This is a genomic window from Streptomyces sp. NPDC057253 (assembly GCF_042669125.1).
Lineage (GTDB): Bacteria > Actinomycetota > Actinomycetes > Streptomycetales > Streptomycetaceae > Streptomyces.
The window spans coordinates 1-55,440 of the sequence record NZ_JBHUXV010000001.1 but is presented as its reverse complement, the minus strand read 5'-3'; the positions used below and the strand labels follow the sequence as shown (position 1 = coordinate 55,440).

The window sequence follows — 55,440 nt, the reverse complement described above, 5'->3', positions numbered from 1 at the left end:
TGATGCAGACCCTGGTCATCCCGATCGTGCCCGAGCTGCCGAGGCTCCTGCACGCGGAGGCCTCCGACACCGCCTGGGCGGTCACCGCGACGCTGCTCGCCGCGGCCGTGGCCACTCCGGTCGTCGGACGGCTCGGTGACATGTTCGGCAAGCGCCGGATGCTGCTGCTCAGCATCGTGCTGCTGGTGTCCGGGTCGGTGGTCTGCGGCCTCGCCGACTCCCTCGTCCCGATGATCGTCGGACGTGCCCTCCAGGGGCTGGCCGCCGCGGTCGTGCCGCTCGGCATCAGCATCATGCGGGACGCGCTGCCGGCCGACCGGCTGGCCGGGTCCACCGCGCTGATGAGTGCCTCGCTCGGTGTCGGCGGTGCTCTGGGGCTGCCCGCCGCCGCGTTCATCGCCGACCACTGGAACTGGCACATCCTGTTCTGGGTCTCGGCCGCGCTCGGTGCGGTGGCCTTCGTCCTGGTCCTGCTGGTCGTGCCGGAGTCGGAGGTGCGGACGGGAGGCCGGTTCGACCTCGTCGGCTCGCTGGGGCTGTCCGCCGGGCTGGTCCCGCTGCTGCTGGCCGTCTCCAAGGGCGGGGACTGGGGCTGGACGAGCGGTGCCACGCTCGGTCTCGGCACCGCCGCGGTGGTGATCCTGCTGGCCTGGGGCCGGTGGGAGCTGCGCAGCGCGCAGCCGCTGGTTGATCTGCGGACGACCGCCAAGCCGCAGGTGCTGTTCACCAACCTCGCCTCGGTCGCGCTCGGCTTCTCGATGTTCGCGATGTCCCTGGTGCTGCCGCAGCTGCTCCAGCTGCCGGAGCAGACCGGTTACGGCCTCGGCAGGTCCATGCTGACGGTCGGTCTGGTGCTGGCTCCGCAGGGCCTGGTGATGATGGCCATGTCGGCGGTGTCCGCGGGGGTCACCAAGGCCAAGGGGCCCAAGGTCACGCTGATGATCGGCGCGCTGATCGTGGCGGCGGGGTACGGGCTCAACATCGTCCTGATGTCCGAGGTCTGGCACCTCGTCCTGGTCTCCTGCGTCATCGGCGCGGGCATCGGCTTCACGTACGGCGCGCTGCCCGCCCTGATCATGGGTGCCGTGGACCCGTCCCAGACGGGTGCCGCGAACAGCCTCAACACCCTGATGCGGTCCCTCGGCACGTCCTTCGCCGGCGCGCTCGCCGGCGTGATCCTGGCCCAGATGACCACCGACTTCGGCGGCCACGCGCTGCCCTCGGAGAACGGCTTCAAGGTCGTCATGGCGATCGGCGCGGGCGCGGCCCTGCTGGCCTTCGCGCTCGCCACCCTCATCCCCGGCGGACACCGGCCGGGCCCCCGGACCCCGGCCGCCGAAACGCCGGAGCCGACGGAGGTGACCGCCGAGGCGTGACACCGGCTCCGCCCCCCATGGAGCCACACGCGGCCGTCGTTCCCTGCGGGGCGACGGCCGCTTCAACCCCGTACGGCCGTCAGGGCAGCTCCGGGTCGGCGAGCAGCACGACCCGGCCGACCGTCACATCAAAGCCCAGCACCGGGCGCGACGGATCCGACTCCGGGGTCACCAGCACCGGCTTGCCCAGCCGACGCCCGAGGGCCCGCAGCAACCGGCACAGCGCGTCGACGCCGGTCTGACCCTGCAACTCCCGCAGATCCACGTCGAAGTCGATCGCCCCGGCCTCGTACACCCGAAAGATCACCAGGAAGCCGGGGCTCGGCCACACCCGCAGCTCAGCGCCCAGGCCACCGCCACGGGACAGCAGGTGCCCGGCTCGCGGCAGCCGGAGAGCGACACCGTCCTCGGAGTACGCGTACGCCCACCCCCGCGACCGCACGAGATCGAACACCGCCTGCCAGTCCTCCACCGACGTGCCCGGGACGCGCCCGTCCGGCAGCGCCCCCATCAAATCGGGATCGAAGAAGTTCCTGACGTCGTCCCACAGCAGATCGGGCATCACGCCATGCTGCCCGCGCGACCGGCCGGGACGCAGCCCGATTTCGCCGACGCCGGCCCCCCCCTACTTGATCACCGCGTTCGCCACCACGACCACCGCCCCCAACATCGCGTCCACCACCCCGATCGTCACCGCCGTGAGCCAGGTGCGGTGGGACCAGCGGGCCGTGACCAGGCCCAGGGTGAACAGGAGGGTGATGTTGAGGGTGAAGGCCGCGTACTCGACGCCGTTCGCCGGCCACCAGCCCCAGCCCGCGCCGGCCAGGAGGGCGACCGTCGGCAGGACCGCCGCGACCAGGGGCCACTCCTCGGCCAGCGTGCGCAGGGCGTCCCCGCGGCGGTGCGGGGCGCGCTCGGCGATGTAGTGGGCGTAGCCGTGCGCGAGGGCGGAGGCGAGGGCGGTGACCAGGAGCCACGCGGCGTCGTAGCGACGGCTGTCCCGGGACGTGTGCCCGTACTGGGTGAGCGCGGCGACCATGGAGCAGGCCAGGACCGAGCCGTAGACCCCGCCGAACAGGACCGCCTCACGGGTGTCGTGCCGGCGCGCCGGCATCGCGGCCGCCTCGGTGTCCGCCATGCCCTCCACGATCACCCGGGCCCACGCACCCCGCCAGTCCGCGACGAAGTGTCCTCCCACCTGCGCCGACACTCCACACACTGTCGACGGACCGGCCGCGCGCGATCTCGCTAGGGTCGGCCCCATGGACCACAGCTTCGTACTCCACATCCCCGACGCCGAGCTCGACTCCGAGCCCCTCGCCCGGGAGCAGATCGTCTCCGGGACGCCCGAGGTGACCGGCAAGGTGGTCTGGGAGTCGCCGGACGGACGTCAGATCCGGGGCATCTGGCAGATCACCCCCGGAGTCGTCACCGACACCGAGGCGGACGAGCTGTTCGTCGTCGTCAGCGGCTCGGCGACCATCGAGGTCGAGGGCGGACCGACCTTGCGGGTGGGGCCCGGCGACATGGCCGTGCTGCGCGAGGGCGACCGTACGACGTGGACGGTCCACGAGACGCTGCGCAAGGCGTACGCGATCAACCTCTGATCGGGACCCGGGAGCCCGTCACGTCCCGTCCGGCGGCCCCGCCGTCGTCCCCCGCACCTCCAGCACCGGTACGGCGAGATCCGTACGGCCCTCTCCCCCGCGCCCCTCGAACCGGTCGAGCAGACACCGCGCGGCGCGCCGGCCGACCTCGTGCCCCGCGTTGTCGACCGTGGTGAGCCAGACGTGCCGCAGCCGGGCGATGCTGGTGTTGTCGTAGCCGACCACCGACAGGTCGCGCGGGACGTGCAGGCCGAGTTCCTCGGCGGCCGACACCGCGCCGATCGCGGCGATGTCGTTGACGGCGAAGACGGCCGTCGGCCGGTCCGCGCGGCTCAGCAGCCGGACCGTGGTGCGGTAGCCGCCCTCCTCGGTCATGTCGCTCGGTTCGACGACGGCCGCCCCGGCGAGGCCGTGGGCGCGCATGGTCGCCTCGAAGCTCTCCCGGCGCAGCTCGCCGACCGCCCCGTACCCCGCGATGTGCGCGATGCGCCGGTGCCCGAGGCCGATCAGGTGCTCGGTGACCAGGCGGGCGCCCCGCACGTCGTCGTTGGCGACGACGTCCACCCCCGGCAGCCGGGGCTCGCGGGCACCCGCGACCACCACGGGAAGGCGTTCGGCGACCGCCCCGAGCGCGGTCGCGTCCGGCAGCGTGCCGACCACGACGAGGCCGTCGACCCCGAGGTCCAGGAAGGGCCCGGCCGGGTCCTGTCCGGTACGGCGGTTGAGGCGGGCGTCGGCGAGGAGCATGCGCAGGCCGTTGTCGTGGAGCAGGGAGTTCATGCCGTCGAGCAGCTCGACGAACCAGGGGTTGCGCAGGTCGTGCAGGAGGACACCGACCGTGCGGGTGCGCTGCTCGCTGAGGCTGCGGGCGGCGGCGTTCGGGCGGTAGCCGAGCTCGCGCACGGCCCGCAGCACGGCCTCCCGCTTCTCCGGGCGCACCTGGTCCGAGCCCCGCAGCACGAGCGAGACCAGGGACTTCGACACTCCGGCCCGGTCGGCCACGTCGCGGATCGTCGGCGGTCGCATGGCATGGACCGTTCCATGGGCTCCCACGGCTTGTCAAAGGCTTGACAGCAAGCGAATTCGGCACCCAAGGTGACCAGGACAAGCAATGGAACGGTCCAAACGGCTCACGGAGGGGCTCCCCATGGTCGATACGCTCGGTGTCGCCGTCGTCGGATTCGGCTGGATGGGACGGGTGCACTCCCAGGCCTACGCCCGGGTGCGGCACCACTACCCCCGGCTCGCCCTGGTTCCGGAGCTGGTGGCCGTCGCCGAGGAGGTGCCGGGCCGGGCCGAGGAGGCCGCCGCGCAGTTCGGGTTCGCCTCGACGACCCGGGACTGGCGCGAGGTCGCCGCGGACCCGCGCGTCCAGGCGGTGAGCGTCACGGCGCCCAACTTCCTGCACCGCGAGATCGGTGTCGCGATGGCCGAGGCCGGCAAGCACCTGTGGATCGAGAAGCCGGTGGGCCTGACCGTCGAGGACGCCCGCGCGGTGGCCGACGCGGTGGCCAAGGCCGGGGTGCGCAGCGCGGTCGGCTTCAACTACCGCAACGCGCCCGCCGTGGAGGCCGCCCGCGACCTGATCGCCGCGGGCGAGCTCGGCACCGTCACCCATGTCCGCATCCGGCTGTTCAGCGACTACGCGGCCCACCCCCAGGGCGCCCTGACCTGGCGCTACGAGCGTGAGCGCGGCGGCAGCGGGGTGCTCGGGGACCTCGCCTCGCACGGCGCCGACCTGGCCCGCTTCCTGCTCGGCGACATCGCGTCCCTCACCGCCGACACCGCGATCTTCCTGCCGGAGCGCGCCCGTCCCACCGGCGCCACCGCCGGGCACACCCTCGCCACCGGGGAGCTCGGCCCGGTCGAGAACGAGGACTACGTCAACTGCCTGCTGCGGTTCGCCTCCGGCGCCCGGGGTGTCCTGGAGGCCTGCCGGATCTCGGTCGGCGAGCAGAACAACTACGGCTTCGAGGTGCACGGCACCAAGGGCGCGGTGTTCTGGGACTTCCGCCGCATGGGCGAGCTGGGTGTCAGCCGCGGCACCAGCTACCAGGACCAGGCGGTCAGCACGGTGTACGTCGGGCCGGGCGACGGCGAGTTCGGCGCCTTCCAGCCGGGCGCGGCCAACGCCATGGGCTACGACGACCTCAAGGTGGTGGAGGCGTACCGCTTCCTGCGTTCGGTCGCCGAGGGCACCTCGTACGGGGCCACGCTGGCGGACGCCGTGCACAGCGCGGCCGTACTGGACGCGATGGCGCGGTCCGCGCAGAGCGGGTCGTGGGTGGAGCTGTAGGCGTCCCGGTCCTGATCAGTACGGCATGTTGTAGGGCGTGACCACCTGGATCGCGGACGGCGTCGTCGGGCCCGCCGGTGGCAGCGCCCCGTGCGCGCGCATCACGATGTGGCAGGCCTCCCGCATGTCCTGGCGCAGGTCGTGGTGGAGCACGGCGGACAGGCGGTGTTCGCGCAGCAGACGGTCGTTGTCGTGGTCCAGGTCGTGGGCGACGAACACCGCGCACTCCCGGCCCAGGTCCTCGAAGGCCTTCAGGGTGGCGATGTTGCCGCCGCCGATCGAGTAGACCGCGCGGATGTCCGGGTCGCGCTCCAGGGCCGCCCGGACCAGCTCGTACTGGGTGGCGTCCAGGCCCTGGCCCTCGGCGATCTCGACCACCGCGCGGTCGGGGTGCCGGGCCCGCATCGCGCTGCGGAAGCCCATCTCGCGCTCCTCCTCGTTGCGGAAGAAGCCGCTGCTCAGGCTGGCGAGGACATTGCCGGGCCGGTCGCCGAGCCACTGGCCCGTCAGATACGCGGCCGTCGCCCCGGCGGCCCGGTTGTCGATGCCGACATAGGCGAGCCGGGCCGTGGAGGGCAGGTCGGTGACCAGGGTGACCACGGGGATCCCGGCCTCCGCGAGCCGGCCGACGGCGGCCGCGACCTCGGGGACGTCCGGCGCCTTCAGGATCACGCCCTGGGAGCCGCGCCGGGCTATCCGGTCGAGGATCCTGGTCAGTTCCGTCACCGGGCCCGTCTCGCGGAAGTGGAAACGGGAGCGCAGGACGGCGGGGTGCAGCGCGGGCAGCTCGGCCTCCAGGGCGGCGCGGACGGCCGTGGAGAAGCGCTCCGGCGTCTGCATCACGATGTCGACCATGAAGGTCCGGCCGACCAGGCGGACCTGGGTGCGCTGCCGGTCCAGGTCGGTGATCGCCTGATGGACCTCGCGGGCGGTGTTCTCCCTGACCCCGCCCCTGCCGTTCAGGACCCGGTCGACGGTGGCCTCGCTGAGCCCCGCCTGACGTGCGATTTCCCGAATGGGGAACGGGTGTCCCACCTGCCTGCTCCTTGAGGGGTTTTTGATGGCTGCCTGCCGGTTGTTCGACGGCTTTGTCATGACAAGAATGACAGCGCTGAGTCGCCCCTGTCACCGAGAGGACGCAGATGTCCTTCACCGCCGTACACCGCCGCGCCTGGCTGTCCGAGCAGGACTGCGACCTCGACTCCTTCCGCGCGCTCGTCGAACGGACCGCCGACCCCGCCGACTACCCGCACGCCTCCGCCGTGGAGCGCAACGTCCTGCTGTACGACGCCGCGCGCGTCCTCGGCGCGAAGGACCGCCGGGAGGTGCAGGAGGAGCTGGTACGGGCCCTGACCGACGGGCCCGGGGTCGTGGTCTTCCAGGGGGCGTTCCCCGATCACGGGGTCGTCGACCGGTTCACCCAGGTGTTCGACTCGCTGATCCGCGAGCAGTACGCGGCGGGCGCGACCGCCGGTGACCACTTCGCGAAGCCCGGCGCCAACGAGCGGGTGTGGAACGCGCTGGAGAAGGCGGCCCTGTACGACCCCGCGGCCTTCGCCGACTACTACGCCAACCCCGTCCTCGCCCTGGTGTCCGAGGCCTGGCTCGGTCCCGGCTACCAGGTCACCTCGCAGGTCAACGTGGTCAACCCGGGCGGTCTCGCGCAGACCGCGCACCGCGACTACCACCTCGGTTTCCTCTCCGACGAGGTCGCGGCCGCCTATCCGGCGCATGTGCACCGCCTCTCCCCCGTGCTCACGCTCCAGGGCGCGGTGGCGCACTGCGACATGCCGGTGGAGTCGGGGCCGACCCTCTACCTGCCGTTCTCGCAGGCGTACGAGCCCGGGTACCTGGCGTGGCGGCGGCCGGAGTTCCAGGCGTACTTCAAGGAGCACCACGTCCAGCTGCCGCTCGCCAAGGGCGACGCGGCCTTCTTCAACCCGGCGCTGTTCCACGCGGCCGGGACCAACCGCACCACGGACGTGCGGCGCATGGCCAACCTGCTCCAGGTCTCCTCGGCCTTCGGGCGGGCCATGGAGACCGTGGACCGGGAGGCGGTGTCCAACGCCGTCTACCCCGCGCTCCTGCGGAGGAAGGCCGAGGGCGCCTCCGCGGAGTGGCTCGACAACGTGATCGCCGCGAGCGCCGAGGGCTACCCCTTCCCGACCAACCTCGACAGCGACCCGCCCGTCGACGGACTGGCCCCGCCCTCCCAGGCGGACCTCGTCCGGCGGGCGCTCGCCGAGGGGTGGAACGCGCGGGTGCTCAGGGACGAACTGCGGGCGGGCGCCGACCGGCGCACGAGCTGAGCAACGGCCGTATCGGCGCACGACCTGAAAGGGACTGGCACATTCATGGGACTTCTCGACGACAAGGTCGTCCTCGTCAACGGCGGCAGCCAGGGCGTCGGTGCCGCGATCGCCCGGGCCGCCGTCCGCGAGGGGGCGGTCGTGGCGGTCAGCGGGCGCCGGCCGGAGCCCGGTGAGGCGCTGGTCGCGGAGCTGGAGGCGGCCGGCGGCAAGGCGCTGTTCGTGCGCGCCGACCTCGCCGACGCCGAGCAGGCGAGGTCCTCGGTGACCCGGGTCGTCGAGGCGTACGGCCGGGTCGACTGCCTGGTGAACTCGGCCGGGCTCACCTCCCGTGGCACGCTCCTCGACACCACGCCCGAGCTGTTCGACCAGCACATCGCGATCAACCTGAAGGCGCCGTTCTTCGCGATGCAGACGGCGGTCGCGGACATGGTCGGACGGGGGGCGCCCGGCACGGTCGTCAACATCATCACGTCCTCGGCGCACGGCGGCCAGCCCTTCCTCGCGCCCTACGTCGCCGCGAAGGCCGGCCTGATCGGCCTGACCCGCAACGCGGCGCACGCCCACCGGTGGGACCGGGTCCGGATCAACGGCCTGAACATCGGCTGGACGGCGACCGAGGGCGAGGACGCCACCCAGAAGACCTTCCACGGCGCCGGCGACGACTGGCGCGAGGAGGCCGCGGCCCGGCTCCCCATGGGCAAGCTCGGCCAGCCCGACGAGATCGCCGACTTCGTGGTCCTCCTGCTGTCCGACCGGTCGGGCGTGGTGACCGGATCGGTGATCGACTGGGACCAGAACGTCCTGGGCGGCCTCGACTAGCACCCCCGTACCAACCCTCAAGGAGCTGCACCCCCATGCGTATCGGAATCCTCGGCCTCGGCCGCATCGGCGCCTTCCACGCCGAGACCCTCTCCGGACTCGACGCGGTCGAGTCCCTCGTCCTCACGGACCCCTTCGCCGAGGCCGCCAAGTCCGCCGCGGAGCGCTTCGGCGGCGAGGTGGTGGACTCCCCGGAGGCCCTGCTGGCCGCCGGCGTGGACGGCATCGTGGTCGCGGCGGCGACCGACGCCCACCCCGGGCTGATCCTGGCCGGTGTCGAGGCCGGCATCCCCGTCTTCTGCGAGAAGCCCGTCGCCAAGCACATGAGCGAGGGCGTCGAGGTTCTCAAGGCCGTCGCGGGCAGCGAGGTGCCGATCCAGATCGGCTACAACCGCCGCTTCGACACCGGCTTCGTCAACGCGCGTGCCGCCGTGCAGAGCGGTGAGCTGGGCAAGCTGCACACCGTGCGCTCGACCACCCTGGACCCCGCCCCGCCGCCGGCCGCGTATGTCGCCGCCTCCGGGGGCATCTTCCGGGACTGCTCGGTGCACGACTTCGACATCATCCGCTGGGTGACCGGCCGCGAGGTCGTCGAGGTGTACGCCGTCGGCGGCAACCGGGGCGCCGAGTACATCAAGGAGGCGGGCGACGCCGACACCACCGGCGCGATCCTCACCCTGGACGACGGCACCATCGCGGTGGTCTCCAACTCCCGCCACAACGCCCGGGGTTACGACGTCCGCATGGAGATCCACGGCTTCCAGGACTCCATCGCGGTCGGCCTGGAGGACAAGCTGCCGCTGCGCTCGGTCGAGCCCGGGGTGACCTTCCCGGCGGGCACCCCGCACGACTTCTTCATGGACCGCTTCACGGCCGCCTACCGCGCCGAACTCACCGCGTTCACCGAGGTCGTGGCCGGCACCCGGCCCTCGCCGTGCACCATCGCGGACGCCCTGGAGGCGGGCTGGATCGCCGAGGCGTGCACCCTGTCCCTGCACGAGCACCGCCCGGTGACCCTCGCCGAGGTCCGCTCCGCCTGACCCCACCGCCGGGTCCCGGGCACCCCGGCCCGGGACCATGCAGCGTGAACACTCCGCCCGCGACGCCCGTTCACGGTCACGTGATCTCTCCGTACGACCATGAGAGCCTTCCACGTCCGACCGACCGAGGAGTCACGACCATGCAGGAGTTACACGCCAGCGCGGGCCCCCGGACCGTGGCCGTCGTCGGCGCCGGACCGAGCGGCCTGGCCGTCGCCCGCGAACTGGAGCGGGCCGGGCACCGGGTGACCGTCCTGGAGGAGCGGGAGGCGGTGGCCGGCAAGTGCCGGAGCGTGCACGTGGACGGCCGCGCCTACGACCTCGGGGGCCACATCTGCACCCACCGGTACGAACGGATCGCCGAGTTGCTGACGGAACTGGACGTGGAGACGGAGCGCACCAGCCGCTACCGCGTCCTGGACGCGAGCGGCCGTGCCGTCCGGCAGTTGATGGGGTTCCTGCGCGACGGCTCCCTCCGGCGTTACCGGGCCCTGCGGGAGCGGGAGTTTCCGCGCATCGCCGAGCCCGGCCTCGCCCACTCCGCGCGAGCCCTCGCCGCTCCCGTCGGCCGCTGGATCGCCGACCACGACCTGCAGTCCATGGCCGAGTCCTTCGGCACCGGGTGGACGGCCGCCGGCTACGGACACCTCGACGACGACGTGCCCGCGCTGTACTTCGTCAAGTACGCGGAGATGACCGGCCTGTTGGACCCCGGCCCCGAACTCCTCGGGCACGCGGGCGACTTCACGGTCGTGGGCGGGTTCGCCACACTGTGGCGCCGGGTCGCGGAGGAACTGAAGGACGTGCGGTGCGGGGTGCGCGTGACGTCGGTCGAGCGGCGGGCGGACGGGGTGCGGGTGCACACCGACTCGGGGCCGGTCGAGGCGGACGACGTGGTGCTCGCGGTCACGCCGGACCGGATCCTGCCGGCCCTGGACGCCGGCGACGAGGAACGCGAGCTCGCCGCCACGATCCGCTCCCACGCCTACCACACCACCCTCGCCACCGCGTCCGGCCTGCCCGAGGACGCCTTCTACTTCCTCGCCGCCCACACCGCGAGCCGCACCACGGCCGGCCACTGTGTGTCGTACCACCACCGCTACCCGGGCAGCGAGCTGCGGACCTTCTACTCCTACGGCCGCCCCGAGGACGTCACCGCACTGCTGCGGGAGGACGTCGAGGCGCTCGGCGGGCACCTCGGCGAGGTGCGCCTCCAGCACACCTGGGCGTTCATGCCGCACTTCGGCGGCGACGACCTCAGGGACGGCGCGCTGGACCGCCTCGACGCGCTCCAGGGCCGGAACCGCACCTACTGGGTCGGCGGGCTGCCCGCCTTCGAGCTCGTCGAGTGCGCGGTGGCCCACGCCCAGGACCTCGCGCGCCGCCACTTCCCGCCCGTCCAGGGCACACTGGCCCGGCGGGACCATGATCCCGCCACCATCGAGGAGGAACCGCGGACATGAGTGAACCGCTGCGCATCGGCGTGCTGGGAGCCGCGCGGATCAGTGAGTCGTCGCTGATCGGCCCGGCCCGGGCGACCGGTCACCGGGTCGTCGCGGTGGCCGCGCGCGACCGGTCCCGCGCCGAGGCCTACGCGGCCGAGCACGGTGTGGAGCGGGTGGCGGGGTCGTACGCCGAGCTGATCGCGGACCCCGAGGTGGAGGTCGTCTACAACCCGCTCGCCAACGGGCTGCACGGGCCCTGGAACCTCGCCGCCCTCGCGGCCGGCAAGCACGTCCTGACCGAGAAGCCGTCGGCGAGCAACGCCGAGGAGGCGGCGGAGGTGCGGGAGGCGGCCGCGAAGGCCGGGACCGTCTTCATGGAGGCCTTCCACTACCTCTTCCACCCGGTCACCCGGCGCCTGCACGAGATCCTCGCGAGCGGGGAGATCGGCGAGCTGCGGCACGTCGAGGCTCTGGTGGCGATCCCGGCGCCGCCCGACACCGACCCGCGCTGGTCGCTGCCGCTGGCCGGCGGCGCGGTGATGGACCTCGGCTGCTACAGCCTGCACGCGCTGCGCATGCTGGCCCCCTGGGCGGGCGGCGCGCCCCGGCTGGTCTCCGCGCGGGGCGGGGAGCGGGCGCAGGCGCCCGGGGTCGACGAGTGGCTGGACGCCGACCTGGCCTTTCCCGGCGGGGCGACCGGGTCGGCGCGCTGCCACATGGCGTACGACCGGCTGGAGATGAGCTGCCGGATCACCGGCTCGCGGGGCGAGGTCCTCGCGCCGAACTTCGTGCTGCCGCACCTCGACGACCGGGTCGTGGTGCGCACGGCGGACGGTGAGCGCACCGAGCGGCTCGGCACCCGGTCGTCGTACACCTACCAGCTGGAGGCGTTCGCGGACCGGGTGCGCGGGGGTGCGGCGCTGCCGCTGGACGCGGACGACGCGGTGGCGACGATGACTCTCGTCGACGCCGCGTACCGGGCGGCCGGGTTCGAGGCACGACCGCGCACGGCCTAGGGCGCGTGCGCGGGCCGGGTGGTGCCGGGTACGCACGGCCTAGGGCGCATGCGCGATCCGGGTGATGCCGGGTACGCACGGCCTAGGGCGCTGCGCGGGCCGCGTGGTGCCGGGTACGCACGGCCTAGGGCGCGTGCGCGGGCCGGGTGGTGCCGGGTGCCTGCCCTAGGTGTCGCGCAGCGCGGCCAGTTCGCGCCTGGTGGTCGACTCCTTGTCGGTCTGGCCGAGTTCAGCGAGGACGTCGGCGAGGCAGTCCAGTGCCGAGGTCAACTCGCCCGTGCCGTGCGGCTTTCGGGCCTCGGCCACCGCCGCCACGGCGCAGACGCGGGCCTCGGCCGGGTCGCCGGTGGCGGTGTGACAGCGGGCGAGGTCGACCAGGAGCCGTACCCGCAGGGGCAGCACGGTCTCGGGGACGGTCCACGCGAGGGGTCCGCGCAGCGCCTCCCTGGCCTCGGGGCCGACGCCCAGCGCGTCCTGGTGCCGCCCCGACGCCCGCAGCACGCCGACCAGTTCGGCGAGCACCTGGGGCCGCACCAGTTCGACGTGCGCCAACTCCCGCAGCGACATGGCGGCGAGGAGCGCGGCGCACTCCTCGTACACGGCGACGGACTCCTCGTGGCGACCGACCGCGGCGAGCAGCATCCCGTAGGTGCGCAGCGCACCCGGCAAACTGCCGAGCGCCCGGTCCCTGCGGTCGGGCGTGGACAGCCGCCGGTAGGCCGCCACACTGGCCCGGGCGACCGGCACGGCATCCTCGCCCCGCCCCAGCCCGGCAAGCGCCTGCGCCCGCAGATCCCCGAGAAAGGCACCCACCACCACCGACGCCTTGTCGGCCCCGAGCACCGCGTCATCGTCACCGATGTCCGCCCGCGCACCGGGCACACCAGCCGCGCCATCCGCACCCCGCCCGGCGTGCCCAGCGGGCACCTCACCCACGGGCCCACCCGCCTGCACGGCGGGCACCTCATCCCCGGCGCCTCCCGCCTGCACGGCGGCCATGCCGTCCACGACCCTGCCCGCCTGCGCAGCGGCCCCGGCATCCCCGGCCCCAGCCGTCGGCCCAGCGGTCGCCTCAGCGTCGGCCCCGGGCGCCTGCCCACCGGCCACCTCACCCCCGGGTCCACCCAACTGCCCAGCAGCCACCTCAGCCCCGCCATGCCCCGCCCACACACCAGCCGCCTCCTCCACGGCCCCGTACGCCTCCTCGAAGCGGCCGGACAGGAGCAGGGCGTGGGCGCGTAGGGACAGGGCTCGGGTCAGGCCCTCCATGTCGGTTGTCGCGCGGTAGGTCGCGACCGCCTCCTCGGCCCAGGCCAGCCGACGGGCGGGCGACGGTGGTGGGAGACCGACCAAGGACGGCGCGGCGCAGGACGACAGCGCCGCGCCGAGCAGCGGGCCGCCCTTCTCCGGCGCCCATCTGGCCGCCGCGCGCGGCAACGGCAGCAGTATCCTTACGAGTCCCATGCGCACCCCCTCGCCGCCCCGCCGAGGACAGCCGCGCCATGGTGGCACAGGGGGTCACGAAGAGGGCGGGATTCGAGGGGTACGTAGCGAGCACGGGGGAACTTCGCCGAACTCCCCTGTACGACGGCCGTTCAGCCGTACAGCGCGGGCCGCTCCACGAGCTCCACGGTCACCCGGCCGCCGTCGTCCAGCGAGCGCACGCCGGCCTCGCACACCGCGGCCGCCGCGTAACCGTCCCACACGCTGGGCCCGGTGACCTCGCCCCGGCGGGTGGCGTCGACCCAGGCCTGGACCTCGCGGTCGTAGGCGTCGGCGAAGCGTTCGACGAAGTCCTGGGCGATGGTGCCACCCCACCGGCCGGCCATGTTGGTGACCATGGCGTGGCCGTCCCCGATGCGGGCGGTGCCGCGTTCGCAGACCACCTCGGCCTGGACCTGGTAGCCGAAGCCGCAGTTGACGAAGATCTCGACGTCGCTCAGGGCACCGCCGTCGGTCTCGAAGACCACGAACTGCGGGTCCTGGAGGCCCTCCGGGGCGCTCGCCGAAGGCGTCGGGCGCAGCACCGTCACCGCCGTGATCTCGTGCCCCAGCAACCACCGCGTCACGTCCGTCTCGTGCGCCACGGAGTCGCTGATCAGCATGGAGCTGGTGAAGAAGGGCGGGCTTGCGGCGTTGCGGTGCCGGTTGTGCACCATGAGCGGCCGCCCCAACTGCCCGGTCTCCAGCAGGGACTTGAGCTTCACGTACTCGGCGTCGAAGCGCCGCATGAAGCCCACCTGGACGCGCCGCCGACCAAGCCTTCGCTCGGCCTCCAGGACACGCAGCGCGGAGGCCGCGTCGGGGGTGAGCGGCTTCTCGCAGAGCACCGGCAGATCGTGCTCCAGTGCCAGGAGCAGCCCCGCCTCGTGGGCGGGCCCGGACGAGGCGATGAGGACGGCGTCCACGTCGGCCGCCGCCATCGCGGCCGCCGGGTCGGTGTAGGCGGTGCAGCCCTCCACCCGGGCGGCGACCTGCTTGGCGCGGTCCGCGTCGAGGTCCACGACGGCGCTCACCCGGGCGCCACTGACGGCCTCGTGGATCCGGCGGACATGGTCGGCGCCCATCTTGCCGGTGCCGATGACGGCGACACCGAGGGTGCCTCGCTCGGTCATGGTCATCCCTCTCAGGCGCCGCAGGACCTCAGGAACTGCCGGGTGCGCACGGCGATCGGCAGCGGCTTGTCCGGCTCGCACGGGTACATGTCCTGCTCGACGATCGCGAACAGCTCCACTCCGAGCTTCTGCGCCGCGACCAGCACCGGCTCCAACTCCGGTACGCCGGACGGCGGTTCGCACATCACCCCGCGCTGCACGGCCGGGCCGAACGGGACCTCGTGCCGCACGACGTCCGCGAGGATCTCCGGGTCGACCTGCTTGAGGTGCAGATAGCCGATGCGTTCGCCGTAGGTCTCGATGAGCTTGACGCTGTCGCCGCCGCAGTAGGCGTAATGCCCGGTGTCCAGGCAGAGGTTGACGAGTTCGGAGTCCGTCGAGTCGAGGAAGTGCTCGACGTGGTCCTCGGTGTCGAGGTGGGTGTCGGCGTGCGGATGGACGACGAGGTCGAGTCCGTACACCTCCTTCACCTCGTGGCCGAGGCGTTCCATGCCCTTGGTGAGGTGGGCCCACTGCTCGTGGGTCAGCTCGGGCGGCTCCAGTATCTCGGCGGTCCTGTCGTCCCGCCAGAAGGACGGGATGACGACGAGGTGCCTCGCTCCCACGGCCTGGGTGAGCGCGGCGACCTGGCTGACGTGCGCCCAGGTCGCCTCCCAGACCGAGGGTCCGCGGTGCAGTCCGGTGAAGACGGTGCCGGCCGAGACCTGGAGGTCGCGGCGGGCGATCTCGTCGGTCAGCCGGGCCGGGTCGGTCGGCAGATAGCCGTACGGCCCCAGCTCGATCCAGGAGTAGCCGGCCTCGGCGACCTCGTCCAGGAAGCGTTCCCACGGCACCTGCGCCGGGTCGTCGGGGAACCAGACGCCCCAGGAGTCCGGGGCCGAGCCGATGCGGATACGGTCGAGCGGGGCCGCCATCTCAGGACTTCCCCTCGCCGCCGGCCGCCACGGTGAGGTCTCCCTCTTCCGGGAGGGCTTCGGTGTCGACGCCTCGGACCTGGGACAACTCGTGCTTGAGCGCGGCGAGTTCGGCACCGCCCGCCATGTGGTTGGTGAGTTCCTCCAGGCTGATCTGGTCCCGGGAGGCGGACAGCTCCATGGTGCCCAGGCGCAGCACGCTGAAGTGGTCGCCGACCATGTAGGCGTGGTGGGGGTTGTGGGTGATGAAGATGACGCCCAGTCCGCGGTCGCGGGCGGCGGCCACGTACTTGAGGACGACACCGGACTGCTTGACGCCGAGGGCGGCGGTGGGCTCGTCGAGGATGAGCACCCGGGCGCCGAAGTAGACGGCACGGGCGATCGCGACGCACTGGCGCTGGCCGCCGGAGAGGGTGCCGATGGGCTGCTCGAGGTCGTCGAGGACGATGCCCATGTTCCGCAGTTCCTCGTCGGCGGTCTTCTTCATCCTGTCGATGTCGAGGCGGCGCAGCGGCCAGGGGCCCTTGGTCATCTCGGAGCCGAGGAAGAAGTTGCGCCACACCGGCATCAGCGGGACGACCGCGAGGTCCTGGTAGACGGTGGCGATGCCCTTGTCGAGGGCCTCGCGCGGGGTGGTGAAGCGTACCGGGACGCCGTCGACGAGGAACTCGCCCTCGGTGTGCTGGTGCAGCCCCGAGATGATCTTGATGAGGGTGGACTTGCCGGCGCCGTTGTCACCGAGCACACAGGTGACCTGGCTGGGCCGCACCTGGAGGCTCACGCCGTGCAGGGCACGGATGTTGCCGTAGGACTTGCCCGCGTTGCGCAGCTCGACGATCACACCGTCGCCGCCGGGGCCGGTCTCGGGGGTGTCGGCCAGGATGGCGCCGTGGGTGCCCGCTTCTTCGTTGCTGTTGGTCATGGGGTGGGTCACCTCCGGGTCGCCGTGCGGCTGACCCACAGATTGATCAGGACGGCGCCGAGCAGCATCACGCCGAGGAAGGCCTTGAACCAGTCCGGGTTCCAGTTGGCGTAGACGATGCCCTGCTGAACCATGCCGAACATGAACGCCCCGAACACCGGGCCGATCGCGGATCCGGCGCCGCCGGTCAGCAGACAGCCGCCGATCACCGCGGCCGAGATGTAGATGAGCTCCTGGCCCACGCCCTCGCCGGACTGCACGGTGTTGAAGGAGAACAGGTTGTGCATCCCGACGAACCAGGCGGCGAAGCCGACCAGCATGAACAGGCTGATCTTCGTGAAGTTCACCGGCACACCGACCGCGCGGGCGGACTCCTTGTTGCCGCCCACCGCGAAGATCCAGTTGCCGTACCTGGTGCGCAGCAGCACCCAGGTCGCCAGCGCCGCGAAGACCAGCCAGTACACGATGGTGATCTTGATCTGGACGCCGCCGACCTCGAAGGAGTTCGCGAAGACCTTCTTGGCCTGGTCGAAGCCGTCCATGTCGCTGATGTCGTCGGTGGCCACGTTGCCGGTCACCAGCTTGGTCACCGCGAGGTTGACGCCCTGGAGGATCAGGAAGGTGCCGAGCGTGATCAGGAAGCTGGGCAGACCGGTCTTCACGACCAGCCAGCCGTTGAGGAAGCCGATCGCCAGCGACACCAGCAGGGCCACGAACACACCGGCCCACACGTTCAGCGTCAGCTGGAAGGCGAACATCGACGCGGTCAGCGCCGAGGTGATCACCGCGACACCCGACGACAGGTCGAACTCGCCGCCGATCATCAGCAGCGCGACCGGCAGCGCCATGATCCCGATCGTGGACGACTGGTACAGGATGTTCGCCATCGCGCTGCCCTCGCGCACGGGCGGCGCGGCGATCAGGAAGAACACCCACACCGCCACCGCACCCAGGAACACACCCACGTCGGGGCGGGCCAACAGGCGTATGGCGAGCGGCCGTTCCGCGGTCCGCCCGTCCTTCACCTTGCCGGGGCCGGAGGCCGGCGGTGTGGTCACCGCCGGCTCGGCGTGCTGGGTCATACCCATCACCTGGTGCCCTTCGCGGCGAACTTGGCCACGGCGTCGACGTTGGACTTGTCCACGAAGGCCGGACCGGTGAGCACCGGCTGCTCGCCGCCGCCCATGTAGTTGCCGTTGTTCTTGTAGAGCCACAGCGAGTCGATCGCCAGGTAGCCCTGGAGGTAGGGCTGCTGGTCGACGGCGAACTGGATGGTTCCCTTGCTGATGGCGCCCGTCAGGTCCTTGTTGAGGTCGAACGTGGCGACCTTGGCCTTGCTGCCCGCGTCGGACACCGACTGGGTCGCGGTCAGCGCGAAGGGCGCGCCGAGGGCGACGATGTAGTCGATGGACTTGTCCTGGGAGAGCTTGGCGGTGATCGTCGACTTCACGGACGGCATGTCGGTGCCGTTGACGTTCAGCGTCTGGAGCTTGCCGGTGAAGGTCTTCTTCACGCCGTCGCAGCGCTGGGTCAGGCCGATGTTGCCCTGCTCCTGGATGACACAGACGGCGTTCTTGGCGCCCTCCTGGTTCAGCCGCTTGCCGAGCGCCTCACCGGCGACGGTCTCGTCCTGACCGAAGAACTCCATCAGGCCGAGCTTCTGCCATTCGCTGACACCGGAGTTGAGGCCGACGACGGGTATGCCCGCCGCCTTGGCCTTGGCGACGACGTCCTTGAGGGCGTCGGGCTTGGCCAGGGTGATCGCGATGCCGTCGACCTTCTGGTCGATCGCGTTCTGGACCAGGTTGGCCTGGCTGGCCGCGCTCGGGTCGGCCGAGTAGACCAGCTTGACGTTGTCCTTGTCGGCGGCGGCCTGGGCGCCCTTGCGGACGATGTCCCAGAAGGTGTCGCCGGGCGACTGGTGGGTGACCAGGGCGATGGTCATCCGGGGCGTGGTGGCCTTGCCCGCGGAGGCGCCGTCCGCGCTCTCCTCGGACTTCTTGCCGCCCGAGCTGCTGGAGCAGCCGGCGAGCGTCAGGGCCGCGGCCGCGGCGAGGGCCACGGCGGGTGCGAATCTCCGCGAACGGGAGAGAGAAGAGCGGTCCATCTTTCCTTGCACCTCACTGTGCGACGGGGAGTACGTCGGGAAAGGGGGGCGGGATCTGTGAAAACGCACCAACTTGCGTTGGGACGGGATCCAACTCCCCTGGCGCGGCCGCTGTCAATACTTTGTTAAGACATCATTTCACGAACAGGTCCGAATGTAAGTACAAACTATTGACAGCGTCGCCCTTCGAGTCCTACACCTGGGAGGCAACGGCCCGTAGGGCCCCGCGTCCCCAGCCCGGATCGAGGAGCGTCGCGCATGGTCGAGCCAGTGCAGCAGTTCGACGTGATCAGTATGGGCCGTATCGGAGTTGATCTCTACCCGCGGCAGCCCGGGGCCCGACCGGCGGGGACCGGGGCCTTCCCGCAGGTCCTCGGGGGTCCGGCCGCCGACGTCGCGGTCGCGGTCGCCCGGCTCGGCCGCTCCGCCGCGGTCATCGCCCGCACCGGCGCCGACCCCTCCGGCGCGTATCTCCACCAGACCCTCACGGAGTCCGGCGTCGACGGCCGCTGGGTGACGGCCCAGGAGTCCGGATCCGCCCCGGTCACCTCCCGTGAGGCCGCCTACGAGCTCGACTGCTTCGCCATCCGCGCGGCCCGGATCTTCTGGATCACCGGGAGCGGGCTGAGCGCGGAGCCGAGCCGCTCCGCCACCCTCGCCGCCCTGAAGTGCCGCGACCGGACGAGCACCACGGTCTTCGACCTCGACTGGCGGCCGGCGCTGTGGAACGGCACGGCCGAGGACGCCGCGCGGGAAGCCCGTCCGTACTACGCGGAGGCCCTGCGCCACGCGACCGTGGCGGTCGGCACCCTCGACGACTGCGCGCTCGCCACCGGCGTCCGTGAACCGCGCGCCTGCGCCGAGGCCCTGCTGGCCGCGGGCGTGGCACTGGCCGTGGTGAAGCAGGGCTCGAAGGGCGTGCTCGCCGTGCACCGCGACGGCACCACGGCCGAGGTCCCGCCCGTCCCCGTGGACGGGGTCGACGGCGCCGGCGCGGGCGACGCCTTCGGTGGCGCGCTCTGCCACGGACTGCTGTCCGGCTGGGACCTGGAGCGGACCGTCCGGTACGCCGGCACCGAGGCCGGCGCCCTCCTGAACGGCGTCTCACCGTGACGGACCGAGCCCGGCTCCCGAGCTGACACCCACGCCTGCGCCCTCCCGAACGGCGTCTCACCGTGACGGACCGAGCCCGGCTCCCGAGCTGACACCCGCGCCTGCACCCACCGCCTCGCCACCACACCGCACCGGAGAAGTCCTGATGAGCAGCACCACCCGCCTGACCGTCGCCCAAGCCCTGGTGCGGTTCCTGTCCGTCCAGTACACGGAGCGGGACGGACTACGGCACCGGCTGATCGCCGGGACCTGGGGCATCTTCGGCCACGGCAACGTGGCGGGCGTCGGACAGGCCCTCCTGGAGGCCGGCGAGGACGCGATGCCGTTCCACCAGGGCCGCAACGAGCAGGCCATGGTCCACGCGGCCGTCGGCCACGCCCGCCACCTGAACCGGCTGTCGGCCCAGGCGGTCACCACCTCGATCGGCCCCGGCGCCACCAACCTGGTCACCGGCGCCGCCCTGGCCACCATCAACCGCCTCCCGGTGCTGCTGCTGCCCGGCGACTACTTCGCCACCCGCCCCGCCGACCCCCTGCTCCAGCAGCTGGAGCACCCCACCGAGGCCGACCTGTCGGTGAACGACACCCTGCGCCCGGTCTCCCGGTACTTCGACCGGATCCACCGCCCCGAGGCCCTGATCCCGGCCGCCCTCCAGGCCATGCGCGTCCTCGCGGACCCGGCCGAGACCGGCGCGGTCACCCTCGCCCTCCCCCAGGACGTGCAGGCGGAGGCGTACGACTGGCCCGAGGAGTTCTTCGCCGAGCGGGTGTGGCGGGTACGGCGCCCCGCCCCCGACCAGGTGGAGCTGGCGGAGGCGGTGGAGGCGATCCGCGCGGCCGCCCGCCCGCTGATCGTGGCGGGCGGCGGGATCCACCACAGCGAGGCCGAGGAGGCCCTGAAGGCCCTCGTGGAGGCCACCGGCATCCCCGTCGCGTCCACCCAGGCCGGCAAGGGCTCCCTGCGCCACGACCACCCGGCCGACCTGGGCGGCATCGGCCACACCGGCACGGCGGTCGCCGACGACCTCGCGCGCACCGCGGACCTGGTCATCGGCGTCGGCACCCGCTACTCCGACTTCACCACCGCCTCCGGCACCCTCTTCCAGAACCCGGACGTGCGCTTCCTCAACCTCAACATCACCGCCTTCGACGCCCACAAGCTGGCCGCGCGGACGGTCGTATGCGATGCGCGGGCCGGTCTTGAGGCGCTCGCGCCGGCATTGGCGGGCCACCGGGTGGACGCGTCCTACGAGGCGGAGTACGGAGCCGGCAAGGAGCGCTGGGAGCAGGTCGTGGCCCGGGCCTACGAGGCCGCCGACGAGAACGCCGTGCCGACCCAGACCCAGCTGCTCGGCGCGCTGGACGCGGTCGTCGGCGACGAGGACGTGGTGATCAACGCGGCCGGCTCGCTCCCCGGCGACCTGCACAAGCTGTGGCGGGCCCGCAGCGCTCGCCAGTACCACCTGGAGTACGGCTACTCCTGCATGGGCTACGAGATCCCGGCCGCGATCGGCGTCCAGCAGGCCGGCCCGGACACCCCGGTGTGGGCACTGGTCGGCGACGGCACCTACCTGATGATGCCGACGGAGCTGGTCACCGCGGTCCAGGAGGGCCTGCCGATCAACCTGGTCCTGATCCAGAACCACGGGTACGCCTCCATCGGCGGCCTCTCGGAGTCCGTGGGCGGCGAGCGCTTCGGGACGGCCTACCGGTACCGGGCCGCCGACGGCACCTTCAGCGGAGCCCCGCTCCCGGTGGACCTGGCCGCCAACGCGGCGAGCCTCGGCATGGACGTGCTGCGCGCCAAGACCGTACGGGAGCTGCGCGAGGCCCTGGCCACGGCCCGCGCCTCGGACCGCCCGACCTGCGTCTACGTCGAGACGGACCCGGCGAACCCGGCCGCTCCCCCGACGGAGGCCTGGTGGGACGTGCCGGTGGCCCAGACGGCCGCGCGCGAGGCCGCGGTGGCGGCGCGGACGGAGTACGACCGCCAGACGGCCGCCCGTCGCACCCACCTGTGACCGCACGCCCCCGACCCCGCGAGGGAGGTACCTCCATGGCGAAACTCCGCGACACCTCGCGTGCCGCGACCGCGCCCGCGCTCGGCTCCCTGGACTTCGCCCTGGACCGGGGCAGTCCGGTGCCGCTGTACTACCAGCTCGCCCGGCAGCTGGAGGCGGCGATCGAGCACGGCGTGCTCGCCCCGGGGAACCTCCTGGGCAACGAGATCGACCTCTCGAACCGCCTCGGCCTGTCCCGCCCCACCGTCCGCCAGGCGATCCAGACCCTGGTGGACAAGGGCCTGCTGGTCCGCCGGCGCGGGGTGGGCACGCAGGTGGTGCACAGCCAGGTCAGACGCCCCCTGGAACTCAGCAGCCTCTACGACGACCTGGAGGCGGCCGGACAGGGTCCGGCCACGCGGGTGGTCCGCAACGAGACGGTCCCGGCGCCCGCCGACGTGGCCGCCGCGCTGTCCCTGCCGGAGGGCGGCGAGGTCATGCTCCTGGAGCGGCTGCGCCTGACCCACGGCGAACCGGTGGCGCTGCTCTGCAACTACCTCCCCGCGGGCCTGCTCCCCCTGGACAGCGCCCGCCTCGAATCGACCGGCCTCTACCGCATGCTCCGCACCGCCGGCATCACCCTGCACAGCGCCCGCCAGACCATCGGCGCCCGCCGCGCCACCGGGGAGGAGGCCACCCGCCTCGACGAACAGGAGGGCACCGCGGTCCTGACCATGCAACGCACGGCCTACGACGACACGGGCCGCGCGGTGGAGTACGGCACCCACATCTACCGGGCGTCGCGGTACGCGTTCGACTTTCAGTTGTTGGTCAGGGCGTGACGGGCCGTGGAACGGGCTTGACTCCGGACGCACCGTGGGCGCACAGTCGTACACATACGCCGTAAACATACGCCGTCACCTGCCGCGTCGCCGGAGCGTCCCGCCATGGCACCAAGCCAGCCTGTTCCGTCGACCGTCCTCGTCACCGGCGGGGCCGGTTTCATCGGCAGCCATGCCTGCGTCGCCCTCCTCGACCACGGCTACGAGGTCATCGTGGTCGACGACTACTCCAACAGCACGCCCCAGGTCCTGACCAGGGTGGAGCGACTGGCGGGGCGGTTCGTCGGTGCGGTGTACGAGCTGGACATCCGGGACCGGCGCGCGCTCTCGGCAGTCTTCGAACGCCATTCCGTGGACGCTGTCGTGCACTTCGCCGCACACAAGTCGGTGTCCAGGTCGACCCGGTTTCCCGTGGAGTACTACGACAACAATGTCGCCGGCACCACGGCGCTGCTGCACACCATGCACGAGCACGGGGTGCACCGGCTCGTGTTCTCCTCCTCCGGCTCGGTCTACGGCGACGCGGACCACGGCCCGCTCGACGAGAGCACCCCGCCCCGCCCCACCAACCCGTACGCGGCGTCCAAGTGGCTGTGCGAGCAGGTCCTCGCCGACGTCTGCCGGTACCACCCCGAGTACACCGTGATGTGCCTGCGGAACTTCAACCCCACCGGCGCCCACCCCAGCGGGCTGCTCGGCGAGGATCCACGCGGCGAGCCCGACCACCTCATGCCGGCCATGGCACAGGTGGCCGTCGGCCGACGGGAGCGGTTGCGGGTGTTCGGCGTGGACTATCCGACCCCCGACGGCACCGCGATACGTGACTACATCCACGTCATGGACACCGTCGACGCCCACCGCGTCGCGCTCGACCATCTCACCGACGCACCCGGCATGCACGTGTACAACCTCGGCCGGGGCAGCGGCAGTTCGGTCCTCGAGATGGTCGCCGCGTTCTCCGAGGCGTGCGGGAGGGCGGTGCCGTACGAGATCGCGCCGCGGCGTCCGGGCGAGGTGGCCGAACTCGTCGCCGACCTCTCCGCCGTGGAGCGCGCCTGGGGCTGGCGCCCCACCCTCGGTCTCGCGGACATGTGCCGGGACGCGTGGCGTTTCCAGCACCTCAATCCGCATGGATACGCCGGGTCGGCGCGATGACCGAAGCCGGAGAAAGCGTGAGACGGAGCCCGGCTCGGGTCAACGCCCTTCCGGCGTCGCGCCCGGCGCCCCGGACAGTGTGAACGCTGTCTCTGTCAGGGCGATGTGACTGAACGCCTGGGGAGCGTTGCCCAGTTGGCGGCCGGCGTCCGGATCCCACTGTTCGGAGAGCAGTCCGACGTCGTTGCGGACGGCGAGGACGCGCTCGAACGCTTCCCGGGCCTGCTGGGGCCGGCCGGTCTCGGCGAGGGCGTCGGCGTACCAGAGGGAACAGGCGACGAACGCGCCCTCGCCACCGTGTATGCCGTCTGTCGCGGACGAGCGGGTGTCGCCCTGCGCGTACCGCCGTACGAAGCCTCCGTGGCCCAGCCCGCGCATGGCCCGGACCGTTGCCCGCACCCGCTCGTCCCGGGCCGGCAGGAAGCCGAGCCGGGGCATCAGCAGGGCCGAGGCGTCCAGTGCCGACGAGCCGTAGGACTGCACGAAGGACTGCCGCGCCGGGTCCCAGCCCTCGCGGCAGACCTGGCGGTGCACCTGGTCCCGCAGGGCCCGCCACTCGTCCAATGCTCCTTCTCGGCCCAGCAGTTCGGCCATCCGCAGGGCGCGGTCGGCCGCCACCCACGCCATCACCTTGGAGTGCACGAACTGGCGCCGGGGGCCGCGCACCTGCCACAGTCCTCGATCGGGTTCCCGCCAGTGCCGTTGCACGAAGCCCATCAGTTCCTGGACCAGATGCCAGACGTGGGCGGGCATGGGGACGCCGGCCTTTAGCGACCGCCACAACGCGTCCAGTACCTCGCCGTACACGTCGAGTTGGAACTGGCCCACCGCCGAATTCCCGAACCGCACCGGCCGCGATCCCTCGTAGCCGGGCAGCCAGGGCGCCTCGCTCTCCGGCAGCAGGCGCTGCCCCTCGACGCCGTACACGGTCTGCAGATCGGCCGGGTCGCCCGCGATGGCCCGCACCAGCCAGTCCAGCCACGCCGTGGCCTCGGCGTGGTAACCGCTGCGAAGCAGACAGGACAGGGCGGCCGTGGAGTCCCGCAGCCAGCAGAACCGGTGGTCCCAGTTACGCTCCCCGCCGATGCAGCCGGGCAGCGATGTGGTCGGCGCGGCGACGATGGCGCCGGTGGGCGCGTAGGTGAGCGCCTTGAGGGTGATCAGCGAACGCACCACGGCGTCCCGCCAAGGGCCCTGGTAATTGCACTGGCCACTCCAGTGCCGCCAGAAGTCGACGGTCTCCTTGAGTACCGTCTCCGCTGGCACGGACAGCGGCACGGGCGGTTCCCGACGGTGCGAGGGCGCCCACGCCAGCGCCAGCGCCAGCCGGTGTCCGGCCGGGACGGTGATCTGCCAGGCGGTGGCGGTCCCGTCGCCGACCGCGCGCACCGGCTTGTCGGCACTCAGCCACATCGCGTCCGGTCCGGCCACCGCGACCGTGCACCGGCCGATCTCGCGGACCCAGGGGACGACCCGGCCCTGATGGAACCGCAGTTGAAGTTCGCTGCGCACCACCACGTCCCCCGCCAGGCCCTCCACCACCCGCACGATGCAGGGCAGTTGGTACCGGGGCGGCATGAAGTCCGTGACGCGCACCGTTCCGGTGGGGGTCTCCCACACCGAGTCCAGCACCAGCGTGTCCGACCGGTAGGCACGCCGTGTACACGGGCCACCGGACACGGGCGCCACCCGCCAGAACCCGTGGTCCTCGGTGCCCAGCAGGGCGGCGAGGCAGGCCGGTGAGTCGAAGCGGGGCACGCACAGCCAGTCGACGGATCCGTCCCGACCGACCATGGCGGCGGTCTCCAGGTCACTGAGGAGGGCGTAGTCCTCGATGGGGGGCATGGCGCCTCCAGATGTCTACCGGCCACGAACGACCCCGCGTACGCAGGCCTGGCCGGACCGCCGGGATCTTCGTCCTGGTTCGGACCGGCGCCGGCACGCCGTCGGGATCCGCGATCTTCATCAGATTACGCCGTATACGTACATCGTACCAGCGGAGGCACAGGGGCCTCCCTCCGTCTTGACCGTGGCGCTTTCCGTGTGCAGAGTTGTACGTATACATCGTAAGCGTACGAATTATCCCCAGTGGCCGGTCAAACGCTGCGCAGGTCCGACGAAGCGAGCGCGGCCAGTAAGGGCTCAAGCGAGGAGGGCCCACGATGAGCGCACCAGACGTCCCTGTTCCCCTGCCGACGAGCGGGCGGAAGTGGTCGGGCGATGGCCCGGTGAAGCTCTCCATCGTGATGGCGGCGTACAACGAGGAAAGGACGATCAAGACAGCGATCGACGCGGTGCTGGCTCATGAGTATCCGTGCGCGATGGAACTGATCGTCGTCGACGACGGCAGCAGTGATCGCACTCCGCTCCTGCTGGCTCAGCATGCGCATCCCTCAGTGACGACGTACAGACACTCCCGCAACCTCGGCAAAGGCGCAGCCCTGCTGACGGCTGGGCGACTGGCCACCGGAACGCACATTCTTCCGTTCGACGCCGATCTGGAGTATTCGCCGGACGACATTCCGCGACTCCTGGAGCCCGTCCTTCAAGGGCGGTGCGACGTCGTCTACGGAGCGCGGCTGTTCGGACTGAACACGGTCTACCAGTCGTACCGGTACGCCCTGGGAAACGAGCTGATGACGCTCGTGGCAAATGTGATCTTCGATGCACATCTGGCCGATATGCATACGTGCCTGAAGCTGATCCCCTTGTCCCTCTTCCGCTCTCTGCATCTGCATTCTCGCGGCTTCGGACTGGACACCGAAATCACTGCCAGTCTGCTGCGTCTCGGCATCCGCCCGTTCGAGGTTCCTGTGAGTTACTACAGCCGGTCGCACGCAGAGGGAAAGAAGATCAGTTGGCAGGACGCCCTCACCTGCTTTCGCATTCTGGGCAAGGTCCGCCTCATGCGCAGGGACCGTGTCGGACTCAGCGGTGCGGCCCCGCGGGCACACGTTCTCGCGCACCCGATGACCAAGCCGACCATGGATCCGCTCAGCCACTGGGCTCCCGGTCGGCATGACGTCCGCAGGCCGTCCGGGCGTTGACCGCCGGATCGCTGGAGCTGGGTGAGCTCGGGAGGAAAGCACCATGAGCCCTTTCCTCGGCAACCTCAAGACGCCGTCGCAGCAACAAACGGCGCCCGTCAGCCACACGCGTCCCGATCGTCGACGTCGCCGTCACTCGGTCCTGGTCCGCAACATCGTGGTACTGCTGGTCATTTTGATCGTCTGCGCGGTGACCGTCTGGGTGACACCGGCCGCACGCCGTGAGTTGCGCGAATCGTTCACACGGGTGCCGAGTTCCTACACCGAGTTGTACTTCACGAGTGCGCCGAGCGTCGAACAGGCCCAAGTCCGCGTCCCGATATCGGTCGTCGGCCATGGGGACAGCGAACGCAGCTATTGGCTCCATGTGTGGCTCGAATCATCCGACGGCCGTACGACGGCGTCGACCGCGACCACGCTCGCCGGGCGCCTCGACGTCCCGGCGTCGACGGTCGTACACCTTCCGCTGCGGCAGGGCGCCGAAAGCGTGCATGTCAAGCTGCTCGACCACCCCCAAACACTGCACTTCCGTCTGGGAACCCCCGGCTCCAAGAACGCCGAGGGCTCACGATGACCGCCGTCGCGACCCTTGCGACACGGGTGACAGGACGCCGTGCGGTACTGGGCGGCACTGCGCTGGCCGTCCTCGTCGAGATCCTGCCCGGGCCTCCCACCGCGCTGCTGACGCTCGCCGGTCTCTGGCTCCTGCTCGGCGCGCCGACGGTGCTCTGGTACGGCATCGCATCCCGGGTCGTCTCGACCCGCGACGGCCGGGTGCTGCTCGCCGTCGGCCTCAGTGTCATCACCGACATCGTCGTCGCCCTGGTGGTGAACACCGCCCTGCCACCCCTCGGTATCGGGCAACCGCTCGCCCGCACGCCACTCGCCGTCGCCTCCGCCCTGGCCGTGGTCGTCATCGCGCTCGCAACGGATCCGCCGTCGGAGCGCTTGGCCGACGGCATCGCCCGGTGGCGCGAGAGGCATCCTCATCAGCTGCCACCAGGTCTCGTCGCGGTGTCGGCCCTCGGCACTGTCACCCTCGCCCTGTCGGTCGCGGGTCCGATCCGGCTCAACAACCAGTCCGGCTCAGCCGTCAGCGTTGCCGCGATGGTCTCCGTCGCCGTGCTGCTCGCGCTCCTGATGTGGCGGCGCCGGCAGTACGCGGCCCCCATCGTGGTGTTGGGTCTGTTCTTCGCGGCAGCCGGACTTCTCCTTCTCACTTCTCTGCGCGGCTGGTACATCACGGGCCACGACATCCAGCACGAGTACGAGATCTTCCAGCTGACGGCCACCGGCAACCACTGGAACATCAGCTCCTACCGCGACACGTACAACGCCTGCATGAGCATCACCCTGCTGCCGACGTCGCTGGTACGGCTGACGGGGATCTCCGGCGTCTACGTCTTCAAGGTCGTTCTGCCGCTGCTCTTCGCCCTCACGCCGGCTCTGGTGTATCGCTCGGTGCGCAATGTCGCGCCCAACCTCGTCGCGCTGCTGTCGGCCGTCTTCCTCATGATGTTCCCGACGTTCTTCACCGACATGGTGTTCATGGCCCGCCAGGAGGTCGCCTTCCTCCTGCTCGGGTGCGCCATGGTGGTGCTGACCGAGACCAGCCGCCCGGTCGGCAGTCGACGGGTCGCGTTCACGGTGCTGGCCCTCGGCATCGTCCTCTCCCACTACTCCACCACGTACATCATCGTGGTGACCCTGGCGCTGGCGTTCGTCATCGACCTCGTGTGGCGGCTGTGCTCGCGGCTGAGAAGGCGACCGTCCCCGGAGACCGTCCAGCGGAGCTTCATCACCTGGTGGATCCTTGTCGCCACAGCGGTCGCCGCAGTGGTCTGGACCGGCCCTGTCTCCCATACGGGCGGGCAACTGCAGACGTCGGTCACGACGACTGTGCGTGATCTTCGAAGCGGGCAGGCGTGGAACCGGTCTTCGGACGTGTCGTACAGCCTCATCGGTGGGGCGCAGGTCAGCCCGGCTGAGCGGCTGCGTGAGTACCGCGCCGACGCCGTGCGCATGAGGGAGGACGCCGGGGCGGGTGCTGACTATCTGCCGTTGAGCGTGGTCGACGCCTACCCTGTTCGGCCCGAACCGGAGCAGGTCCAGCCGCTCACGCCGCTGGGCCGTTCCCTCCAGGACGGCGGTGTCGACGTGGTGGCGGCGAACAGCGGCTTCCGCGCGATCACCGCGATGCTGCTGCAACTGCTGCTGTTCGTCGGTGTCGTGACGACCTTGTGGGGGCGGCGGAAGGCATTCCGCCCGACACGTGATCAGGTCACGCTGACCGTCGGCGCGGGCGCCGTGATCGGAATGCTCACCCTCCTGCCGCAGGCCTCCATCGACTACGGAGTGCTGCGTTCGTTCCAGCAGGGCCTGTTCATCTTCGCGCCGTTCATCGCGGCCGGACTGGTGTGGATCTGCCGGTGGGCCGGGCGGCGACGGGCGGCCGCGCTCGCGTGCGCTCTGTCGTTGGTGCTCTTCCTCGACCTCGTCGGTGCCTTGCCGAAACTGTTCGGCGGCTATCCGCCGGTGCTCAACCTCGACAACGCCGGCGAGTACTACGACAACTACTACATCCACCCCGAAGAACGCAGCGCGTTCAGCTGGCTGCTGGTCCGCGCCCCAGGACAGCAGGTGAACATCCAGCCGCAGGACCAGACGGACCGCGTCGCCTTCAGGCGCCTGCAAACACAACAGGGCACCCACGTGTCCAACGGAATCCATCCCTTGCTCATCAAGAAGGACTCGTACGTCTTCCTGGGCTCCACGGCGGTCCGCGAAGGCGAGGCAGCGGTCTACTACCGCGGCGACGGGGTGCCCTATCGCTATCCGGCCGCCTTCCTGGACGCGACCAAGAACAAGATCTACAGCAGTGACGGGGCGGAGATCTTCCGATGATCCGCACTTCATCGCACGTCCCGGCACACAGCAGATCGGAGGTCCCCATGACAGCGCGCACCGTCCTGCTCGCATCGCCGGGCGTCGAGCCGGACCTGGGCGAGGTGGAGCACTACGTGGGGCAGCTCGCCCGGTCGCTGCGGTCACGGCACGGCTGTCGCGTGGTGATCGCGAGGGCAGGGCCCGAGGGTGGGCGATACGACTGGCGGCGCGGTCTGCGCCGCGTCATCGAGGCGGAACGGGTCGATCTGGTCAACGCGCACACGCGCACGTCGGATCCCCTCCTCGCCGACGCCGTCGCGCGCGCCTGCGGGGATCTGCCGTTCGTGCTGACGTGCCACACGGGGATGGTGCGCAGGGGGCGTGCTGTGTCCGGCCCCTTGCGGGCGAGGCACGAGCGTACGGTGCTGGCCCGGACCCTGGGGCGGGCGCAGGAGGTGGTGTGCTCGTCAGGCCCGGCCGCCGCCGACCTGCCCGACCTCTTCGCCGGACGCTCGACCACGATCCTGCCCGGCGTCGATCCGGGGCTCTTCGTCCCGAGCCTGGTACCTGACACACCGCGCATCGTGTTCTCCGGCCCGCCGGAGCGCGCCGCCACTCATCAGGGACTGTCCGATCTGCTGCGAGCGATGAGTGTGCTGTCCCGCACGGTCCCGGATGTGCATCTGGAGGTGGTGAGTTGGGATGCCTCAAGGGCGTGGGATTCCTCCAGGACATGGGATTCCTCATGGGACGAGTACGCGCGGCTGGCGTGTCGGCTGGGCCTGGACGGCCAGGTGACTTTCACCGGGCGGCCGGCGGAGCGGGAGCCGACCGCGGCCTACCGGCGCGGCCGAGTCCTGGCACTGCCCACGCTCCGCGACTGTTCTCCCGACGCGCTCCTCGAGGCAATGGCCTGTGGGCGGCCGGTCGTCACCGCCTCGGTCGATGGCGCCGCCTCTCACCTCATGACACATGGCGACAACGGCCTGCTCGTCGCGCCGGGGGACGTCCCGGGGCTGGTCGAAGCAATCGGCTCCGTGCTGACCGACCACGCGCTCGCCCGGCGTCTGGGGGCCGCGGGGCGTGAGCAGGCGGCCCGCGAGCTGTCATGGGAGCGCCAGTCGGACCGTACGGTCGAGGTCTTCGACCGCGCCGCGGACCAGGGCCGCCGGATACCCACGGTCGCCGTCGTCGCTCCCAACTACTTCCCGAAGATCGGCGGCGTCGAGAACTACGCGAGGCGCGTCGCCCACGCGGTCGCCGAGGACCCCGTGATGCGGGCGGTCGTCATCACCGCACACCCGAGCAGGTGGCGCAGCTCGGTCGGGGTCGACGGCGACCTGCCGGTGATCCGCCTGGGGACATGGGCGCGCCATCTCAACACTCCGATCAGTCCGCTGTGGCCGCTGCAACTGCGCCGCTGGCTGCGCCGCCTCGACGTCGACCTCGTCAACGCCCATGCCCCGGTCCCCGGTCTGGGGGATCTGGCGATCGCCGTGTCCGGTGAGCGCCCGGCCGTGCTGACCTACCACGCCGGATCGATGGTCCAGGGGCACAAGGATGTCGATCTCCTGGTCACCGCATACGAGCGGTACGTCCTGCCCCGTGTCTTCTCGCGCGCCCGGGTGCTCGTCGCCAGTTCACCGGTCTCGCTGGCCTTCGGCCGCCCGGGGGCCATGGAGATCACGCCGGGCGTCGATGTGGACCGGTTCACGCCGGGCCCGCCGGCTTCGACGCGGCCACGCACCATCGTCTTCGTCGGGCGGCTGGACCGTGCCTCTCCATGGAAGGGCGTCGATGTCCTGCTCCGCGCGTTCGCGACCCTGACCGACCTGCCCGACGTGCGGTTGCGCCTGATGGGCGGCGGGGACGCGCTCTCCGATCACATGGCCGATGCGGAGAGGCTCGGGATCGCCGAGCGTGTGGAGTTCGCCGGCCGTGTCCCCGCCGACACCCTGCTCGACGCACTGCGGTCCGCTTCCGTGCTCGTACTGCCCTCGCAGACCGATGCGGAGTCCTTCGGAACCGTGCTGGTCGAGGCGATGGCCTGCGGCACGCCCGTCGTGGGCTCGGACGCAGGAGGGCCACGGCATGTGATCACACCGGGCGTCACCGGGCTGCTGTTCCCGCACAACGACCCTGATGCGCTGGCCGCGGCATGTCGGCGGCTGCTGCTGGACGGGGAGCTGGCCGACCGCATGGGCGCAGCAGGCCGACGGCGTGCGGTCGACCGGTATGCCTGGCCGGCCCTGACCGAGCGCTACCTCCGACTCTTCCGATCACTACTCCCTGCGACACCGGCGCCGGGCAGAGCGTCGACGAGTTCCTCGACATCGGCCCTGACGGGAAAGGCAATGCTGCGATGAAAAACGCCCAGGAGCATCAGTCCGACCCCACTGCCGAAACTGCCGACCGTGTCCACGGCCGCAACCGTGGCCCGGTACGCACTGTCGCGATCGTCGCCCCGTACTACCCGCCACACATCGGTGGCTCCGAGAACTACGCCGCTCAAGTCGCCCGCGCGGTCGCCGACGACCCGGCGATGCGGGCCGTCGTGATCACCTCGAACACGACCGGGCGGCGTACGACATTCGGCGTTGACGCAGGTGACGTGCCGGTCATCAGGCTGGGGACCTGGGCACGCTTGTCCAATACGCCCGTGAATCCGCTGTGGCCCATGCAACTGCGCCACTGGCTGCGCCTTCTCAAGGTCGACGTCATCAATGCGCACGCCCCGGTACCGGGCCTGGGGGATCTGGCGGTCGCCGTGTCCGGGCCGCGCCCGGCCGTACTGACGTATCACGCCGGTTCGATGAGCAAGGGCCGTAAGAACGTCGACCGTGCGATCCGCTGGTACGAGCGGCACATACTCCCGCGGGTGTTCTCGCGGACCCGTGCGCTCGTCGCCGTCTCACCGGTCTCGCTGGCCTTCGGCCGCCCCGGGGCCGTCGTGATCACTCCCGGTGTCGATGTGGACCGGTTCACGCCGGGCCCGCCGGCATCGACGCGGCCACGCACCGTCGTCTACGTGGGGAGGATGCTGCGCGCCTCCTCAGAAAAGGGGATCGATGTCCTGCTCCGGGCGTTCGTGTCCCTGGCCGAACTGCCCGACGTACGGCTCAGACTCGTGGGCGGCGGGGATGCCCTCCCCGATCACGTCGCGCTGGCCGAGCAGCTCGGCATCACCGACCGCGTGGAATTCACCGGCGAGATTCCGGATGCCGACCTCGTCACCGCGATGCAGAACGCTGCCGTGCTCGTACTGCCCTCGCTGTCGGAGGTGGAGTGCTTCGGCATGGTGCTGGCCGAGGCGATGGCCTGCGGCACGCCCGTGGTGGGGTCCGATGTGGGAGGCATTCCCCACGTCATCGCGCCGGGTGCCACCGGGCTGCTCGTTCCACCGGGGGACACGGATGCACTGGCTGGGGCCTGTCGACGGCTGCTGCAGGACGGCGATCTCGCCGACCGCATGGGCGCAGCGGGCCGGCAGCGGGTGGTGGAGCATTTCGCCTGGCCGAGTCTGACCGGCCGATACCTGCAACTCTTCCGGTCCCTTCTGCCTGAAGCACCCGACCCCCGCGAGAAGGGGGCCGGGAAAGGATGAAGTCCGTGCGGAAGCCCGATGACATCCGCGCGCCCCGGGAAGCCGACCTTTCCCCAGGCCGACGCCACGGCCCGGTGCGCACGGTCGCCGTGGTCGCGCCCAACTTCTGGCCGAGGGTCGGCGGCGCGGAGAACTACGCACGGCGCATCGCCCGCGCGGTCGCCGACGAGCCCGCCATGCGAGCTGTGGTCATCACCGCGAGCCCGGTCGGGTGGCGCACCTCGGTCGGATTCGACGGCGACGTACCGGTCATTCGGCTGGGGACGTGGTCGCGCCGGTTGGTCAACGCGCCGGTGAGCCTGCTGTGGCCGCTGCAACTGCGCCGCTGGCTGCGAAGGCTTGGCGTCGACATCGTCAACGCGCACGCACCGGTGCCCGGCCTGGGAGACCTGGCGGTCCTCCTGTCCGGGCGGCGTCCGGCCGTGCTGACGTACCACGCCGGATCGATGATCAAGGGTCACCGGTACCGCGACCGTCTCCTGGGTGTGTACGAGAGGCTTGTGCTGCCGCGCGTGTTCTCACGGACCCGTGCCCTTGTCGCCGTCTCCCCGACCTCGCTGGCGTTCGGCCGCCCGGGGGCCGTCGTGATCACGCCGGGTGCCGATCTCGAACGGTTCACGCCGGGCCCGCCGGCTTCGACGCGGCCACGCACCATCGTCTACGTCGGCCGGATGGACCGCGCGTCGTCGTGGAAGGGTGTCGATGTCCTGCTCCGGGCGTTCGCGGCCCTGACCGACCTGCCCGACGCACGGCTCAGACTCGTGGGCGGCGGGGATGCCCTCCCCGATCACATCGCGCTGGCCGAGCAGCTCGGCATCACCGACCGCGTGGAATTCACCGGCGAGCTCACCGGGGGCGGGCTGGTCGCGGCGATGCAGGGTGCCGCGGTGCAGGTCCTGCCCTCGCTGACGGAGGCCGAGTGCCATCCGATGGCAGTGATCGAAGCGATGGCCTGCGGCACGCCCGTTGTGGGCTCCGATGTGGGGGGCATCCCCCACGTGATGGTCCCAGGTGTCACCGGACTGCTGGTTCCGCCCGGGGACACGGACGCACTGGCCGCGACCTGCCGACGGCTGCTGCAGGACGGCGACCTCGCCGACCGCATGGGCGCAGCAGGCCGACAGCGCGCGGTCGAACGGTACGCCTGGCCCGCCTTGACCGACCGCTACCTCGAACTCTTCCGATCGCTCTAGGGTCCGCCGACGCGTGGGCGCAGGCCCTCGAAGCCGGAGGGCGACCCCTTGACCATGGGGCGAAACATCACCAATATGGACGTATACGACGTAAATATACAGTTCAAACCTCACTCGCCAGACGTCACCGGTCCTGCCCCGGGTGCGCGTCGACCGACGCCTGAGAGGGGGCGCAGCATGCACATACGACCGGGCCGACGGCCGGACGCTCCCGGAGCGACACGCGCGACGCGTCGGGCGCTGCGCGCGGCCCGCTCTGTCGGACGGGCCGTCGACCGTTCCCCGTTCGGGTTCCTCGTGGCGATTCCGATGCTGCAACGGGAAGTGATGCGCACGGCACCCGCGGTGGACGTACTCGCCGTGCTCGACGCTCTGAACCGGGCCGATGTGCGGCGGTGGCTGGCGGGTGGCTGGGGTGTGGACGCCCTCATGGGCCTGCAGACGCGGCGCCACCTCGACATCGACGTCGTGCTGGCCTGGGAGGACGGCGTCGAGGAGAGGGCCAAACGCGCCATGGCCGGACTCGGTTACCGCCCGCTGAGCGACGAGGTCCACCCCGACGGCCGTCCCATGCCGGTGCGCTGGGTGATGGACGACGGGCTGGTCGTCGTCGACCTGCTCCCGGTCGATCTCGCCCGCTGGCCGTTCGCGGCGCTGCTCAACGGACATACGAACGGCCGGCGGGCCGCTACGGCAACGACTGCAAACTCGACCGATCCGACGCTCGACGACTGCGGAACGATCGCCGGACACCCGGTGCCCTGTCTGCCGCTCCGGCTCCAACTCGTGGTCCACCAGGGATATCCGACGCGCAAGTCGGACCGGCACGACGTCGCCCTTCTCGAAGAACTGCTCGTGAGGCGAAGGAGATCGCCATGAGGAGCGGTGTCCTCTCCGTACCCGCGAACCTGCTGGGCGCCGCGATGCGCATCGTGCGGCCCGCGAGCATCCTCCTGGTCCCGGTTCCCGAGGCGGCGACCGCGCTGCGGGCGTGGCGGGGTACGTCCGTGCATCCCGGCGGAGTGCCGGCTCACGTCACCGTGATGTATCCCTTCTTGCCGGCGCACAGCATCGACGGCCTCGTGGAAGCAGAGCTGGCCCGCGTCATTGCCTCGGTCCCGCCGTTCGGTTTCCGGCTCACCGAGGTGGGGCGCTTCCCGGGTGTGCTGTACCTGCGGCCGGTGCCGGCGGAGCCGTTCGGTGACCTCGTCGACCTCGTGATGCGGCACTGGCCCGCCTACCAGCCGTACGGGGGCCAGTACCCCGAGTTCGTCCCGCACGTGACGATGGCCGAGGACGAGACGGCGCACCGGGACGCCGAGCGGCTGAAACCTCTCCTGCCGATCACCTGTCAGGCCAGACAGGTGTCCCTGATGACGGAGAGCGCACGAGGATGGCGCACGAGAAACTGTTTCCCGCTGTACGGAACGGCGTAGTGACGATGTTGCACAAGGTCCCCGCGGCCCGGGTGCTGTCGGGCGGCACTACGGCGGCGCGCCCTTCGAAGTCCCCGGCGAGTCTGCTCGCCAACGTCGGGACCATGGCCACGGGCAGGGTGGTGACGTCGGCACTCAGCTGGATCGCGTCACTGATCGTCGTCCGTTCTCTGACGCCCGACGACTTCGGCAAGTTCACCTTCATCTTCAGCGTCCTCGGGATGCTGAGCATCATCACGGACCTTCAGGTCGGGCGGATAGCGGTGGTCCGCCTCTCCACCGGGCTGAACGACCCCGGGAGATTCGGCGGGAGCTATGTCCTGCTGCGGCTGGCCCTCGGTGTGGTCGGCTACGCGCTGGCCGTGGGCTTCGTCGCCGTCGCCGGGTACCCGCCGGACGTGGTCCGTGCGACCGCTGTCGCCGCACTGGTGGTGGTCGTGGCGACACCCGCGAACGCCTACAACGCGGTCTTCGAGGCCAGGATGAGGCTTCGCCCTGTCGCCGCCAGTGCCGCGTTCGGCGCCGTCGGCCAACTGGCGCTGGCGGCGGCGATCGCGTCGGCCGGCGGGACGATCCTGCTCTTCACCATTCCGGTGGTGCTGTGCGAGCTGCTGGAGATCGCCTGGAAGGCAACGGCGGCACACCGCATTGTGTCCCTCCGCTACCGGATCGACCTTCGCGAGTGGTGGTCACTGCTCCGCGAGGCCGTGCCGCTGTCGATCGGAGTGGGCCTGATGCTGGTCTATTACCGGGTCGACTCGGTGATGCTGACAAAACTGGCCTCGTTCGCCGCCGCGGGCGCCTACGGGGTGGCGTACAAATTCGTCGATCTGGCGCATTCCGTATCGCTTTATGTAGGCATGGCCGTCCTGCCGCTGCTGGCGCGGGCCTGGCCGCACGAGCCTGCGGCGTTCCGGGCCGCCGCGGGGCGTGCCGCGAACCTGCTGGCCGTGCTCGGCGGACTGGCGGTGTGCGAGTTCACCGTCTTCGCGGAGTCGGTGATTCGCACGCTGTACGGCGCGGAATACGCTCCGGCGGCCGATGCCGCGCGCATCGTCGTGGCTTCCGAGTGCATCGCGTTCTTCACCTTCCTGGCCTTCAACTGTCTGGTGGCGGCCGGGCTGCACCGCCGCTATCCCCTGGTCACCCTGCTCGGCCTCATCGTCAACATTTCACTGAACTTCCTGGTCATACCCCGGTGGTCGTATCTGGGCGCGGCGGTCAGCACCCTGGTGACCGACCTTCTGGTCTGCGTCCTGATGCTGCTGTTGCTGCGTCAAGTGCCCGGGATGCGCCCCCTCCCCATGCCGCCGTGGTGGAGCGTGCTGTGCGCCGCCGCGAGCGGAGCCGTCGTCGGCTGGTCCATCGCCCGCATCGCCCCCTGGCCACTCGGGGCGGTCATGACCGCCGTCGTGTACGCGACGGTCCTGCGGATGCTGCGGGCGGTGCGACACAAGGACGGTCGTCCCCGCGGCCCCGGCAACACACCCTCACCCCAAGGACGAGGGGAGAAAGAGCGATGAGAGTGCTCTTCGTCAACGAGAACCTCGGCGGACACGCGACCATGCACCTTCACCTTCGGCAGGTGCTGCGCGAAGAGCATCCGGAGATCGAGGCGCATTTCCTCGATGTACCGCCGCCCTCACTGCTCCGCATGATGGTGGGCTCCCAACTGCCCATCCTGCGCCGCTACGACCTGGACCTCCAGCCCCTCCGGGCACAACTCGCGGCGAGCGCCTGGGTACGGAGCCGATTGCGCCGGCTCGAGGCGGAGTTCGACGCGATCCACGCCTATACCCAGAACACCGTACTGCTCAGCACCGGGACGCTGCGCCGGAAGCCGTCGGTGGTGGGACTGGACACGACGAACGCGCGCAACGCGTACTCGTTGCCCTACCGGGAACCCACGCGGTGGACCGAGCCCATGCTGCGCCCCACCCTGCGCTTCGAGACGGCGGTCTTCCGGTCGGCGGGCGCGATCGTCGCGAAGACCGACTCGGCCGCGGCGTCTGTCCGCGACCGATACGGCGTCCGGGACAGCCGTTTGCGGGTCATCAGGCCCGGCATCATCCCCCACGAAGCCGACCCGCCCGCCGCTCCAGGGACGCTGCGCCCGCACCTCCCCCGGGTGGTGTTCGTCGGGACGCAACTGGAACGCAAAGGGGGAAACCAACTCGTCCGAGTGCACCAGCGCCACCTCGCCGACCACTGTGAACTGGTCCTGATCACCAGAGAACGGGTTCCACAAGGCAGGAATCTCACGGTCGTCAACGACATCTCCCCCGGCGACCCCCGGCTCTGGGAGATCCTGCGCTCGTCCGCGGTCTTCGCCTTCCCGAGCCGCATAGACGCGTTCTCGATTGCCGTCCTGGAGGCCATGGAGGCCGGACTGCCCGTCGTCGCCTGCTCGGTGAACGGAGTCCCGGAACTGGTGGCGGACGGCCGAACCGGCCTGCTGGTGGAGCCCGGTGACGACCGCGGGCTGCTCGCCTCCCTCAGGGCCCTGCTGGAGGCCCCGGCCATGCGGGCGCGGATGGGAGCGGCCGGCCGGGCCCGTCTCCTGGAGATGTTCGACGCCCGTCGGGAGGCGGCCGAGGAAGTGGCCACTCTGCAGGAGGTGGTGGCACGCCACCGCACCGAAAGCGCTGCGGTCGGCCATGCACCCCGAGATCCACACGGGTCATTGCGGCGGCGCCCTCCACACCGCGCGAGGACCTGACCAGCACCCGTTTCCGGAGGGAGCACCGGCATGATCCCCATCCCGATCCTCAACTACCACTGCGTCTCTGACTACCCCGCACCCTGGATCGCCGAGTACACGGTGACTCCCGGCCACTTCGCACAGCAGCTCGACCTGATCCTCGACAGCGGTCGAACCGTCGTGCCGGTCTCACGCCTCGCCGACGCGGCCGCCGGACGCCGTGCCCTGCCGCGAAACCCCCTCGTCATCACGTTCGACGACGGATTCGCCGACTTCGCGGACGTCGCCGTCCCCGGCCTTGCCGATCGTGGCTTGCCCTGTACGTTCTACGCGGCCACCGGCTCCCTGGAGGGCCGGCACCCACGCGAAACCGTGTTCCCACCGCATTCGATGGTCAGCTGGAACCAGCTTCCCGAGCTGGAGGAACAGGGAGTGGAGATCGGGTCGCATTCACACACCCACAGGGACCTCGATCTGGCCGACCCCAGGATCGCGGCGGACGAGGTGCTCCGCAGCAGGGAGCTTCTCGAGGACGCCCTCGGACATGAGATCCGCTCCTTCGCCTACCCGTACGGTCACTCCACCTCGCGACTTCGCCGGGTGGTCGCACAGGCGGGATACGACTCGGCCTGCGCGGTGCGCAGCAGGCTGAGCAAGGTCGGAGACAACATTTTCGCCCTCGCACGGCTACCGATGCAGGCGGCGACCACCATCGAAGAGGTGAGCGCCTGGCTGGACGGCCGCGGTGCACGGATTGCCTCGGCTCGGCCGGACACCCTCGGCATTCGCGCCGACCGGCTGTACCGACGCGTTCTACGGATGCCGGTGCTGCCCGAGAACGATCTCGCCGACCCGCAGTCAGCATCCGGGCGGGCAGTGGCCGCCTGAACGCCGCTTTCCCCACTGGACGCACAGAGAGGGTGAAATTCATGGTTGTCAGCGTGTACCGATCGGACGAATTGACTCCCGCAGATCGGATGGCCTGGACAACGCTGCAGTCGCAGGCGTCCTGTCGTGACCGGCCCCAAATGGCGAATCCATTCCTGTCTCCCGAGTTCACCCTGGCAGTCGGCAGCCGCAAGCACGGAGTGCGGGTCGCCGTAGCTCGGGAACCGTCCGGCGAGCCGGTGGCCTTCTTCCCGTATCAGCGCTTTCCCGGTGGAGTGGGCCGCGCAGTCGGCATCGGCCTGTCCGACTGCCAGGGGCTCGTGCACCGACCCGGTTTCCAGTGGCGTGCGGACGAACTTCTGTCGGCTTGCGGCCTCGCTCTCTGGGAATTCGACCACCTCGCGGCCGGCCAGCATCCGTTCGAGCGATCGGCGACGGGCAGCTTTCCCTCGCCCGTGATCGACGTGGCGGAGGGCTGGGATGCCTACCTGGCCCAGTTGCGCAAGAAGTCCCCGAGCTTCACCCGGACCACTCTCTCCAAGGAGCGCAGGCTCAAGCGGCAGCACACCGACGTGCACTATGTCCACGACGAGCGCGACCCAGCGGCACTGCGCACACTGATGGAGTGGAAATCGGCGCAGTACCTCAGAACAGGTCTCAACGACCGCTTCGCGCGCCCTTGGATCACCCAGCTCGTGGAGCAGCTGTTCCACACCCGTTCCGAGCCGTTCGCGGGCATCCTGTCGGTGCTCTACGCGGACGGCAGGCCCGTCTCCGCGCACTTCGGGCTGCGCACCGAACGGGTACTGGCCTGGTGGTTCCCGGCGTACGACCCGGCGTTCGCGAAGTACTCCCCGGGCCTGATCCTCCTGATGCACCTGGCGGAGGCCGCAGCGCGGGACGGCATCGCGTACCTGGATCTGGGACGTGGCGAGAGCCGGTACAAGGACTCTTTCAAGACGGGTGAACTGAGCGTTTCGGAGGGATTGGTGAGCCGTCGGCACCCAGTCGCCTTCGCCCTCGGGAAAAGTCACGCTCCGGTACGAGCGCTGGCCGATGCCGTCTTTTCGCACGCGCAACTGTTCGGGCGGGCCGACCAGCTCTTGAAGAGCACGCGCAGACCCCGCGAGGGGAGAAAATCAACCTGATGCCGATTCGCCTGCTGGCCGGTGCAACCGCGCTGATCACCTTGGGGGCCATGGCTCTCCTGACCACGGGCTGTTCGAAAGATGACCCAAATCCCCTGCGGCTCGGTATCGCGTACGGCCACCGCCTTGTCGGGATGTCCGACAAGGAGCTCGGCACCGCTCTCGACGAGGCCGTCGACGTGGGAGCCCGGTGGGTGCGGGCGGACCTGTCCTGGGGGGACATCCAGCCCGACGCGCCGGCTGAATTCGCATGGAACAACTTCGACCGGGTCGTCACCGCGGCCAAGCAGCGCGACCTCACGCTTCTGCCCATTCTCAGCTACACACCACCATGGGCGCGGCCGAGCGGATGCACGAGCGACAAGTGCCGCCCAGCCGACCCCAAGGCGTTCGCGGCCTTCGCCGCGGCCGCTGCGGCACGGTACGCACCCTCCGGAATTCACACATGGGAAATCTGGAACGAGCCGAATCTGCGCGATTTCTGGAAGCCCCAGCCCGATGCGGCCGCTTATACGACGCTGCTCCGGGCAACAACTCAGGCCCTTCGGCGTGAGGACCCCTCGGCGTATGTGATCCTCGGCGGCCTCGCCTCGACGCAATCGCAGGGCGGGAGCATCTCACAGACCGATTTCCTCGCGGCCGTGTCGGTGCGCGGCGGTAACCGCCTCGTCGACGCCGTCGGCTACCACCCGTACACCTACCCCTATCTTGCGAGCGACAAGACGCCGTGGAGAACCGCATGGCAGCGCATCGCCGACCTGGAGAGAGTGCTCTCCGCGCACGGCACGCCCGGCATGCCCCTGTGGATCACCGAGTACGGGGCGCCCACCGACGGTCCCGGCGCCGCGTCGGACGGGCGGCGGAAGCCGACCGGCACGACGACACACGTGACCGAGAAGCGGCAGGGTGAGATCGCGGAGGACGCGGTGCGCACCGCAGCCCTCACTCCGCACGTGGCAGCGCTGTTCTGGTATTCCGAACGCGATGCCGGCACCGACACGTCGTCGAGGGAGAACTTCTTCGGCCTGCGCCGTGCCGACGGAAGCGCGAAGCCCGCACTCGGCGCTCTGCGCAAAGCCATTGCCGCACTCGACCGCTGATGGTCGCCGCTCTCGACAAGTTTCATTTGTACACTTACACCCATTGCGCGAAGATCGCCGACGTGGAGGATGACGCGATGCCCAAGGGGGAGCAGCCGGCGCGGCGCGCCAGCGACCGTGGCCGCTACGGTCGGCTGAGCCGGGAACGGGTGCTCTCCAGCGCGCTGGAGCTGGTGGACCGAGAGGGGCTGTCGGCGCTCAGCATGCGCCGCCTGGGGTCCGAGCTGGGCGTGGAGGCGATGGCGCTCTACCGGTACGCGGCCAGCAAGGACGAGCTGCTGGACGGCCTGGTCGAGGCGCTGTACCTCCAGTTGGAGGAGCGCCTGGGAGGAGAGTCCGGCGACGTCCACTGGCGTGCCGGACTCCACCGCGTCGCCCGGGCGACATACGACGTCTGCCTCGCCCACCCCCGGGCGGTCCCGCTGCTCGCCACCCGCATGCTCGCGGTCCCGCTGGCCCGCCGGCCCCTCGCGGTGCTGCGGGACCACGAGCGGGTGCTCGCTCTGCTGCGCCAGGGCGGGCTCGACGACGACCGTGCCGCCGCCGCGTTCCGGGCGTTCACGGCCTGGCTCCTCGGCTATGTGACCGTCGAACTGCGGCCGATGGTGGACAACCCCGACGAGGAGGAACCGGCGTTCCGCCTGGGCCTGCACCGCATGCCGGCCCACGAGGTGCCCGTACTGCGGGGGGTGGCCCCCGCACTCGCCGAGCGCGGAGGGTCCGAGGGGTTGACGGCGGGGCTGGACGCGCTGCTCGACCGCTTCGCCGCAACAGGCTGAACCCTGTCGGGCAGCGCCCCGGCCCATCGGCCTCAGCGCACCGCGTCCAGCCTGGCCCGCTGCTCCCCCGAGAGCTCCAGATCCACCGCCGCCAGGTTCTCCTCCAGTTGGGCCACGGACGACACCCCGGCCAGCGGGACGATCGGCAGGTCGCTGCCGATCTGCCAGGCCAGGACGACCTGGTTGACGGTCGCGCCCGTCTCCTTCGCCACCTCGGTCAGGGCCCGCAGGCGCGGCGGGGTGCCCGGGTGGTCGAAGTCCGCAGGAAGGCGGTCCGGGTGGGTGTAGGCGCCCTTCAGGAGCGGTGAGTACGCGACCAGGGTGAGGCCGGGTTCCGCGCGCAGATAGCTCAGCAGGTCCGGGCCCGCGTGGCCGAGGCTGCCGTCGGGGAACAGGGGCTCGGGAACGTCGGTACGGGGGCGCAGGTGGCTGTGGGCGTACTGGAGCACCTCGTAGCCGGGGAGCCCGGCCGCCGCCGCGAGCGCCCGGGCCCGCTCGACGCGCCAGGTGGCGTGGTTGCTCACGCCCAGCAGGCCCACCGTGCCCTCGGCCACCAGTTCGGCGAAGCCCTCGACCGTTTCCTGGAGCGGGACCCGGTGATCCTCGATGTGCGCGTAGAGGAGATCCAGCTTCGCCACGCCGAGGCGTTCGCGGCTGCGTTCCGCGGACTCCCGGATCACCTTCGCCGACAGCCCTTCGGCGTTGTCGACGTAGCTCGTGCCGGGGGCCAGCGGGCGGGCGCCCAGCTTGGTGGCGATGACGATCTCGTCGCCGATGCCGCGGCTGCGCCGCCACCGGCCGAGCAGTTCCTCGCTCTGGCCGCCCTGGCCGCCGTCCTCCCAGAAGGCGTAGTTGTCGGACGTGTCGATGAAGGTGCCGCCCGCCTCGACATAGCGGTCGAGGACGGCGAAGGAGGTCTCCTCGTCGGTCCGTGAGCCGAACAGCATGGCGCCGAGCGCGAGGACGCTGACCTCGCGGCGGGTCGCCGGGTCGGTGCCGATGGTGCGGTACTTCATGGTGATTCCCTCCCGTGTGCACCCGTCTTCGGGCACACCCGGGAGTCTTCATCTTGAAGCGCACTTCAAGTCAAGGGCTCACGCGCTCACTTGGCGAACGGGCCCTCCAGCGCCGCCCATTGGAGCAGCATGATGGTCTTGGCGTCGGCGATCTCGCCGCTCCGGATCATCTCCAGGGCGCGGCGGAAGGGCAGTTCGAGGATCTCGATGTCCTCGCCCTCCTCGTCGAGGCCGCCACCCTCGTGGGTGCGGGTCGACGGGGCGTACTCGGCGGCATAGAAACTGACGCGCTCGGTGACCGAACCGGGGCTCATGTAGACGTCGAAGACGTGCCGTACCTCGCCGATGGTGTGCCCGGTCTCCTCTACGACCTCGCGCCGCACCGCGATCTCGGGGTGCTCGTCATCGTCGTCGAGCAGACCGCCCGGGGTCTCGATCAGCAGTCCGTCCGGGTGTCCGTTGACGTACACCGGGTAGCGGAACTGGCGGGTGAGCAGGACGGTCTCCCGTGCCGTGTCGTAGAGCAGCATGGTGGCCCCGTTGCCGCGGTCGTGGGTCTCGCGCTGCTGGGTGCTCCAGCTGCCGTCGGCGCGCTGGAGGTCGTAGGTCGTGGCCCGCTCGACGTACCAGTGGCTGGACAGGAGTTTCACGTCCCGGACCTTGACGCGCGGGTTGCGGGTCAGGTCCAGGCCGGTGCGGTCGAGTCCGGTGCGGCCGCGGCGGTCGGGGGTGTCGATGCCCTCGGTCATCGGACACCGGCCGGGCGGCGGGAGGAGCGGGGGAAGTGCGAGTTGGTCATGACCGCTTCTACCACTTCGGTGCGGGCCGCGTCGCGCGAGGCACCCCCTTCCCGGCAGGGCCTCGCGCTGCTTAGCGTGCACGTATGGATCAACCGGGTCTTCCGCCACGGCCGTCCCTGCGGCACTTCGACCACTGCCCCTGGCTCTTCGCCGACGAGGCGACCGAGGAACAGCGCGCCGCGCAGCTTCAGGTCCGGCGGGCGATCGGCGGCGACACCGAGTTCGGTGAGCGGTGCTACGTCGCCGAGTCCGCGGCGGTCTTCCCGGACCGGCTGCGGCTCGGCGACGACTCGTACATCGCGGCGCACGCCTATGTCACCGGGGAGTTGAGCACCGGTCCGCACTGCACGCTCAACCCGTTCACCACGGTGCGCGGGGACGTCGTGCTCGGCGCCGGCGTCCGCATCGGCGCCCACACCTCGCTGCTCGGCTTCAACCACTCCATGGCCCCTGACCGCCCCGTCCACCAGCAGCCACTCACCAGCCGCGGCATCCGCGTCGGGGACGACGTCTGGATCGGCTCCCACGTGGTCGTCGTGGACGGCGTGAGCGTCGGCGACCACTGCGTGATCGGGGCGGGGGCGGTGGTCACGAGGGACCTGCCGGCGTGGTCGGTGGCGGCGGGGAATCCGGCGCGGGTGCTGCGGGACCGACGGGACTCGCGGGACGGCGAGCGTCCGTCCGCCACTCCCGCGCGCCGCCCGAGCGCGCTGACCGTCTTCGCGGACGGTGCCCGCGGCCAGGTCGCCGACCTGCTCGACCCCTGCTGGGACGGTGAGCGGTACGTCGACCGGCCCGGTGCCGCACCCTCCGTGCGGGCCCACTGCGACGCCGTGGAGATCGCCGACCTGCTGCTCGGAACCGTGCCGCAGCAGCTGTCCGCCGAGGAGCACGTCGCCCGCCTGAGCGGGTTGCAGGATCCGAAGAGCGGCCTCGTGCCGGAGTTCGGTGAGCCGTCGCCGGTGGCGGAGGCGGACGGGTTCATCGGGGAGGGCGCGGCGCTCTATCACGTGCTGTGCGTCGGATACGCCCTCGACCTGATGGGCACCGGCCTCCCCCATCCGGTGGCCGGCGTACGGAACATGACGGCACGTCAACTCATCGTACGGCTGGAGGAGTTGCCGTGGGACACGGGCGCGTGGGGTGCCGGTGCCTGGATCGACTCCTGGTCCACGGCCGCGCACTGGAACCTGCGGCACGGCGGTCAGGGCGGTGACGCGACCCTGGAGGCGCTGTTCGGCTGGCTGCTCACCAGGGCCGATCCGTGGACCGGCATGTGGGGCAGCCCCTCGGCACAGGCGGGCCGTCTTCAGGTGGTCAACGGCTACTACCGGCTCACACGGGGTTCGTTCGCGCAGTTCGGGCTGCCGGTGCCGTACCCGGAACGGGTCGTGGACGCCGTCCTGGACCACGCCCGTGACGCGCGGTACTTCGGGTCGGGCCGGGAGAACGCCTGCAACGTACTGGACGTCGCTCACCCCCTGTGGCTCACCACCCGCCGGCTCGGGCAGGGCACTGACGGCTACCGCTCGGGCGAGATCCGCGACTGGGCCGAGCGGCAGCTGTCCGCGGCCCTGTCGCGCTGGCAGCCGGGCCAGGGCTTCGGCTTCGGCCCGGGCACCGAGGGCCCCGGCCCCGAACCCGGCCTCCAGGGCACGGAGATGTGGCTGGCCATCATCTGGTACCTGGCAGACCTCCTGGACCGCTCCGACGACCTCGGCTACCGCCCCCACGGAATCCACCGCCCGGAACCGGCGAGGCAGGGGGCTGGGACGCCGGCCTGATCCCGGGCAGAGAGCCCGCTTCCCGAGCGGATCATGACAGGCGGCACTGACAACGCGGCCCATGCGAAAAGGGCCCCCACAGGCTCTCGCCCGTGAAGACCCTTCGCACCGTCGGGACGACAGGATTTGAACCTGCGACCCCTTGACCCCCAGTCAAGTGCGCTACCAAGCTGCGCCACGTCCCGGTGCGCTGCCCGCGGTGGATCGCGGGAACGCGCGTACAGAACTTTACCCCACGCCGGGGGCCCGGCCGAAGCGGGCACCGGGCGCGGGACAATCGACGTATGGCCAGTACATCCTCAGGACGGCAGACGGGCCCGCGGGACCGCGACAGCGAAGGGCGGGCGCGCAACGCACGGCCGCGGGACGGACTCGGGCGGCCGTTGCCGTACGGCTCGGAGGGCGTCGCCCGGCAGCCGGAGGGCGTGGTGCGCGCTCCGGCGCAGACGGTGGCCGAGGCCCAGGACCTGCTGGACGCGGGGCGTCCCTTCCATGCCCACGAGGTCTTCGAGGACGCCTGGAAGTCGGGGCCCGAGGAGGAGCGCGGCCTGTGGCGGGGGCTGGCCCAGCTCGCCGTGGGCCTCACGCACGCGGCCCGCGGCAACGTCACCGGCGGCGCGAGACTGCTGCGGCGCGGCGCCGGGGCGGTGACGGAGTGGGCCGCGTCGGAGGCGGGGCGGCAGCGGCCGTACGACATGGACCTCACCGGGCTCGCCCAGTGGGCGCGCCACCTGGCGGAGGACGTGGAACGCACGGGCACACCGGTGGACTCGCAGGTCTGGAGCCCTCGGCTGCGGGGATGACTTACGGCCCTGTGTTCGACTTCGGGGGTGACGCGCGGGTCCTGGGTTCGGCAGCGAGGGGGCATGCGAGCGCTGCGGCCGATGCTGGGGTAGCGCGCGAGCATTCCGCCCAGGCCGCGCTGCGGAGTGGTACGCGAGCTCGGCACCCCGGGTCGTGGGGCCGCCGGAAGCGCGGTGTTCGGCGCACGGGCCGGGGTCCGCTCTTCGTCGGCGAAGCCCCACCGCGACCCTAAGCCCCGACGCAGTGAACCCGCTGTCAGTGGGGTGCGGCAGACTCGGGGGGTGCGAAAGATTCATGTCATCGGTATCGGCGCGGGCGACCCCGAGCAGCTGACGCTTCAGGCGGTCAGGGCGCTGCGGAGCACGGACGTGTTCTTCGTCCTGGACAAGGGCGAGGTGAAGAGCGACCTGACGCGGCTGCGCCGGGACATGCTGGACGCGCACATACCGGAGGGCGGCTACCGCGTGGTCGAGGCCCGGGACCCGGAGCGAGACCGGCGTGCGGGAGGCTCCGCGTACTCCCCCGCCGTCGGGGACTGGCGCAGCGCCCGCGCGGACATCTACGAGCGGCTGATCTCCGATGAGCTGGGCGAGGAGGAGAGCGGCGCGTTCCTCGTGTGGGGCGATCCCGCGCTGTACGACAGCACGCTCGGCATCCTGGAGGAGATCCTGGAGCGCGGCTCGGTGGACTTCGCATACGACGTCGTGCCCGGCATCAGCAGTGTCTCGGCGCTCGTCGCCCGCCACCGCACCGGGCTGAACCGCGTCGCCCGCCCGGTGCAGATCACCACCGGCCGGCGGCTGGCGGAGGAGTTCCCGGAGGGCGTGGACGACGTGGTGGTGATGCTCGACGCCCACCAGTCCTTCCGGGCCTACGCCGACCAGGACATCGACATCTACTGGGGCGCCTACATAGGCACACCGGACGAGATCCTCGCGTCGGGACCGATCGCCGAGGCCGCCCCCCGGATCGAGCGGCTGAGGGCCGAGGCCCGCGAGCGCAAGGGCTGGATCATGGACACGTATCTGCTCCGCCGTAACCCGAAGCAACGGTAGGCACGGGAGAACGGCCGGGCGCGGGAGCACGGCCAGCATCCGGGCCTCCGACCAGCATCCGGGCGTACGGCAGCCATCCGCAGGACGACCGGCATCCGGGCGTACGGCCGGCACCCGCCCGGACCGCCCGGCATGCACGGATGGCCCAGCGGTGTGATCGTGCCCTTGTGACAGTCGCTGAGCACTCCGCGGAATCCGCGCCGCCCGCCGCCACCGCCACCCAGCCCCCCGTGCTGGACACGCGCCGGCGCAATGTCGTCTTCGTGACGATCATGCTGGGGATGCTGCTCGCCGCCCTCGACCAGACCATCGTGGGCACCGCCCTGCCGACCATCGTGTCGGACCTCGGCGGCGCCGAGCACATGTCGTGGGTCGTGACGTCGTATCTCCTTGCGGAGACCGTCTCGACCGCGCTGGTCGGCAAGTTCGGTGACCTGTTCGGGCGCAAGGTGGTCTTCCAGGTCTCGGCGATCGTGTTCATCACCGGCTCGTTCCTGTGCGGGCTCGCCTCCAACATGTCGTTGCTGATCACGTGGCGGGCGATGCAGGGCATCGGGGCCGGCGGTCTGATGGTGACGGCGATGGCGCTGATCGCCGACGTCATCCCGCTGCGCGAGCGCGGCAAGTACCAGGGCGCCATCGGTGCCGTGTTCGGGGTGGCCACCGTCATCGGTCCGCTGCTGGGCGGGCTGTTCACCGACCATCTGACCTGGCGCTGGGCGTTCTACGTCAACGTCCCGATCGCGATCCTCGTGGTTGTCGCGGCCGCCCGCACCATCCCCGTCGTGAAGTCGGCCGCGCGGCCGGTGATCGACTACCTGGGCATCGCGTTCGTCGCCGTGGGCGCCAGCGCCCTGATCCTGGCGACGAGTTGGGGCGGCAACGAGTACGCGTGGGGCTCCGCCGTCATCATCGGCCTGTTCGTCGGCGGTGCGCTCGCGCTCGGGCTGTTCTGCTGGGTGGAGACCCGGGCCGCCGAACCCATGCTGCCGATGCGGCTGTTCGCCAACCCGGTGTTCACGGTCTGCTCGATCCTCAGCTTCATCGTCGGCTTCGCGATGCTGGGCGCGATGACGTATCTGCCGACCTATCTCCAGTACGTCGACGGCGACTCGGCCACGATCTCCGGCGTACGGACCCTGCCCATGGTGATCGGCCTGCTCATCGCGTCGGTCGTGAGCGGCAACGTGGTCAGCAGGACCGGACAGTACCGGCTCTTCCCGATCGTCGGCTCCCTGGTGATGGGGCTCGGGTTGTTCCTGATGTCCCTGATGGGGCCGTCCACCGGCGCCTGGCTGGAGTCGCTGTACATGTTCGTGCTGGGCACCGGCATCGGCCTGTGCATGCAGGTCCTGACCATCGCCGTGCAGAACACCGTCGAGTACGCCGACCTCGGCACCGCGACCTCCGGCGTCACCTTCTTCCGTACGCTGGGCAGTTCCTTCGGCACCGCGGTCTTCGGCACGATCTACACCAACTCCCTGACCCCGAATCTCAAGGACGGCATCACCTCCGCCGTACAGGCGGGCGGGGGCGGACTGGACGCGGCCGCCGTCACCAAGGCCGCGACCAGCCCGGAGGGTCTGCACCGGCTGCCGTCGGCCGTCGCCGCACCGATCATCGACGCCTACGCCGACACCCTCCAGACCGTCTTCCTGTGGACCGTGCCGGTGGCCGCGCTGGGCTTCGTCGTCGCCCTGTTCCTCAAGCAGGTCCAGTTGCGGGACAGCGCGCGGGCCGGTTCGACCGACATGGGCGAGGGGTTCGCGTCACCGTCCGGAGCGGACTCGCAGCGGGTGCTGGAGGCCGCCGTGGGGAAGATCATCGGCAGTACCGATCTCGACACCGCGCGCCGGATCATCACGGACTCCGACACCCGGCTCGACATCGCCGGGGCCTGGGCCGTGATGCAGGTGGAGCTGCACACGCGGATGGTCGGCCACGCCAGCCTCGGCATGATCGCCGCGCGCCGGCATCTGCCGCCCGAGGTGCTGCTGCCCGTCTTCGACCGGATGGTCGAGGAGGGGTATCTGACCCGCGCGGGCCATCTCCTCTCGCACACCGAGGGGGGTGCGCGCGAGGCGCGGGTGATCAGCACCGCGTGGGGCAACTGGCTGGCGGACCGGGTGCAGCAGGACATCGGCCGCCCCTCGGGCACGGATCTGCGCGCCGCCGTGGACACGATCGCCAAGCGCCTCCTGGTGGAGGACCTGAGCACCGGGATCCCGCAGCGCGCGAAGGAGTTGGCGGAGAGCACTACCGCCTGAAGAGGCACCCCCGCCTGAAAACCGCGTGCCCGGCGGAACGGGCGCCCGCCATACTCACGGCATGTCTCCCGCCCCCGTCCGCTTCCACGACCCAGGTTCGCTCGCCTACGACTTCAGCGGCTCGGCGCTCGTGCGGTGCCCGCGCTGCGACCGGCTCGCCCACTTCGAGCGGGGCGTCCGCTTGGAGGGGAGCGCCGGCTTGGAGGGGAGCGCCGGCTTGGAGGGGAGCGCCGGCTTGGAGCGGAGCGCACCTTCGGGGCGGACGGCTCGCCCGGAGTCGCGCGTGATCTGCCGCTCGTGCGGGCTGTCCCGGGTCGTGAACGGCTGCCGCCGGCCCCCGCTGTGGCTGTGTGCCGGGACCAGGCATGGGGAGCTGTGGGCGTACAACCTCGCGCATCTGGACCTGATCCGGCGGTTCGTCGCCGCCTCGCTGCGTGAGCGGGACCCTTGGTACGAGCACGGCCGGAAGATGACCTGTGTCGCCCGGCTGCCCGCGTGGGTCAAGCGCGCGAAGAACCGTGACGAGGTGCTGCGCGCGATCGACCGCATGCGGGGCTCGGTCACGGCGAGTTGAGATCGAGCCGCCGCAGGACTCCCGCCACGTCCGGTACCTCCGTGACCCCGGCCGGCAGGGGTGGTCGGCGTACGACCACGACGGGCAGGGCCAGTTCGCGGGCGGCGGTGAGCTTGGCGGCCGTGGCCGCTCCCCCGCTGTCCTTGGTCACCAGGACGTCGATGCGGTGGTTCTTCAGGAGCGCCGACTCGTCCGCCACCGTGAACGGGCCGCGGGCCAGGAGCACTTCGGTGTGCGGCGGCATCGGCGGCTCGGGCGGCTCCACCGACCGTACGACGAAGTGGAGGTCGGTGAGGTGGGCGAACGCGGCCAGTTCCATCCGGCCGGTGGTCAGGAACACCCGTCGGCCGAGACCCGGCAGCGACTGCGCGGCCTCGTCGAGGGAGTCGACCAGGTGCCAGCGGTCCTGCCGGCCGGGGCGCCAGCCGGGGCGGCGCAGCACCAGCGAGGGTACGCCGGTCAGCGCGGCGGCCCGGGCCGCGTTGGCGGTGATGGCGCGGGCGAAGGGGTGCGTGGCGTCGACCAGGGTGTCGACGTGCTCCTCCCGCAGCCACTCGGCGAGGCCCTCCGCACCGCCGAAGCCCCCGACCCGCACCTCCCCCACGATCGCCCCCGGCCGGGCCACCCGTCCCGCGAGGGAGGTGGTCACCCGGACCCCCGGGCGCCCCGCGAGCACGGCGGCCAGCTCACGGGCCTCGGTGGTGCCGCCGAGGATCAGGACGTGGGGGGACATGGCGGTCAGCGTACGAGGTCAGGGGCACACCCCGCACACGCCACGCACCCCGCACACCCCGTGCACCCCGCCCCCGTGCACCCCGCACAGGCCGGACCCATCACGCAGGCCGGCCCCATCACGCCCACCGCACGCACGGCACGCCCCGCCCACACGGCCACGCACCGCAACAGGCGCTCCCCGCCCCCACTCGCTATCGTCCCGACATGGCATCCGTACGCGCGGTCCTGATCGACATCGACGGAGTTCTCACCGTGTCGTGGGAGCCGTTGCCGGGGGCGGTGGCGGCCTTGCGGGAGGTGCGGGACGCGGGTTTCGGGGTCGCGCTGGTGACCAACACGACCTCGCGGACGCGGGCCTCGATCGCCTCCACGCTCGCGGCGGCGGGGTTCCCCGTCGCGCCGGAGGACATCCTCACCGCGCCCGCGGTCACCGCCGCGTATCTGGCCGACCACTGCCCCGGAGCCCGTTGCACGCTGCTGAACAGCGGGGACATCGCGGAGGATCTCGTCGGCCTCACGCTCGTCGGCCCGGAGTCCGAGGACGTCGAGGTCGTCGTCCTCGGGGGTGCCGGGCCGGAGTTCGGCTACGCGGCGCTCAACCAAGCCTTCGGGCACCTCCAGCGCGGGGCCCGGCTGGTGGCGATGCACCGCAATCTGTACTGGCGTACCGACGACGGGCTCCAGCTCGACGCCGGGGCCTTCCTGGCCGGGCTGGAGAAGGCCGCCAGGACCGAGGCCGAGGTCACCGGCAAGCCGTCGCGCGCGTTCTTCGAGGCGGCGCTCGCGCGGCTCGGGGCCAGGGCGGACGAGGCGCTGATGGTGGGCGACGACATCGAGTCGGACGTCCTCGCCGCACAGCGGGCCAGCCTGACCGGGGTCCTCGTGAAGACAGGCAAGTACCTTCCGGAGACCCACCGGGCCGCCACCGGCACGCCCGACCACGTGATCGAGTCCTTCGCCGACCTGCCGGCGCTGCTGCGCGGGTCGACAGGCGCGTAGGCACTCCACAGGCCCACAGGCAGACGACAGACCCCTAGGCAGACGTCACCGCACCAGCAGCTGCACCGCCCCCACCACCGTCGCCGCGATCACGATCCGCTCGAAGAGCCGCTGGTTGATCCGGTTCACCGCCCACTTGCCGATGAGAGCACCGGGTACGACGAACACCACGAGGGCGAGGTCGAGCAGCAGTGAACGGCCGTCGATCAGGCCGAGGCCGACGCTGAAGGGCACCTTGGAGACGTTGACGATCAGGAAGAAGAAGGCCGAGGTGCCGAGGAAGCCGAGCTTGCGGAAGCCCGCCGAGAGCAGGTACATCGACATCACCGGGCCGCCCGCGTTGGCGACCATGGTGGTGAAGCCGCCGAGGACGCCGTAGGAGCGGGCCTTCACGCGACCCGCGCGGGTGGCGACCGAGTCGGGTTCCTCCTCGGCGTCGGCCGTGCGGCGGCGCCAGACCGTCACCCCGGCCATCAGCAGCAGGATCGCGCCGATCGACGTCCGTACGATCCCGTCGTCCGCCCACTCCAGGAACAGGGTGCCCGCGATCACGCCGACCGCCACCGCGGGGAACAGCCGCCACAGCGTGGGCCAGTGGGCGTGCCGTCGGTAGGTGAGCACCGCGAGCACGTCCCCGGCGATCAGGATCGGCAGCAGCGCGCCGGTGGAGGCGCGGGCGGGCAGTACGGCGGCGAAGATCGCGAGGCTGACCGTGTTGGCCCCGCTGACGGCCGTCTTGGAGAAGCCGACGAGCAGGGCCGCGGCGGCGAGCGCGGCGAACTCCCAGCCGGAAATGTGCCAGAGCGTCATCGTGTCCATGCGGAGACCGATGCTAGATGCAGGTAACGGCCCTGGTAAGTGCCGTCTCGCCGAGTGGTCCTGTTCGCGCACCCCCACCGAGTGGTCGTGCGGGCGTACTCCCATCGAGCCGCCAAGTGGTCTTTGAGGCACACAGGAGGCGCGCAGGAGGCGCACTCCCCCGCCCGTCACCGAGCCGCTTTAATCGGCACCGCCCGCACCGGACCCCGACCAGCTGGAGCAGACATGCCCGAGCACCTCCTCACGGGAACCCACGGCTCCCTCACCGTCCGCACCTGGCCGAAGAACCGGCCCCGCTACACGGCCCTGCTGGTGCACGGCTACGGCGAGCACATCGGCCGGTACGAGGAGCTCGCCGGGGTCCTCGGGGCGCACGGCGCGGCCGTCTTCGGGCCCGATCACCGCGGCCACGGGAAGTCGTCCGGCGAGCGGGTCCTGATCGAGGACTTCGAGGACGTCGTCACGGACGTGCATACGGTGGCCGACCTGGTCCGGGAAGCGCACCCCGGCGTACCGCTCGTCATGGTCGGCCACTCCATGGGCGGCCTGATGGCCGCCCGCTTCGCCCAGCGCTACGGCGACGAGCTCGCCGCACTCGTCCTGTCGGGGCCGGTGATCGGCGCATGGGAGCTGCCGGGGGCGCTGCTCGCCCTGGACGAGATCCCCGACACGCCCATCAGCCCGGCCTCGCTCTCCCGCGACCCCGGCGTGGGCGCCGCGTACGCCGCGGATCCCCTCGTCTGGCATGGGCCGATGAAGCGGCCGACGCTGGAGGCGTTCGCGCGCACGCTGGAGACCGTGTCCAAGGGTGGCGGCCTCGGCCCGCTCCCGCTGCTGTGGCTGCACGGCGACGACGACCGGCTGGTCCCGCTCGCCGGGAGCCGGGTCGGCGTCGAGGAGATCCGGGGGGAGGCGTACACCGAGCGGATCTACGCCGGCGCCCGGCACGAGGTGTTCCACGAGACGAACAAGGCGGAGGTCTTCGCGCACGTGACGGACTTCATCGACGACGTGCTCACACACTGAGACACCTGCTGTTTGCACGAGTACGCCCGGGGCACCCGCGCCCCCATGGAGTGGTTGCGTCGAGCGGCCTGTGTGGGAGAGGACCCCGAGCTGTTCTTCCCCGTGGGCACACAAGGCCCGGCGCTGCGGGACACCGCGGCGGCCAAGCGCGTGTGTGCCCGCTGTCCGGTCACCGCCGAGTGCCTCGATCTGGCACTGAGCAGCGGGCAGACCTCGGGCGTGTGGGGCGGAACCTGCGAGCAGGAACGCGACGAACTGCTCCGTGCCGGCATCGACCGTGCCAGAAGGAGGAGCACCGTATGACTGTCATGAAGAGCACGCTTCCCGAAGACGCCCGCCAGGTCACCGGGGACGCGTTGCAGAGCACGCTGGTGGATCTCGTCGGGCTCTCCCTGATCGGGAAGCAGGCCCACTGGAACCTGGTGGGGCCGCGTTTCCGTTCCATCCATCTCCAGCTCGACGAGGTGGTCACGGCCGCCCGCGAGTTCTCCGACACGGTCGCGGAGCGCGCCGCCGCGCTCGGGCTGCCGCCGGACGGCCGGCCCGAGACCATCGCGTCGGCCTTCACCCTGCCCGGCCCGAAGGACGGCTGGGTGCGGGACACCGAGGTCGTCGGGCTCATGGTCGAGTCCCTGGAGGCGGCCATCGGACGTCTGCGGGAGCGCATCGAGGCGACGGAGAAGGCCGACCCGGTCAGCCAGGACCTGCTGATCTCGATCACCGCGGAACTGGAGAAGCAGCGCTGGATGTTCGACGCGGAGAACTGGCCCAAGGACAGCTGACGCCACACCGGCGGACGTACGCACACGGAAGGGGCACCCGATGACCGACGCCCTCGAACTCGACGCGCTGTGGGAGGACTTCCACCGCGTGGTGAACATGACCTCGCAGGAACTCGCCGCCTGGCTGCGGGTGAGCGACGCCGACGAGTTTTCGGAGCCGCTGCCGGAGCACGCCGGCGATCCGACGGGGCAGCATGTCCTGGCGATCCTCCAGAAGCGGCGGACGGACCTGACCGACGAGGACATCGAGGTGATGTACGAGGTCGTGGACACCGTCAGCGCGGAGGTCGACGTGGAGAACGAGCCCGAGGCCGAGGACACCCCCCGCAGGCACCGGCTGATGTCCCTCGGACACGACCCGCTCAAGCCGTGAGGTGACGGCGGACGCGGTGCCGGCCGTGCGCGCCGTACGGGAACCC

At 71.1% G+C, this 55,440-nt stretch carries 51 protein-coding genes and 1 tRNA gene (1 of these 52 only partly in view); 36 read left to right on the top strand and 16 right to left on the bottom strand.

The window, feature by feature from the left end:
- On the top strand, positions 1-1,376 hold the 3' portion of the coding sequence (locus ACFULQ_RS00260; protein ID WP_383536017.1) for an MFS transporter. Its footprint begins 103 nt before the window's first position; the window shows 1,376 of its 1,479 coding nt (coding positions 104-1,479); its start codon lies off the left edge, out of view; the stop codon is at positions 1,374-1,376.
- Between the two features lie 79 nt (positions 1,377-1,455).
- Here ACFULQ_RS00260 and ACFULQ_RS00255 read toward each other — a convergent pair whose 3' ends face one another.
- A complete protein-coding gene (locus tag ACFULQ_RS00255; protein WP_383536015.1) occupies positions 1,456-1,938 on the bottom strand; it encodes a hypothetical protein in 483 nt (160 codons plus the stop codon).
- A 63-nt stretch (positions 1,939-2,001) separates the two neighbouring features.
- A complete protein-coding gene (locus ACFULQ_RS00250; protein ID WP_383536312.1) occupies positions 2,002-2,514 on the bottom strand; it encodes a hypothetical protein in 513 nt (170 codons plus the stop codon).
- A gap of 124 nt (positions 2,515-2,638) precedes the next feature.
- Here ACFULQ_RS00250 and ACFULQ_RS00245 point away from each other — a divergent pair, with 124 nt between their 5' ends.
- A complete protein-coding gene (locus tag ACFULQ_RS00245) occupies positions 2,639-2,983 on the top strand; it encodes a cupin domain-containing protein (protein WP_383536013.1) in 345 nt (114 codons plus the stop codon).
- Positions 2,984-3,001: 18 nt separating this feature from the next.
- Here ACFULQ_RS00245 and ACFULQ_RS00240 read toward each other — a convergent pair whose 3' ends face one another.
- Entirely contained in the window at positions 3,002-4,009 is a 1,008-nt protein-coding gene (locus tag ACFULQ_RS00240) for a LacI family DNA-binding transcriptional regulator (RefSeq protein WP_383536011.1), read from the bottom strand.
- 121 nt (positions 4,010-4,130) lie between these two features.
- On the opposite strand from ACFULQ_RS00240, the gene ACFULQ_RS00235 reads away from it, so the two are divergent.
- Positions 4,131-5,279 carry a Gfo/Idh/MocA family protein gene (locus tag ACFULQ_RS00235; RefSeq protein WP_383536009.1) on the top strand — a complete coding sequence of 383 codons (1,149 nt, stop codon included), beginning with the start codon at positions 4,131-4,133 and terminating at the stop codon, positions 5,277-5,279.
- Positions 5,280-5,294: 15 nt separating this feature from the next.
- On the opposite strand, the gene ACFULQ_RS00230 is transcribed toward ACFULQ_RS00235, so the two are convergent.
- The gene (locus tag ACFULQ_RS00230; RefSeq protein ID WP_383536007.1) at positions 5,295-6,314 is read right to left on the bottom strand and encodes a LacI family DNA-binding transcriptional regulator; all 1,020 of its coding nucleotides are present in this window, start codon (positions 6,312-6,314) and stop codon (positions 5,295-5,297) included.
- 107 nt (positions 6,315-6,421) lie between these two features.
- Here ACFULQ_RS00230 and ACFULQ_RS00225 point away from each other — a divergent pair, with 107 nt between their 5' ends.
- The 5 genes from ACFULQ_RS00225 to ACFULQ_RS00205 are packed head-to-tail and all read left to right on the top strand — an operon-like array spanning position 6,422 to position 11,911.
- On the top strand, positions 6,422-7,588 hold the full coding sequence (locus tag ACFULQ_RS00225) for a phytanoyl-CoA dioxygenase family protein (RefSeq protein WP_383536005.1): 1,167 nt from the start codon (positions 6,422-6,424) through the stop codon (positions 7,586-7,588).
- 45 nt (positions 7,589-7,633) lie between these two features.
- Positions 7,634-8,410 (top strand): SDR family oxidoreductase, encoded by a 777-nt coding sequence (locus ACFULQ_RS00220; protein WP_383536003.1) that lies wholly within the window; start codon positions 7,634-7,636, stop codon positions 8,408-8,410.
- Positions 8,411-8,445: 35 nt separating this feature from the next.
- Positions 8,446-9,450 carry a Gfo/Idh/MocA family oxidoreductase gene (locus ACFULQ_RS00215; RefSeq protein WP_383536001.1) on the top strand — a complete coding sequence of 335 codons (1,005 nt, stop codon included), beginning with the start codon at positions 8,446-8,448 and terminating at the stop codon, positions 9,448-9,450.
- Positions 9,345-10,913, top strand: coding sequence for a flavin monoamine oxidase family protein (locus tag ACFULQ_RS00210; protein WP_383535999.1), 1,569 nt, complete (start codon positions 9,345-9,347; stop codon positions 10,911-10,913). The genes ACFULQ_RS00215 and ACFULQ_RS00210 overlap by 106 nt, the downstream gene beginning before the upstream one ends.
- Positions 10,910-11,911, top strand: a complete 1,002-nt coding sequence (locus ACFULQ_RS00205; protein ID WP_383535997.1) for a Gfo/Idh/MocA family protein — start codon at positions 10,910-10,912, stop codon at positions 11,909-11,911. The genes ACFULQ_RS00210 and ACFULQ_RS00205 overlap by 4 nt, the downstream gene beginning before the upstream one ends.
- Positions 11,912-12,076: 165 nt before the next feature.
- Here the strand turns inward: ACFULQ_RS00205 and ACFULQ_RS00200 are convergent, their stop codons facing one another.
- The 6 genes from ACFULQ_RS00200 to ACFULQ_RS00175 all read right to left on the bottom strand — a co-directional run bounded on the left by ACFULQ_RS00200 (position 12,077) and on the right by ACFULQ_RS00175 (position 18,469).
- Entirely contained in the window at positions 12,077-13,375 is a 1,299-nt protein-coding gene (locus ACFULQ_RS00200) for a hypothetical protein (protein WP_383535995.1), read from the bottom strand.
- A gap of 131 nt (positions 13,376-13,506) precedes the next feature.
- Complete coding sequence (locus tag ACFULQ_RS00195; protein WP_383535993.1) at positions 13,507-14,526, bottom strand: Gfo/Idh/MocA family protein; 1,020 nt, start codon at positions 14,524-14,526, stop codon at positions 13,507-13,509.
- An 11-nt stretch (positions 14,527-14,537) separates the two neighbouring features.
- Entirely contained in the window at positions 14,538-15,440 is a 903-nt protein-coding gene (locus ACFULQ_RS00190) for a sugar phosphate isomerase/epimerase family protein (protein ID WP_383535991.1), read from the bottom strand.
- 1 nt (position 15,441) lies between these two features.
- A complete protein-coding gene (locus tag ACFULQ_RS00185; protein WP_383535989.1) occupies positions 15,442-16,362 on the bottom strand; it encodes an ATP-binding cassette domain-containing protein in 921 nt (306 codons plus the stop codon).
- Positions 16,363-16,370: 8 nt separating this feature from the next.
- On the bottom strand, positions 16,371-17,450 hold the full coding sequence (locus ACFULQ_RS00180; RefSeq protein ID WP_383535987.1) for an ABC transporter permease: 1,080 nt from the start codon (positions 17,448-17,450) through the stop codon (positions 16,371-16,373).
- Positions 17,450-18,469 (bottom strand): sugar ABC transporter substrate-binding protein, encoded by a 1,020-nt coding sequence (locus tag ACFULQ_RS00175; RefSeq protein ID WP_383535985.1) that lies wholly within the window; start codon positions 18,467-18,469, stop codon positions 17,450-17,452. Before ACFULQ_RS00175 ends, ACFULQ_RS00180 begins: the two co-directional genes overlap by 1 nt.
- 258 nt (positions 18,470-18,727) lie before the next feature.
- Between ACFULQ_RS00175 and ACFULQ_RS00170 the strand changes: the two genes are divergently transcribed.
- The 4 genes from ACFULQ_RS00170 to galE all read left to right on the top strand — a co-directional run bounded on the left by ACFULQ_RS00170 (position 18,728) and on the right by galE (position 23,578).
- The gene (locus ACFULQ_RS00170; RefSeq protein WP_383535983.1) at positions 18,728-19,582 is read left to right on the top strand and encodes a PfkB family carbohydrate kinase; all 855 of its coding nucleotides are present in this window, start codon (positions 18,728-18,730) and stop codon (positions 19,580-19,582) included.
- Positions 19,583-19,727: 145 nt separating this feature from the next.
- The gene (iolD, locus tag ACFULQ_RS00165) at positions 19,728-21,602 is read left to right on the top strand and encodes a 3D-(3,5/4)-trihydroxycyclohexane-1,2-dione acylhydrolase (decyclizing) (protein ID WP_383535981.1); all 1,875 of its coding nucleotides are present in this window, start codon (positions 19,728-19,730) and stop codon (positions 21,600-21,602) included.
- A gap of 35 nt (positions 21,603-21,637) precedes the next feature.
- Positions 21,638-22,423, top strand: a complete 786-nt coding sequence (locus ACFULQ_RS00160; protein ID WP_383535979.1) for a GntR family transcriptional regulator — start codon at positions 21,638-21,640, stop codon at positions 22,421-22,423.
- 105 nt (positions 22,424-22,528) lie between these two features.
- On the top strand, positions 22,529-23,578 hold the full coding sequence (gene galE / locus ACFULQ_RS00155) for a UDP-glucose 4-epimerase GalE (RefSeq protein ID WP_383535977.1): 1,050 nt from the start codon (positions 22,529-22,531) through the stop codon (positions 23,576-23,578).
- Positions 23,579-23,617: 39 nt separating this feature from the next.
- Here galE and ACFULQ_RS00150 read toward each other — a convergent pair whose 3' ends face one another.
- A complete protein-coding gene (locus ACFULQ_RS00150) occupies positions 23,618-25,423 on the bottom strand; it encodes a glycoside hydrolase family 15 protein (protein WP_383535975.1) in 1,806 nt (601 codons plus the stop codon).
- A gap of 317 nt (positions 25,424-25,740) precedes the next feature.
- On the opposite strand from ACFULQ_RS00150, the gene ACFULQ_RS00145 reads away from it, so the two are divergent.
- From ACFULQ_RS00145 to ACFULQ_RS00080, 14 genes are all read left to right on the top strand, one after another.
- Entirely contained in the window at positions 25,741-26,625 is an 885-nt protein-coding gene (locus ACFULQ_RS00145) for a glycosyltransferase family 2 protein (RefSeq protein ID WP_383535973.1), read from the top strand.
- 43 nt (positions 26,626-26,668) lie between these two features.
- Positions 26,669-27,199: a hypothetical protein gene (locus tag ACFULQ_RS00140; protein WP_383535971.1), complete on the top strand. Its 531-nt coding sequence runs from the start codon at positions 26,669-26,671 to the stop codon at positions 27,197-27,199.
- Between the two features lie 26 nt (positions 27,200-27,225).
- Positions 27,226-29,529 (top strand): hypothetical protein, encoded by a 2,304-nt coding sequence (locus ACFULQ_RS00135; protein WP_383535969.1) that lies wholly within the window; start codon positions 27,226-27,228, stop codon positions 29,527-29,529.
- 47 nt (positions 29,530-29,576) lie between these two features.
- On the top strand, positions 29,577-31,877 hold the full coding sequence (locus ACFULQ_RS00130) for a glycosyltransferase family 4 protein (RefSeq protein WP_383535967.1): 2,301 nt from the start codon (positions 29,577-29,579) through the stop codon (positions 31,875-31,877).
- Positions 31,874-33,115: a glycosyltransferase family 4 protein gene (locus tag ACFULQ_RS00125; protein ID WP_383535965.1), complete on the top strand. Its 1,242-nt coding sequence runs from the start codon at positions 31,874-31,876 to the stop codon at positions 33,113-33,115. The genes ACFULQ_RS00130 and ACFULQ_RS00125 overlap by 4 nt, the downstream gene beginning before the upstream one ends.
- 5 nt (positions 33,116-33,120) lie before the next feature.
- The gene (locus tag ACFULQ_RS00120) at positions 33,121-34,308 is read left to right on the top strand and encodes a glycosyltransferase family 4 protein (RefSeq protein ID WP_383535963.1); all 1,188 of its coding nucleotides are present in this window, start codon (positions 33,121-33,123) and stop codon (positions 34,306-34,308) included.
- Between the two features lie 177 nt (positions 34,309-34,485).
- A complete protein-coding gene (locus ACFULQ_RS00115) occupies positions 34,486-35,187 on the top strand; it encodes a nucleotidyltransferase domain-containing protein (RefSeq protein WP_383535961.1) in 702 nt (233 codons plus the stop codon).
- Positions 35,184-35,744 (top strand): 2'-5' RNA ligase family protein, encoded by a 561-nt coding sequence (locus tag ACFULQ_RS00110; protein WP_383535959.1) that lies wholly within the window; start codon positions 35,184-35,186, stop codon positions 35,742-35,744. The genes ACFULQ_RS00115 and ACFULQ_RS00110 overlap by 4 nt, the downstream gene beginning before the upstream one ends.
- A 5-nt stretch (positions 35,745-35,749) precedes the next feature.
- The gene (locus ACFULQ_RS00105) at positions 35,750-37,267 is read left to right on the top strand and encodes an oligosaccharide flippase family protein (RefSeq protein ID WP_383536310.1); all 1,518 of its coding nucleotides are present in this window, start codon (positions 35,750-35,752) and stop codon (positions 37,265-37,267) included.
- On the top strand, positions 37,264-38,463 hold the full coding sequence (locus ACFULQ_RS00100) for a glycosyltransferase family 4 protein (RefSeq protein WP_383535957.1): 1,200 nt from the start codon (positions 37,264-37,266) through the stop codon (positions 38,461-38,463). Before ACFULQ_RS00105 ends, ACFULQ_RS00100 begins: the two co-directional genes overlap by 4 nt.
- Before the next feature lie 30 nt (positions 38,464-38,493).
- A complete protein-coding gene (locus ACFULQ_RS00095; RefSeq protein WP_383535955.1) occupies positions 38,494-39,333 on the top strand; it encodes a polysaccharide deacetylase family protein in 840 nt (279 codons plus the stop codon).
- A gap of 41 nt (positions 39,334-39,374) precedes the next feature.
- Positions 39,375-40,481 carry a GNAT family N-acetyltransferase gene (locus tag ACFULQ_RS00090; protein WP_383535953.1) on the top strand — a complete coding sequence of 369 codons (1,107 nt, stop codon included), beginning with the start codon at positions 39,375-39,377 and terminating at the stop codon, positions 40,479-40,481.
- Positions 40,481-41,581 (top strand): cellulase family glycosylhydrolase, encoded by a 1,101-nt coding sequence (locus ACFULQ_RS00085; protein WP_383535951.1) that lies wholly within the window; start codon positions 40,481-40,483, stop codon positions 41,579-41,581. Before ACFULQ_RS00090 ends, ACFULQ_RS00085 begins: the two co-directional genes overlap by 1 nt.
- 77 nt (positions 41,582-41,658) lie before the next feature.
- Complete coding sequence (locus tag ACFULQ_RS00080) at positions 41,659-42,360, top strand: TetR/AcrR family transcriptional regulator (protein ID WP_383536308.1); 702 nt, start codon at positions 41,659-41,661, stop codon at positions 42,358-42,360.
- Between the two features lie 32 nt (positions 42,361-42,392).
- On the opposite strand, the gene ACFULQ_RS00075 is transcribed toward ACFULQ_RS00080, so the two are convergent.
- Positions 42,393-43,376 (bottom strand): aldo/keto reductase, encoded by a 984-nt coding sequence (locus ACFULQ_RS00075; protein WP_383535949.1) that lies wholly within the window; start codon positions 43,374-43,376, stop codon positions 42,393-42,395.
- An 86-nt stretch (positions 43,377-43,462) separates the two neighbouring features.
- Positions 43,463-44,125 (bottom strand): NUDIX domain-containing protein, encoded by a 663-nt coding sequence (locus ACFULQ_RS00070; protein ID WP_383535947.1) that lies wholly within the window; start codon positions 44,123-44,125, stop codon positions 43,463-43,465.
- Positions 44,126-44,259: 134 nt separating this feature from the next.
- On the opposite strand from ACFULQ_RS00070, the gene ACFULQ_RS00065 reads away from it, so the two are divergent.
- Positions 44,260-45,960: an acyltransferase gene (locus tag ACFULQ_RS00065; protein ID WP_383535945.1), complete on the top strand. Its 1,701-nt coding sequence runs from the start codon at positions 44,260-44,262 to the stop codon at positions 45,958-45,960.
- Between the two features lie 111 nt (positions 45,961-46,071).
- Here the strand turns inward: ACFULQ_RS00065 and ACFULQ_RS00060 are convergent.
- Positions 46,072-46,145, bottom strand: a tRNA-Pro gene (locus ACFULQ_RS00060).
- Between the two features lie 99 nt (positions 46,146-46,244).
- On the opposite strand from ACFULQ_RS00060, the gene ACFULQ_RS00055 reads away from it, so the two are divergent.
- The 4 genes from ACFULQ_RS00055 to ACFULQ_RS00040 all read left to right on the top strand — a co-directional run bounded on the left by ACFULQ_RS00055 (position 46,245) and on the right by ACFULQ_RS00040 (position 50,660).
- Positions 46,245-46,763 (top strand): DUF309 domain-containing protein, encoded by a 519-nt coding sequence (locus tag ACFULQ_RS00055; protein ID WP_383535943.1) that lies wholly within the window; start codon positions 46,245-46,247, stop codon positions 46,761-46,763.
- A gap of 282 nt (positions 46,764-47,045) precedes the next feature.
- Entirely contained in the window at positions 47,046-47,819 is a 774-nt protein-coding gene (gene cobF / locus ACFULQ_RS00050) for a precorrin-6A synthase (deacetylating) (protein ID WP_383535942.1), read from the top strand.
- A 167-nt stretch (positions 47,820-47,986) separates the two neighbouring features.
- Complete coding sequence (locus ACFULQ_RS00045) at positions 47,987-50,086, top strand: MDR family MFS transporter (protein WP_383535940.1); 2,100 nt, start codon at positions 47,987-47,989, stop codon at positions 50,084-50,086.
- A gap of 61 nt (positions 50,087-50,147) precedes the next feature.
- Positions 50,148-50,660, top strand: coding sequence for a hypothetical protein (locus ACFULQ_RS00040; RefSeq protein ID WP_383535938.1), 513 nt, complete (start codon positions 50,148-50,150; stop codon positions 50,658-50,660).
- On the opposite strand, the gene ACFULQ_RS00035 is transcribed toward ACFULQ_RS00040, so the two are convergent.
- Positions 50,647-51,393, bottom strand: a complete 747-nt coding sequence (locus tag ACFULQ_RS00035) for a cobalt-precorrin-6A reductase (protein ID WP_383535936.1) — start codon at positions 51,391-51,393, stop codon at positions 50,647-50,649. The genes ACFULQ_RS00040 and ACFULQ_RS00035 overlap by 14 nt on opposite strands.
- 206 nt (positions 51,394-51,599) lie before the next feature.
- Between ACFULQ_RS00035 and ACFULQ_RS00030 the strand changes: the two genes are divergently transcribed.
- Positions 51,600-52,394, top strand: a complete 795-nt coding sequence (locus ACFULQ_RS00030) for an HAD-IIA family hydrolase (RefSeq protein ID WP_383535934.1) — start codon at positions 51,600-51,602, stop codon at positions 52,392-52,394.
- Positions 52,395-52,439: 45 nt separating this feature from the next.
- Here ACFULQ_RS00030 and ACFULQ_RS00025 read toward each other — a convergent pair whose 3' ends face one another.
- Positions 52,440-53,213: a sulfite exporter TauE/SafE family protein gene (locus ACFULQ_RS00025; protein WP_383535932.1), complete on the bottom strand. Its 774-nt coding sequence runs from the start codon at positions 53,211-53,213 to the stop codon at positions 52,440-52,442.
- 225 nt (positions 53,214-53,438) lie between these two features.
- On the opposite strand from ACFULQ_RS00025, the gene ACFULQ_RS00020 reads away from it, so the two are divergent.
- From ACFULQ_RS00020 to ACFULQ_RS00005, 4 genes are read left to right on the top strand one after another with little or no spacing between them, the layout of a single operon-like run.
- Complete coding sequence (locus ACFULQ_RS00020) at positions 53,439-54,239, top strand: alpha/beta hydrolase (protein ID WP_383535930.1); 801 nt, start codon at positions 53,439-53,441, stop codon at positions 54,237-54,239.
- Positions 54,240-54,284: 45 nt separating this feature from the next.
- A complete protein-coding gene (locus ACFULQ_RS00015; RefSeq protein WP_381295746.1) occupies positions 54,285-54,542 on the top strand; it encodes a WhiB family transcriptional regulator in 258 nt (85 codons plus the stop codon).
- Positions 54,539-55,021: a Dps family protein gene (locus ACFULQ_RS00010; protein ID WP_383535928.1), complete on the top strand. Its 483-nt coding sequence runs from the start codon at positions 54,539-54,541 to the stop codon at positions 55,019-55,021. The genes ACFULQ_RS00015 and ACFULQ_RS00010 overlap by 4 nt, the downstream gene beginning before the upstream one ends.
- 40 nt (positions 55,022-55,061) lie before the next feature.
- Positions 55,062-55,394 (top strand): DUF3140 domain-containing protein, encoded by a 333-nt coding sequence (locus tag ACFULQ_RS00005; protein WP_383535926.1) that lies wholly within the window; start codon positions 55,062-55,064, stop codon positions 55,392-55,394.
- The last annotated feature ends 46 nt before the right edge of the window (positions 55,395-55,440 follow it).

Bases quoted from the DNA above. Each gene is read 5' to 3' on its own strand.
- ACFULQ_RS00255 (WP_383536015.1), bottom strand. From the start codon at position 1,938: ATGCCCGATCTGCTGTGGGACGACGTCAGGAACTTCTTCGATCCCGAT.
- ACFULQ_RS00250 (WP_383536312.1), bottom strand. From the start codon at position 2,514: ATGGCGGACACCGAGGCGGCCGCGATGCCGGCGCGCCGGCACGACACC.
- ACFULQ_RS00245 (WP_383536013.1), top strand. From the start codon at position 2,639: ATGGACCACAGCTTCGTACTCCACATCCCCGACGCCGAGCTCGACTCC.
- ACFULQ_RS00240 (WP_383536011.1), bottom strand. From the start codon at position 4,009: ATGCGACCGCCGACGATCCGCGACGTGGCCGACCGGGCCGGAGTGTCG.
- ACFULQ_RS00235 (WP_383536009.1), top strand. From the start codon at position 4,131: ATGGTCGATACGCTCGGTGTCGCCGTCGTCGGATTCGGCTGGATGGGA.
- ACFULQ_RS00225 (WP_383536005.1), top strand. From the start codon at position 6,422: ATGTCCTTCACCGCCGTACACCGCCGCGCCTGGCTGTCCGAGCAGGAC.
- ACFULQ_RS00220 (WP_383536003.1), top strand. From the start codon at position 7,634: ATGGGACTTCTCGACGACAAGGTCGTCCTCGTCAACGGCGGCAGCCAG.
- ACFULQ_RS00215 (WP_383536001.1), top strand. From the start codon at position 8,446: ATGCGTATCGGAATCCTCGGCCTCGGCCGCATCGGCGCCTTCCACGCC.
- ACFULQ_RS00205 (WP_383535997.1), top strand. From the start codon at position 10,910: ATGAGTGAACCGCTGCGCATCGGCGTGCTGGGAGCCGCGCGGATCAGT.
- ACFULQ_RS00200 (WP_383535995.1), bottom strand. From the start codon at position 13,375: ATGGGACTCGTAAGGATACTGCTGCCGTTGCCGCGCGCGGCGGCCAGA.
- ACFULQ_RS00195 (WP_383535993.1), bottom strand. From the start codon at position 14,526: ATGACCGAGCGAGGCACCCTCGGTGTCGCCGTCATCGGCACCGGCAAG.
- ACFULQ_RS00190 (WP_383535991.1), bottom strand. From the start codon at position 15,440: ATGGCGGCCCCGCTCGACCGTATCCGCATCGGCTCGGCCCCGGACTCC.
- ACFULQ_RS00185 (WP_383535989.1), bottom strand. From the start codon at position 16,362: ATGACCAACAGCAACGAAGAAGCGGGCACCCACGGCGCCATCCTGGCC.
- ACFULQ_RS00180 (WP_383535987.1), bottom strand. From the start codon at position 17,450: ATGGGTATGACCCAGCACGCCGAGCCGGCGGTGACCACACCGCCGGCC.
- ACFULQ_RS00175 (WP_383535985.1), bottom strand. From the start codon at position 18,469: ATGGACCGCTCTTCTCTCTCCCGTTCGCGGAGATTCGCACCCGCCGTG.
- ACFULQ_RS00170 (WP_383535983.1), top strand. From the start codon at position 18,728: ATGGTCGAGCCAGTGCAGCAGTTCGACGTGATCAGTATGGGCCGTATC.
- iolD (WP_383535981.1), top strand. From the start codon at position 19,728: ATGAGCAGCACCACCCGCCTGACCGTCGCCCAAGCCCTGGTGCGGTTC.
- ACFULQ_RS00160 (WP_383535979.1), top strand. From the start codon at position 21,638: ATGGCGAAACTCCGCGACACCTCGCGTGCCGCGACCGCGCCCGCGCTC.
- galE (WP_383535977.1), top strand. From the start codon at position 22,529: ATGGCACCAAGCCAGCCTGTTCCGTCGACCGTCCTCGTCACCGGCGGG.
- ACFULQ_RS00150 (WP_383535975.1), bottom strand. From the start codon at position 25,423: ATGCCCCCCATCGAGGACTACGCCCTCCTCAGTGACCTGGAGACCGCC.
- ACFULQ_RS00145 (WP_383535973.1), top strand. From the start codon at position 25,741: ATGAGCGCACCAGACGTCCCTGTTCCCCTGCCGACGAGCGGGCGGAAG.
- ACFULQ_RS00140 (WP_383535971.1), top strand. From the start codon at position 26,669: ATGAGCCCTTTCCTCGGCAACCTCAAGACGCCGTCGCAGCAACAAACG.
- ACFULQ_RS00130 (WP_383535967.1), top strand. From the start codon at position 29,577: ATGACAGCGCGCACCGTCCTGCTCGCATCGCCGGGCGTCGAGCCGGAC.
- ACFULQ_RS00125 (WP_383535965.1), top strand. From the start codon at position 31,874: ATGAAAAACGCCCAGGAGCATCAGTCCGACCCCACTGCCGAAACTGCC.
- ACFULQ_RS00115 (WP_383535961.1), top strand. From the start codon at position 34,486: ATGCACATACGACCGGGCCGACGGCCGGACGCTCCCGGAGCGACACGC.
- ACFULQ_RS00110 (WP_383535959.1), top strand. From the start codon at position 35,184: ATGAGGAGCGGTGTCCTCTCCGTACCCGCGAACCTGCTGGGCGCCGCG.
- ACFULQ_RS00105 (WP_383536310.1), top strand. From the start codon at position 35,750: ATGTTGCACAAGGTCCCCGCGGCCCGGGTGCTGTCGGGCGGCACTACG.
- ACFULQ_RS00100 (WP_383535957.1), top strand. From the start codon at position 37,264: ATGAGAGTGCTCTTCGTCAACGAGAACCTCGGCGGACACGCGACCATG.
- ACFULQ_RS00095 (WP_383535955.1), top strand. From the start codon at position 38,494: ATGATCCCCATCCCGATCCTCAACTACCACTGCGTCTCTGACTACCCC.
- ACFULQ_RS00090 (WP_383535953.1), top strand. From the start codon at position 39,375: ATGGTTGTCAGCGTGTACCGATCGGACGAATTGACTCCCGCAGATCGG.
- ACFULQ_RS00085 (WP_383535951.1), top strand. From the start codon at position 40,481: ATGCCGATTCGCCTGCTGGCCGGTGCAACCGCGCTGATCACCTTGGGG.
- ACFULQ_RS00080 (WP_383536308.1), top strand. From the start codon at position 41,659: ATGCCCAAGGGGGAGCAGCCGGCGCGGCGCGCCAGCGACCGTGGCCGC.
- ACFULQ_RS00075 (WP_383535949.1), bottom strand. From the start codon at position 43,376: ATGAAGTACCGCACCATCGGCACCGACCCGGCGACCCGCCGCGAGGTC.
- ACFULQ_RS00070 (WP_383535947.1), bottom strand. From the start codon at position 44,125: ATGACCGAGGGCATCGACACCCCCGACCGCCGCGGCCGCACCGGACTC.
- ACFULQ_RS00065 (WP_383535945.1), top strand. From the start codon at position 44,260: ATGGATCAACCGGGTCTTCCGCCACGGCCGTCCCTGCGGCACTTCGAC.
- ACFULQ_RS00055 (WP_383535943.1), top strand. From the start codon at position 46,245: ATGGCCAGTACATCCTCAGGACGGCAGACGGGCCCGCGGGACCGCGAC.
- ACFULQ_RS00040 (WP_383535938.1), top strand. From the start codon at position 50,148: ATGTCTCCCGCCCCCGTCCGCTTCCACGACCCAGGTTCGCTCGCCTAC.
- ACFULQ_RS00035 (WP_383535936.1), bottom strand. From the start codon at position 51,393: ATGTCCCCCCACGTCCTGATCCTCGGCGGCACCACCGAGGCCCGTGAG.
- ACFULQ_RS00030 (WP_383535934.1), top strand. From the start codon at position 51,600: ATGGCATCCGTACGCGCGGTCCTGATCGACATCGACGGAGTTCTCACC.
- ACFULQ_RS00025 (WP_383535932.1), bottom strand. From the start codon at position 53,213: ATGGACACGATGACGCTCTGGCACATTTCCGGCTGGGAGTTCGCCGCG.
- ACFULQ_RS00020 (WP_383535930.1), top strand. From the start codon at position 53,439: ATGCCCGAGCACCTCCTCACGGGAACCCACGGCTCCCTCACCGTCCGC.
- ACFULQ_RS00015 (WP_381295746.1), top strand. From the start codon at position 54,285: ATGGAGTGGTTGCGTCGAGCGGCCTGTGTGGGAGAGGACCCCGAGCTG.
- ACFULQ_RS00010 (WP_383535928.1), top strand. From the start codon at position 54,539: ATGACTGTCATGAAGAGCACGCTTCCCGAAGACGCCCGCCAGGTCACC.
- ACFULQ_RS00005 (WP_383535926.1), top strand. From the start codon at position 55,062: ATGACCGACGCCCTCGAACTCGACGCGCTGTGGGAGGACTTCCACCGC.